Raw genomic sequence first — 56,151 nt, 5'->3', positions numbered from 1 at the left:
CGAAGTCGGACATCGGCAAGTCAAAGAACGCAATCAAGCCACGCAGCAGCTCCTGCAAAGGCACGTATTCGCCGAACGGCACCAGTTTCTGCTTGAGGTAGGTGCCATCGCCTTCGCCGACCACGGTAATGCCGTTGAAGAAGCGTTTTTCGTGGCGGACCATTTCGCGGATCGGCACGCCGGTAATCAGCGCGGATTTACGCTCGGCGGCGAACGTGCCCATCATGCTCAGATAGCCTTCGGCAGACTCTTTGAGGACCGGCACAGCGGTTTCCGGCCAGATCAGCAGGTCCACCCGCTTCGAGCGAAAGCTCAGGTCGCGGTACAGCGCCAGTTGTGCGTTGAGCTCGGCCGGGTCCCATTTCATGCTTTGTGCGACGTTGCCCTGAATCGCGGCAACCGTCAGCGGCGCGCCGGACGGACTGGTCCAGGCGTGACCCTTGAGGGCAATGCCGGCAACCCACGGCCCGACCAGCAACAGCAAACCAGCCGCGATAAAACCTTTTCGACCGCTGCTGAGCAGGCGCGGTGCGTTGTAGATCAGTGCCGCAGTCAGGGCCAATACGAAGGACACCAGCCACATGCCACCGACCGGCGCGAGCCCGGACAATGGGCCGTCGAGCTGGCTGTATCCGGAATAGAGCCACGGGAAACCGGTGAGGAACCAGCCGCGAAATGCCTCCTGGCCGACCCACAGCGCGGCAAACGCCAGCGCGTCGGCCAGCGGTGCTTCGTTGCGGCGTAACCAGCGTGCCCAGAGCCACGCGGGCAGCGCGAAGAAAAAAGCGATCGCTGCGGTGAACAGCAGCATCAGGAACCCGGCCAGCAGCACGGAGGCACCACCGAAATGGTGGATGCTGTAGTAGATCCAGCTGGTACCGGCGCCGAACAGGCCGAAACCGAAGCACCAGCCACGGCCCAGCGCCTGACGCGGTTTCAGCTCACGCAGGCCGGCGTAGAACAGGCCGACCGCCAGCAGGGCCAGCGGCCAGATGTTGAACGGGGCCAGGGCGAAGGTGGTGATTGCACCGGCCGCCACGGCCAGCAGGTTACCGGGCCAGCCGGGGCGGGTTGTCCAGCGCATTTCTATCCTTAATGATTACCGAGCGATTGGCGTCAGTCGCAGCAAATGAATCCGACGGCTGTCGGCGTTCAGGATGCGGAAACGATAGGCGCCGATTTCAGTGGTTTCGTTGCGTTTTGGCAAGTGCCCGAACGCGCTCATCACCAGGCCGCCGACCGTGTCGAACTCGTCGTCGGAGAATTCGCTGTCGAAAAACTCGTTGAAGTTCTCGATCGGCGTCAGGGCCTTGATCAGGAAGTCACCGCTGGGCAGCGGCTTGATGTAGCTGTCTTCTTCGACGTCGTGCTCGTCTTCGATGTCGCCGACGATCTGTTCCAGCACGTCTTCGATCGTCACCAGACCCGCCACGCCGCCGTACTCGTCGATGACGATGGCCATGTGGTTGTGGTTGGCGCGGAACTCACGCAGCAACACGTTCAGACGCTTGGACTCCGGCACGAATGTGGCCGGGCGCAGCAGATCCTTGATGTTGAAACTGTCGCCGTTCTCCTTGAGGATCAGCGGCAGCAGATCCTTGGCCAGCAGCACGCCCATCACGTCGTCATGGCTTTCGCCGATGACCGGATAGCGCGAGTGGGCCGAGTCCAGCACGGCGGGCAGGAATTCACGAGGGGTCTGGGTCGCCTTGATGCTGATCATCTGCGAGCGCGGGACCATGATGTCGCGTACTTGCAGGTCAGCCACCTGGATGGCGCCTTCGACGATGGCCAGCGCTTCGCTGTCCAGCAGTTTGTTCTGATGTGCATCACGCAGCAGCTCAAGCAGCTCCTGACGGTTCTTCGGCTCGTGGGCAAAAGCCTGGGTCAGTTTGCCCAGCCATGACTTCTGCCCGTTGCTCGATCGATCTTCGCTCATAGCGATTACTCTGAATCCTTTGTTGTAACGATAGGGGATGTTTCGGTTTCGTCGTCCGCGTACGGATCGGGATAGCCCAATTCGGCAAGCAACTCGCGTTCCAGTGCTTCCATTTCTTCGGCTTCGTCGTCATCTATATGGTCGTAACCAAGCAGATGCAAGCAGCCGTGAATGACCAGATGTGCCCAGTGCGCTTTAAGTTCCTTGCCTTGTTCGGCGGCTTCGCGCGCGACCACGGCCACGCAGATCACCAGATCGCCGAGCAGTGGGATGTCGAGAAACTCGTCGGGTACTTCGGCAGGAAACGACAGGACGTTGGTCGCGTAGTCCTTGTGGCGCCAGGTGTGGTTGAGCTCGCGGCCTTCTGCCTCGTCGACCAGGCGAATGGTCATTTCCGAGTCAGCAGTGCGCTGGCGCAGGGCCAGTTCGCACCATTGGCGGAACTCGGCTTCGCTCGGGGCTTTCGCTTCGGTAGCGATTTGCAGATCCAGCTCAAGCATCGCGCGAGGTTTCCTTGGGGGCATCGGCGCGGCTTTCGAAGCGCTCGTAGGCTTCGACGATCCGCTGCACCAATGGGTGGCGCACGACGTCTTTGGGCTGGAAGTGCGTGAAGCTGATGCCCGGCACGTCCTTGAGCACTTCGATCACATGATGCAGGCCGGACTTGGTGCCGCGCGGCAGGTCGACCTGGGTGATGTCACCGGTGATGACCGCGGTGGAGCCGAAGCCGATGCGGGTCAGGAACATCTTCATTTGCTCGACGGTGGTGTTCTGGCTTTCGTCGAGAATGATGAAGCTGTTGTTCAGCGTACGACCGCGCATGTAGGCCAGCGGCGCAACTTCGATCACCTGACGTTCGATCAGCTTGGCCACGTATTCGAAGCCGAGCATTTCGTAGAGGGCGTCGTACAGCGGGCGCAGGTACGGGTCGATCTTCTGGCTCAAGTCGCCGGGCAGGAAGCCGAGTTTTTCACCCGCTTCAACCGCCGGACGCACCAGCAGGATGCGGCGGATCTGCTCGCGCTCCAGTGCATCGACCGCGCAGGCCACGGCCAGGTAGGTCTTGCCGGTACCGGCCGGACCGATGCCGAAGTTGATGTCGTTACCGAGGATTTCCTTCACGTAGCGCAGCTGATTCAAGCCGCGTGGGCGAATCATGCCTTTCTTGGTGCGCAGGGCGACGGAAGCTTCGGCGGGGGCGTGATTGTCCAGCTCGACCACGGCCGATTCCTGGAGGAACAGGTGCACCAGGTCCGGCGACAGCTCGGTACCTTTGGTTTCCCGGTACAGGCGGCGCAGCAGGTTTTCCGCAGACGTGGTGTGCTTGGGTTCGCCGATCAGTTCGAACTGGTTTCCGCGGTTGCGGATCTCGATGGTCAGGCGCTGTTCGATCAAGCGCAAATGCTCGTCGAATTGCCCGCACAGATTGGCGAAGCGGCGAGCCTCAAAAGGCTCGAGGATAAAACGATGTGGTTCTATGGGTGCGTTCAAGGTCGTATTTAGCCGCCCTGGGGCAATTAAGATGAAATCAAGGATAACGCCAGAGGCTTGGGTGCGAAAGCTCTTAAATATGGATGCGAGTTTGGAACGCCTTTCTGTGGCGGGTGGAGTTATCTGTGGCGAGGGGATTCATCCCCGATGGGCCGCGGAGCGGCCCCAAAACCAGAGCTCTCGGTATGGCAGATTCACCGTAACTTCAGCTTTGGGTCGGCTGCGCCAACCATCGGGGATAAATCCCCTCGCCACAAAAGCCTATCCACAATGCAATGGTGTTACTGGACCAGCGAGCCGCGCAGCGAGTGCGGTTGTGCCGCGTCGATGTGCACGTCGGCGAACTGGCCGATCAGGGTCGGATTATCGCAGCGGAAGTTGACGATACGATTATTCTCGGTACGTCCTTGCAGCTCGCCCGGGTCTTTTTTCGAGTAGTCGGTGACCAGAATGCGCTGGATCGAACCGACCATTTGTCGGCTGATCTCGAACCCTTGCTGATTCAGACGGTGCTGCAAGGCGTTCAGGCGTTCTTTCTTCAACTCTTCCGGAGTGTCATCGGCCAGATCGGCTGCCGGGGTGCCCGGGCGCTGGCTGTAGACGAACGAGTAGGAAAAGTCGAAACCGACATCGGCAATCAGCTTCATGGTCTGTTCGAAGTCTTTCTCGGTTTCGCCCGGGAAACCGACGATGAAGTCCGAGCTGATGCAGATGCCCGGCACCGCTGCACGCAGTTTGCGCAGCTTGGACTTGTACTCCAGCGCCGTGTGGTTGCGCTTCATTGCCGCCAGAATCCGGTCGGAACCCGACTGCACCGGCAAGTGCAGGTGTTTCACCAGCTCCGGCACGTCGGCATGGGCCTGAATCAGACTGTCGGAGAACTCCAGCGGGTGCGAGGTGGTGTAGCGGATGCGGTCGATGCCATCAACGGCGGCCACTACGCGGATCAACTCCGCCAGATCGGCCAGGCGACCGTCATGGGTGGTGCCGCGATAGCCGTTGACGTTCTGCCCCAGCAGGGTCACTTCACGCACGCCGTTTTCGGCGAGGTGGATGATTTCGGCGAGCACGTCGTCGAACGGCCGGCTGACTTCTTCGCCACGGGTGTAGGGCACCACGCAGAACGTGCAGTACTTGCTGCAGCCTTCCATCACCGACACGTACGCGCTCGGGCCATCGATGCGCGGCTCGGGCAGGTGGTCGAATTTTTCGATTTCCGGGAACGAGACGTCGACTTGCGGCAGCTTGGTGATACGCGCAGCGTCGATCATTTCCGGCAGGCGGTGCAGGGTCTGCGGGCCGAACACCACGTCGACGTACGGGGCGCGATCGCGAATCGCCGCGCCTTCCTGGCTGGCCACGCAACCGCCGACGGCGATCACCATCTCCGGGTTGGCGAGTTTCAGTTCGCGCCAGCGGCCGAGCTGCGAGTACACCCGATCCTGGGCGCGTTCGCGGATCGAGCAGGTGTTGAGCAGAATCACGTCGGCATCTTCCGCGCGCGCCGTGACTTCCAGGGCCTGATGTTCGCCCAGCAGATCGACCATGCGCGAGCTGTCGTACTCGTTCATCTGGCAACCGTGGGTTTCGATGTAAAGCTTCTTGGCCATGGAGTAGGGTCGTCACGTGATTCAAAGAACCGCGCATTATAGGGAACAAGCCCTCAGGTTCCTACCGCTGTGCGTCCAGTGGCTATGCTATAGTTTGCGCCCTCATTTTTATCCCCGATGTTATCCCCCCGCCATGACCAAACGCGAAGCTCCAATCTATAAGGTGATTTTCCTCAACCAGGGCCAGGTGTTCGAAATGTACGCCAAGCAGATCTATCAAAGTGATCTGTGGGGTTTTCTGGAAGTGGAAGAGTTCGTCTTTGGCGAGCGCACGCAAGTGGTGGTCGATCCGAGCGAAGAGAAGCTCAAGGCGCAGTTCGAAGGCGTGGTGCGCAGCTTTGTGCCGATGCATTCGATCGTGCGCATCGACGAGGTGGAACGTCTGGGCACCCCGAAAATCAGCGAAGCCCGCGGCGCGGTCGGCAATGTGATGCCGTTTCCGATGCCGATGCCTGAGAAGTAAAACCGAACCTGGATTGATCGTTCCCACGCTCCGCGTGGGAATGCCGCCTTCGACGCTCTGCGTCGGTGACGCGGAGCGTCACGGGATGAATTTCCACGCAGAGCGTGGGAACTATCGCTTATCAGGGTAGGGGCGAAAACGGCGTACGCCCATCGGCGCTCTGCAGTTCCATCAGGTATTTACGGAAAATTTGCCCGAGCACCTGGGTGGCGGTTTCGAGATCTTCGCGGGACATTTTTTCGGAGACTTCGTCGGCGGTGTCCAATGCATCTTCAGCGCCGTTGACCGCGGCCATCTTCAGCACGATGTACGCCTGAATGTTGTTGGCCTGCACGCCTTCGCCGTGGAAGAACATGGTGCCGAGCTTGAACTGCGCCTGAGCGTGGCCTTGCAGCGAGGCCTTTTCGAAATAGCTCAGGGCTTGATTGAGGTCGCGTGGCGCATTCTTGCCGTCGTAGTAGAACTCACCCAACTCGTACTGCGCTTGCGCGTCCCCTTCGTCCGCCGCTTTCTGGCAGGCGGCCAGTGCCTGCGTGACGTCTTGCGGCTGAGTGTTGAGGGTGCAACGACCCATCGCCGGGATCAACAACGAGTTGCCGCCTGCTTGTGCATGCGCGAGCAGGGGCTGAAGGAGCAACAGGCAGCCCAAGGCAAGGGTGCGGCCGGTGCGGTTCATGGGAATCGACTTACCTCTGAAGGGCACGCGGACCCATCGAGGGATCCAATAAGCGCGCATTATGAAATAAGCAGGGCCAACCTTACAAAGTCTTTACTCGTTTTTCTGCTGCGCGGGGAATATATCGGCCACTTTCTGGCAGATTTTTAGCAGAGGCGTGGGAAAAACGACGCAAGTGTAGGTGAATGCTGACGCTGGCAATGGCCAACGTCAGCGTCACGGCCATTACTTCAGTGCAGCGAAGGCGCGCTCGGCAGCGTCCAGAGTGATTTTCAGCTCGGCTTCGCCGTGGGCGATCGAGGTGAAACCGGCTTCGAAGGCGCTCGGCGCCAGGTACACGCCGCCTTCCAGCATCAGGTGGAAGAAGCGACCGAACAGGGCTGCGTCGCTGGCCATCACGTCTTCAAAGGTGACGATGTCGTCGGCGCCGCTGAAGTACAGACCGAACATGCCGCCGGCCTGCGTGGTCACGAACGGAATGCCCGCGGCATCGGCACGTTGTTGCAGGCCGTCAAGCAGGCGCGTGGTGTAGTCGGTCAGCTCGGCATGGAAACCCGGGCGGCTGATCAGGCGCAGGGTGGTCAAACCGGCGGCCATCGCCAGCGGGTTACCCGACAGGGTGCCGGCCTGATACACCGGGCCCAGCGGCGCGATGCGCTCCATGATTTCACGCTTGCCGCCGAAGCAGCCGACCGGCATGCCGCCGCCGATGATCTTGCCGAAAGTGGTCAGGTCAGGATTGACGCCGTAGTAGGCCTGGGCACCGCCGAGGGCGACACGGAAACCGGTCATCACTTCGTCGAAAATCAGCACCACGCCATGCTTGTCGCAGAGCGAGCGCAGGCCTTCGAGGAAGCCCGGCGCCGGCGGTACGCAGTTCATGTTGCCTGCCACTGGCTCGACGATGATGCACGCAACGTCCTGGCCGACTTCAGCGAGCATCTGTTCAACCGCGTCGATGTCGTTGAACGGCAGGGTCAGGGTGTGCTTGGCGAACGCGGCCGGTACACCGGCGGAGCTCGGCACGCCTTGGGTCAGTGCGCCGGAGCCGGCCTTGACCAGCAGGCTGTCGGAGTGACCGTGGTAGCAGCCTTCGAACTTGATGATGCTGTCACGACCGGTGTAACCACGGGCCAGACGGATCGCGCTCATGGTCGCTTCGGTGCCGGAGCTGACCATGCGCACCATGTCCATCGACGGCACCAGCGAGCAGACCAGATCGGCCATCTCGGTTTCCATCGCGGTCGGCGCGCCGTACGACAAACCGTGTTGCAGTTGATTGCGTACCGCGTCGAGCACGTCCGGGTGGCTGTGGCCGAGGATCATCGGACCCCACGAACCCACGTAATCCACATAGCGCTTGTCGTCTTCGTCAGTGACGTAGGCGCCTTCGGCGTGCTTGAAGAACAGCGGCGTGCCGCCCACGCTCTTGAACGCGCGAACCGGCGAGTTCACACCACCGGGAATGTGTTTCTGGGCATCGGCAAACAGGGTTTCGGAACGAGACATGATCGGGCTCTCAAATCAGATTTTCTAAGCTACTTAAATAGAAAGCAGTTCGTTGAAGGCGCGCGCGCGGCGGGTCACTTCGGCGCTGCTGTCGGCGCCGAACAGGCCATGCACCACCGCGAGCAGGTCGACGCCATGGGCCACCAGCGGGGCGGCGTTGTCGAGGGTGATGCCGCCAATCGCGCAGATCGGCAGGTGCAGCGTGCGCTTGGCTTCGTCGAGCAGATCGAGGCTGCACGTCGGCGCGCCGGGCTTGGTGCTGGAATTGAAGAAACGGCCGAAGGCGACATAGCTCGCGCCTTCTTTGGCGGCTTGTTCGGCCAGCGCGATTTGCGCGTGGCAGGTCGAACCGATGATGGCTTTCGAACCGAGCAGCGCACGGGTCGGCGACAGCGGGCCGTCGGTCTGGCCCAGATGCACGCCGACGTTCAGGCGCGCGGCCAGTTCGGCGTCATCGTTGATGATCAAATGAGTCTTGTAGCGCTCACACAGGTCACGCAGCGCTTCGGCCTCGCGCAGGCGGCGCGCCTCATCGCTGCTTTTGTCGCGGTATTGCAGCAGGGTGACGCCACCTTCCAGCGCCGCCTCCACGTACGACAGAAACTTGCCCGCGAGCAGTGTGCTGTCGGTGATGGCATACAGACCACGTAGTTTCATCAGGCAGACCTCACGACGTTACGAGCAAAAATCCAGCGGCAGGCGACGCGGCACGAACTGGCCTTTACCCAGTTGTTCGGCATCGCGCAGGGTGCGCCAGGTGTAATCCAGCGCGGTGCGTACGGCGCTGGCGAGGTTTTCACCTTGGGCCAGGCGACCGGCGAGGGCGCTGGCCAGGGTGCAACCGGAACCGTGATAGCTGCCTGGCAAACGCTGGCAGTAGAAGGTTTCACGCAAACCATCACGGCTGTACAGGCGATTGTGGATTTCAGTTTCGTCGCCATGACCGCCGGTGATCAGCAGGTTTTTGACGAACGGCAGGAGTTTTTCAGCGCACTCGTCCGCGGTGCCTTCGGGCAGCTCGGCGAGGATCCGGGCTTCGGGCAGGTTGGGAGTGGCAATGATCGACAGCGGCAGCAGACGCTCGCGCATCGCATAACCGACCTCGTCCTTGCCCAGGCGTCCACCGCCGCCGGCACGCAGCACCGGGTCGCAGACCACTGGCAAGTGCGGGTGCGCCGCAAGCAGTTCGACAACGGTGTCGACCATTTCCAGCGAACCGAGCATGCCCAGTTTGACCGCAGCGACTTCGGAGTCGTTGAGCACGGCATTGGCTTGGGCCAGTACCCACTCACGGTCGAGGACGCGGAAGTCAGTGACGTTGACGGTGTCTTGCACGGTCAGGGCGGTGACGGCCGGAGCCGCATGGCAACCCTGCGCGAGCAGGGCTTCGATATCTGCCTGCAAGCCGGCGCCACCACTGGGGTCGTGGCCGGAGAGACAGAGGACAACGGGGCGGGAGCTGTAGATATTCATGGTGCGCGAGCTTACCACCAAACCTGATTTTGGGGTTCAGTCCTGACAGCGTTCGCCGATAGATTGTCTGACAAGCTGCCACCATGAGTTCACTCACAACTGTGGCGAGGGGATTTAGCGAAACGTCGCACCGCCCCGATGGGTCGCGAAGCGGCCCCAGACCCTGCAACCCGATTTCTGCTGGCGCACCGCGCCGGCTGACTTTGCGACTGGCTTCGCAAGCGATCGGGGATAAATCCCCTCACCACAAAGGTATTCACATATCGGGTGTAGTAGTGAGCTGACCAACTCAACAGCTCTAGCCCGCTGCTTTGCTCTGAAACGCCCGTTCTAGAGCCTTTGTCGTAAAGATTTTGATGGTGCTCAATGGCCATCAACGGCTATGCTAGTCTGGATCCAAACCAATAACAGGTAATACCGGTTTTACGTCTACTCAAAGGGAATGGGGGGCTTCCTGACACAACCGGACGAGCCACGCTGGGGCTTCAATGCGCTATTTGCTGATGTTGCTGTTCTGCTTGCCCCTCTTCGCAAGCGCCGTCGAGTTCGACGAAAATACCCAGAGCCTTCCCCTGGGTCGCTCCTTGCAGGTGTTCGAAGACCCGAGCGGTCAGGCGAACATCGCCGACGTCCGCGCTCAAGCGGCGGCGGGTAATTTCAAAGCCCACGATAAAGCCACGCTCAATGCCGGTTACTCGCGTTCGGCGTTCTGGCTGAAGATCGACCTGCGTTACCGTCCGAATAATCCAGCCGCACAGCGCACCTGGCTGCTGGAGCTGGCGTACCCGCCGCTCGATCACCTTGATCTGTACATGGCCGATGCCAACGGCGACTATCGCCTGATCCGGCAGACCGGCGACGCGTTGCCGTTCGCCAGTCGCGAGATCCGTCAGAACAACTACCTGTTCGACCTGAGTTTCGCCCCCGACCAGCAACAAACCCTTTATCTGCGCCTGGCCAGCGAAGGCTCGATTCAGGCGCCGGTGACGTTATGGTCGAGCACCGCGTACCTCGAAGACCAACCCGTGCGCCTGTATGTGCTGGGCATCATTTATGGCGTGCTGCTGGGGATGCTGGTCTACAACCTGTTCATCTACTTGAGCGTGCGCGACACCAGCTACCTCTATTACATCTTCTACATTGCCTCGTTCGGCCTTTATCAACTGTCGGTGAACGGCGCGGCGGTCGAGTATTTCTGGCCGGACAATCCGTGGTGGGCCAACGCCGCCACACCGTTTTTCATCGGCTGTGCCGGCCTGTTCGGCAGCCAGTTCGCCCGCAGTTTTCTGCAGACCAAAAACCACAGCCGCTGGCTCGACCGCTTGCTGATCGCCCTGATCGCGTTCGGCGCCCTGGTGATCGGCCTGTCGCTGATGACCAGTTATGCGTTGTCACTGCGTCTGGCGACAATACTGGCGCTGACCTTCACCGTGGTGATTTTCGCCGCCGGGATTCTGGCCTGGTGGCGCGGCCTGCGCGTGGCGCGTTATTTCATCATTGCCTGGTCGGCGTTTTTGCTCGGCGGCATCGTCAACACGCTAATGGTGCTCGGCTTGCTGCCGAACGTGTTCCTGACCATGTACGCCAGTCAGATCGGTTCGGCGATTGAAGTGGCATTGCTGTCGCTGGCGCTGGCCGACCGCATCAATGCCATGCGCGAGCAGCAGGCGCAAACTCTGTTCGACGCCGGGCAGAAGCTCGAAGTGCTCAACCAGCAACTGGCCCACAGCAACAAGCTCAAGGACGAATTCCTCGCGACCCTGACTCACGAATTGCGCACGCCGATGAACGGGGTGATCGGTTCGCTGGAGCTGATGCAGACGGTCGAGCTGGAACCTGAGCTGGAGCAGTACCAGCAAACCGCCGCCGGTTCTGCCCGGGAAATGATGCGCATGGTCAACGGCATCCTCACCCTCACCGAACTGCAGGCTGGCAAGCTCAAGGCGACGCCGGGCAGTTTCAGTCTGCGTGCGGTGGTCGAGGCCTTGCGCGTTCAGTTCGATGGCAATGCGGCGGGCAAGTCGCTGGACTTCAAGGTCGAGGTGCTCCCGACCCTGCCGGACCGTTTGCACGGCGACAGCGCCAAACTCGCGCAATGCCTGGAGTGCCTGCTGGACAACGCGATCAAGTTCACCCGTGTCGGCGGCCTGGCGCTGCGGGTGACTGGCAAACCGGCGGCGGAAAACCGCTTGGCCCTGTCGTTTGCAGTGATCGACACCGGCATCGGTTTCACCGATCTGGGCGAGGCGACGATGTATCAGCGTTTCTTCCAGCTCGACGGCTCGATGACTCGCGAATACGGTGGCTTGGGCGTGGGCCTGGCGATCTGTCGGCAACTGGTCGAGTTGCTCGGCGGCAAGCTCACCCACCGTTCAGAACCCGGACGCGGCAGCCGCTTTCAGCTGGATGTCGAATTCGAGCTGCCAGTGGTCGAGACGGCGCCGAGCCCGCTGCACGATCGCAGCCGTGCGCCGCAGGACTGCACGGTGCTGCTCGTGGACGACAACAGCGTCAATCAGCTGGTGATGCGCGGCATGCTGCTCAAGCTCGGTTTCCGCGTGCGCACGGCCGACAACGGCACGGCGGCAGTCGATTGCCTGCAACGGGAAACCTTCGACGCGGTACTGATTGATTGCCAGTTGCCCAGCCATGAGGGGGCTTCGTTGTGCTGCCAGATCCACGCCTTGCCGGGCTGTGCCCATGTGCCGGTGTTCATGCTGGCCCAGGGCACGGATCGCGAGCATTGCGCGCCTGGCACGCGTATCGATTACCTGAACAAACCGGTGAAATTCGAAGACCTGCAAACGGCGCTGGAGCGTCGGGTGCTCAGCGCATAATAGGGCGAAAGCGCCGGCAGTTCGGCGTATATGACACTTTGATCAGCCACGGGGCGGTGCTTAACTGAATTCCTTGGCTGACCAAAGGAGCCCCGTCATGAACCTGCATCAGTTCGCCGAAACCCACGAAGTCACCAACCAGCCACCGTCGCTGGACGGCGCCAATCTGTACCGCATCGACCTGCCGTTACAGGAGTGGTCGCGCCGTTTCGGCGCCGGTTGGGCCGAGTCGCGGATCGATGTCTACGGTGCGCTGGCCGGCGGGCCGTTGATGGAAGCGGGGTTCCTCGCCAACCAGAACAAACCGGTTTTTGTCAGCCATGACCGCTACGGTCATCGTATCGATCTGGTGGAGTTTCATCCGGCTTATCACGAGCTGATGCGCACCGCGATCGAGCATGGCCTGACTTCTTCGCCATGGACCCATCCGCAGGATGGCGCGCATGTCGCCCGCGCCTCGATGAGCTATTTGCACAGCCAGGCCGAGGCCGGTAGCGGTTGCCCATTGACCATGACCTTCGCCAGCGTCCCGGCGATGCGCTTGCAGCCGGATCTGGCCGAGCAGTGGCTGCCGAAAATCCTCGCCACCGAATATGACCCGCGCAACATCGGCATGGCGCACAAGGCCGGCGTGACCATCGGCATGGCGATGACCGAGAAGCAGGGCGGCACCGATGTGCGGGCCAACACCACCAAGGCTTATCCGGTCGGCGCCAGTGGCCCGGGCCAGGCCTATGAACTGGTCGGCCACAAGTGGTTCTGCTCGGCGCCGATGTGCGATGCGTTCCTGACGCTGGCGCAAACCGACAAGGGCCTGACCTGCTTCCTGCTGCCACGCCATCGGCCGGACGACACGCGCAATCAGTTCTACATCCAGCGCCTGAAAAACAAACTCGGCAACCAGTCCAACGCCTCCAGCGAAGTGGAGTTCCGTGGCGCCCTGGCGTGGATGGTCGGCGAAGAAGGGCGTGGCGTGCCGACCATCATCGAGATGGTGGCGATGACCCGTTTCGATTGCATGGTCGGCTCCAGCTCGCTGATGCGTCAGGCGCTGACCCAGGCCAGCCACCACTGCGCGCACCGCAAGGTCGGCGGCAAACTGCTCAGCGAGCAACCGTTGATGCAGAACGTACTGGCCGACCTCGCTCTGGAAAGCGAAGCCGCGCTGGCCCTGAGCCTGCGCATGGGCCAGGCGCTGGATCATCTGGGCGACCGCCACGAAGCGCAATTCGCCCGGCTGGTGACGGCGGTGGGCAAGTACTGGATCTGCAAGCGCGCGCCGGCAATGATCAACGAAGCCGCCGAATGCATGGGCGGTGCCGGGTATGTAGAAGAGAGCATTCTGCCGCGCCTGTATCGCGAAGCGCCGGTCAACTCGACGTGGGAAGGCTCGGGCAACGTGCAGTGCCTGGACGTGTTGCGCGCGCTGTCGAAGGAGCCGGGCGTGCTCGATGTGCTGTTCAGCGAGTTGGGTGACGGCCATGGCGACAAGCGCCTGGCCGCGCACATCCAGCAGTTGCAGGCGCAGTTCAAGGACACCAGCGATATTCAGTACCGCGCGCGGCAGCTGACCGAGGATATTGCGCTGGGGCTGCAGGCCAAGCTGTTACTGGAAGCCGGAAACTCAGCGGTGAGTGATGCCTTTATTGCCAGCCGGCTGAGCGGCAGCGCTCGCGTTTATGGCACTTTGCCGCGTGGGCTGGACGTCGAAGCCATCGTCACCCGCTCAACCCCGCAAGGTTTCTGACACACCAAAAATCCCCCTGTAGGAGTGAGCCTGCTCGCGATAGCGGTGTACCAGTCAATGCAAATGTCGACTGATACATCGCTATCGCGAGCTGGCTCACTCCTACAGGGATCGTGGGTGTGTCCATATATTGTGCGGTTGCCAACATGCCACTGTTCCCGTGGCGTCACGATGCAGGCAAGATGAAGCTCTGCAAGTCAGAACACAGGAAGCTGATCGTGACCGAAGCGTTTATTGTCGTTCAAACCGCCGAACAAGCCGTGGACCGTCTGGCCGAGCTGCACGAGCGGGCCACCACTGCGCTGAACTCGGCGCTCAAGCGTTACCTCAAGGATCGCGTCGAGCCTGACGCTGCGCAGCGCGCACTGTTTCGTTATCCCGAACTGCGTCTGACCTACCTGTGCCAGGGCGAAGTCCCGCAGACCACCCGCGCGTACGCCAAGGTGCAACTGCCAGGCACCTACAGCGTCACCGTCACCCACCCCAAGGCGTTCCGCAAATACCTGCTGGAACAACTGGTGCCGTTGATGCACGACTTCACCGTGACCGTGGAAGTCGGCGTCAGCCAACAGAACATCCCGTACCCGTATGTGGTCGAGCAGGGTGATGAGCTGGCCGGCTCCGGCGTCACCGCTGCCGTGCTGGCGCGGGTGTTTCCGAGTACCGACCTGTCCGCTGCCACCGATGGCATCGCCGACGGTCTCTATGACTGGGAAAACACCGATCCGCTGCCACTGGCACTGTTCGACGCCGCACGGGTCGACTTCTCCCTGCGTCGCCTGGTGCACTACACCGGCAGCGACTGGCGCCATGTGCAGCCATGGATCCTGTTGACCAACTACCACCGCTATGTCGACCAGTTCATCGTCCATGGCCTGGAACAACTGCGCAAAGACCCGCGTTTCGTGCGCATGGTTCTGCCGGGTAACGTGATCATCGAGAAAAGTATGGATCACGGCGAAGCCTCGGCGATTGCCGCCGGCGTGGTCTGGCACCGCTATCAGATGCCGGCCTATCACCTGATCGCCAGCGATGGCCATGGGGTGACCCTGGTCAACATCGGCGTCGGCCCGTCCAACGCCAAGAACATCACCGACCACCTGGCGGTGCTGCGTCCGCATTGCTGGCTGATGATCGGTCACTGCGGCGGGCTGCGTCAGTCGCAGACCATCGGCGACTACGTGCTGGCCCATGCCTACATGCGTCGCGACGGGATTCTCGACCGCGTGGTGCCGCCGAACATTCCGATCCCGGCGCTGGCCGAAGTGCAGATGGCGCTGCAGCAAGCAGCCGCCAACATCACCGGCGAGAAGGGCGAAGAGCTGAAAAAGCGTCTGCGCACCGGTACCGTGCTGACCTACGACGACCGCAACTGGGAGCTGCGCTGGGCCCAGGAACGTCCGCTGATCAACCTGTCCCGCGCCGTGGCCGTGGACATGGAAAGCGGCACCATCGCCGCCCAGGGTTATCGCCTGCGGGTGCCGTACGGCACGTTGCTGTGCGTTTCGGACAAACCGCTGCACAGTGAAATCAAGCTGCCGGGCTCGGCCAACGCGTTCTACGAGCGTGCGGTCAGCCAGCATTTGAAGATCGGCATCGAGGCGGTGGATCTGCTGCGCACCGAACTCAACTCGCTGCACTCGCGCAAACTGCGCAGCTTCGACGAGCCGCCGTTCCGATAACGGTTAGTCGTGGTCATTTGGTGGTCGGGGCACTAGCATTGTCAGCCCTGATCGCTAAATGTCTGTTCTCTTATGTCCCGTCCCCCGCGTCCACCTTCCCGTCGCCCTGGCGTGAAGCCTCAGTCTTCCTCACCGCGCCGTGTCGCCAAGGCGCCGCCGGCCGAGCCGAAGCTGATCCTGTTCAACAAACCGTTCGATGTGCTGACGCAATTCAGCGATGGCGAAGGGCGAGCGACGCTCAAGGATTACATCGACGTTCCGGGCATCTACCCGGCCGGACGGCTGGACCGCGACAGCGAAGGTTTGCTGCTGCTGACCAACGACGGCCAGTTGCAGGCGCGGATCGCCGATCCCAAGCACAAGCTGGCGAAAACCTATTGGGTGCAGGTCGAAGGCGTGCCGACGGCTGAGCAGTTGCAGCGTCTGCGTGACGGCGTCGAACTGAATGACGGCATGACCTTGCCCGCCGAAGCGCGGCAACTGGATGAGCCCGAGCTGTGGCCGCGCAATCCGCCGGTACGCTTTCGCGCGACCATTCCGACAACCTGGCTGGAGCTGGTGATTCGCGAAGGGCGTAACCGTCAGGTTCGGCGGATGACCGCAGCGGTCGGGCTGCCGACGTTGCGGCTGGTGCGGGTCAGGATTGGCGACTGGACGATCGAAGGGCTCGATCAGGGCCAATGGAAAGAAGTACCGGCGCGTCTATAGAGCGCCGGATTCGATCAGGCCGATCACCACACTCTTGATGATGAACGCGGCCACGCCCAGGCCCAGCACGAAGAACAGGATGAACGAGCCGAAGCGCCCGGCCTTGGACTTCTTCGCCAGATCCCAGACGATGAAACCCATGAAAATGATCAGGATGCTGACCAGGCCAGTCATCATCCACTCTTCGAATACTGCAGGATCCATTGGGCATCTCCGGCGCAGGCGCGGCTGAAAGGGCTTGGCGATTATACGCCGAGGGTAGCTGAGGCCGCATTGACCTGCGTCGGTGTGCCGCAGTGAGGGGCTGCCTGTACCGGCCTCTTCGCGAGCAAGTCCGCTCCCACAGGTGAGCTCGGTGGTACACAAATTGTGTGCTCGACGAAGACCAATTGTGGGAGCGGGCTTGCTCGCGAAAGCGGTTTCAGCTGCGCAGATGCGTCAGCGGCAATTCAGTGCTGTTGAGCACCTGATTCAGCACAAAACTCGAGCGCACGCTGGTCACCCCTTCAATCCGGGTCAGGTGCCCCAGCAGCAGCTTTTGATAGTGATCCATGTCCGGCACCACCACTTTCAACTGATAGTCGGCATCGACGCCGGTCACCAGGCTGCATTCCAGTACCTGCGGCAGGGTGCGGATCGCCGCTTCGAAGTTTTCGAAACGCTCCGGTGTGTGCCGGTCCATGCCGATCAGCACGTAGGCGGTCAGGCTCAGGCCGAGCATCTTGCGATCGAGCAGGGCGACCTGGCGTGAGATGTAGCCGTCGTCCTCCAGTTGCTTGACCCGGCGCGAGCAGGGCGAGGGCGACAGACCGATGCGCTCGGCCAGTTCCTGGTTGGAGATGCGGGCGTCGCGCTGCAATTCAGCCAAAATACTCAGGTCATAACGGTCGAGTTTGCTCATGAATCTGTCCTTGGTTGTAACTATTGCGGCGGATTATCTATCCAGGGTTAAAAATTGCGCAAGTGGTGTTTATTTGAGCAATCTTCGCAATCCTCTGTCGCGGCCTCCGGCCTATTCTTATCACCAGAATCACTGCTCGGTAACACAGTCCACTGCGGCCCGCCCAATCAGGCCCGCCGCGGCCGCCACCCCCACCGGGGATGTGCCGGCCCCCGAGCTGCACACTGTCCAGAAGACGGCGTGAGGTGAGCCGACGTCAAAAGCGTCGAGCCAGGACGAAGTTCTCTAGAAGGGAGGCCGACGGGTCTCCCTTTTTTCTTGCCTGCGATTTTTGTGCCTTGCAGCGCCGCCATCCTCAATAAATAAGTTTCGTGACTGATAACCTGTCGCAGAACCCGGTGTGTGTATTCCCGGTCTTAGTTACAAGCCCCTTATTACCCGCAGTGAGGAAAAGCATGAAGTCGCGCATCTGGCGTCTGGCCGGTGTTGGTTTGCTGTGTGTGAGCGTCAGTGCGCAAGCGCTTGCCGACGAGCCACAGAATCGTGGTCCCGAGAATAACGGGCACGGTGGTGAACATCAGGGCAATCAGGGGCATGGCGGCGAGCGTCAGCCGCACGGGCAGAACAATCCGCCGCCGCAAAATCAGCCGCGGCCGCAGAACAACGAAATCATTCGTGGCGACAACAGCCGCCAGTTCGAGCACAACAGCCAGCAGCACAATAATAACGGTCAATGGCAAAACAACGGTCAGTGGCAGAACCAGAACCGCGCGCCCAACCCGCCTGCTCCGGTTCATCAGGCGCCACCGCCACCGGCGAACAATCTGCCGATCCAGCCACGGCCCGACGCCGTGCGTCAGACCCAGGAACCGCGCCAGGGTTACTACCGCGACGAGCGTCCGCAGAATGGTTACCACAACCAGCAATGGCAAACCGGCAACCGGCCCAATGACAATCGCTGGCCGGGCCGCCCGGACGGGCATGGCAACGGCTGGGGCCCAGGCCCGCAGTACCGCCCGGGGCATGTGATCGACCGCTTCCCGGATCGCGAATACCGTGTGCCGTATCGCGGCCAGGATTACTTCTATTCCGGTGGCTACTGGTATCGCCCGCAAGGCCCGCGCTACATCGTCGTGCAACCGCCACGTGGGATTCGTACCCAGTATCTGCCGGACTATGCGCGTGAAGTGTGGATCGGCGGTGCGCTGCTGTTCCTCGCTGCCGGCTCCTATTACGCCTATCAGGAAGCCACCCAGGATTACGTGGTGGTCGAGCCGCCGGTGCAGCAACCGCCGCAACCGCAGCCGCAATCCCAGGGTTATGACGTCGAGGCTTATCCCGCCAACGGTCAGTCGCCGGAACAAGTCCAGCAGGACGGTTACCAGTGCTACCAATACGCGGTACAGCAAAGCGGTTTCGATCCGCGTACCGCGACGTATCAACCGGCGCCCGAAGTGGTGCAGGCCTACCGTCAGGCTCAGGGCAATTGCCTGAGCAGTCGCGGTTATCAGGTGTCTTACTGAAGCCGGGTTTGCGCCCGTTCGGTCTTGACCACTTCCTGCGGGTCGGCGTGCACCAGCACCTCGGCTCGCGGGTAGGCGGCGTGAATCGCATCCGCCGCCTGATCGCTGATGCCGTGGGCGACTGACAGGGTCAGCTCTCCCGGCAACTCCAGGTGCAACTGCACGAACCAGTGATTGCCCGAGATCCGCGTGCGCAGATCATGTGCGCCCAGCACGCCGGGTACGCCGCAGGCCAGTTCGAGCATGTGCTGACTGACGTCCGTTGGCAGCTCTTCATCCATCAGCACCGAAAAACTTTCCCGGGCGATCTGAACCGCACTCCACAAAATGTACGCCGCAATCCCCAGGCCGAACCATGCATCGAGCTGATGAAAGCCCATGCCGGCGAGGACCAGCGCGATCAGAATGCTGCCGTTGAGCAGCATGTCCGAGCGGTAGTGCAGCGAGTCGGCGCGCACCGCGTTGGAGCCGGTCTGCTTGATCACCCGATGTTGCAATGTCAGTAGCGCAGCGGTCAGCAGCAGCGAGAATACGATCACCCCAATGCTCAACCAAGGCGCGCCCAGCGGCTCTGGTTGCTGGATGCGTTCGTACGCCTGAAAGGCAATCAGCACCGCACTGCCACCGATGAACAGTGCCTGAGCCATACCCGCCAGCGACTCGGCCTTGCCGTGACCGTAACGGTGATCGTCATCGGCCGGGCGCAGCGCGTAATGCACCGCCAGCAGATTGAGCAGCGAGGTAACGCCATCCAGCGCCGAGTCGGTGAGGCCGGCGAGCATGCTCACCGAACCGCTGAGCCACCAGGCGATGGCTTTGGCGATGATCAGCGTGCAGGCCACCGCGACCGAGGCGCGGGTCGCCAGCCGCAGCAGGCGGGCGTGTTCGGGGCTGGTGGTCATGTGGTCGTAATGTCCTTATGCGGCAGGTTGCAGGCCAAACATCGCCAGTTGTTGAGTGCTGCCCTTGTGCTGGATCAGACGTGGATCGTCCAGTGGCAGGTTGCGGCCCAGTTCTGTTTCGAGAATAGCCTGCAACTTGAGGTTATCGACCTGACCGTCCGGGCCAATGGCTTGTTTCAGCTTGGCCGGATCGACCTGGGCGGTGTGGCCCGGTTCGAAATAGATCGCGCCGGTGGTGAAGTCGACCGCAAAGGCGATCAGGCCGGGAATCACGTAGAACAGCAGGCCCACAGCGTCGAGCACGGCAATCGCCGGGTCAATCTTGCCGTCGATCTGGCCGCGACGGTCCGGGTAGAAAATCGAACCGCAGGCAGTGAGTTGAGTGAGCAGGGTGGCGACCAGTACACCGCCGATCAGGCGAGAAGGTAAGCGCATGGAAAATCTCCTGAGTCATCTATTAACGAAGCTTCGTCTTGTGAAGTTAAGACCCTGACGAACGCCAAGCAGTTCGCCGTTATACTCGCGGCTGGCAGGGCATGCCCACAGTAAATTGCGGCCTCGTCTCACCCCTACCGAAATATGTTGAGGATTGAAGTTGTTTTCTCCAGATCGACACCGCGTGAAGGCTGATGAATCCTGTCGGGGTTCGGCCCTCCGGGCTAATGCTGTGAGCACGCCATGCTGCGTTGCGGGACTTGGCAAGGAAACGACCCTCACCTGCGTCCCGCGCCTTGCCTGGCACGCTCACAGCTTTAACGCGACTCGCAATTTACGGTGGGCACGCCCTGGGGAGCCAGCATGATTTCTTTGCCGATCGATGAAGTTTTACCTGCCCTGCGTGAAGCGTTGGCGACACGCCACGAAGCTGTGCTCGAAGCACCGCCCGGCGCCGGTAAAACCACCCGCGTGCCCCTGGCCTTGCTCGATGAAGCGTGGCTGGCCGGGCAGACCATCCTCATGCTCGAACCGCGGCGTCTCGCAGCGCGTGCGGCGGCTGAACGACTGGCCAGCGAACTGGGCGAGAAGGTCGGTGAAACCGTCGGTTATCGCATCCGCCTCGACAGCAAGGTCGGCCCCAACACCCGTATCGAGGTGGTCACCGAAGGCATTCTCACCCGGCGCCTGCAGGACGATCCGGCGCTGGAAGGCGTGGGCCTGCTGATCTTCGACGAATTCCACGAGCGTAGCCTCGATGCCGATCTGGCATTGGCGCTCAGTTTGAACGGTCGTGAACTGTTCCGAGCTGAACAGCCGCTGAAGATTTTGCTGATGTCGGCAACGCTGGAAGGCGAACGTCTGGCCGGCTTGCTGGATGACGCGCCGATCCTGCGCAGCGAAGGGCGCATGTTCCCGGTGACGATGCGCTGGGGGCGGCCGTTCCAGCCCGGCGAATACATCGACCAGCACGTGACCCAGACCGTACTTGAAGCCCTGCACGATGAGACCGGCAGCCTGCTGGTGTTCCTTCCGGGGCAGGCGGAAATCCGTCGCGTGCATCAGCAACTGAGCGATGCCATTGGCGAGCGCAGCGACGTGTTGCTCTGCCCGCTGCACGGCGAACTGGATCTGAATGCGCAGCGCGCCGCGATCGACCCGGCTCCCACCGGCCAGCGCAAAGTGGTGCTGGCGACCAACATCGCCGAGACCAGTTTGACCATCAATGGCGTGCGTGTGGTGATCGATGCCGGGCTGGCGCGGGTGCCGCGTTTCGACCCTGGCAGCGGCATGACCCGCCTCGACACCCAACGCATTTCCAAGGCCAGCGCCACCCAACGCGCCGGCCGGGCGGGGCGTCTGGAGCCGGGGGTGTGTTATCGCCTGTGGTCACAGGACCAGCACGAACAACTCGCCGCTTACGGCAGCGCGGAAATTCTTTCGGCGGACCTGGCGAGCCTGGCGCTGCAACTCGGGCGTTGGGGCGTGACTCCGGGCGAACTGGTCTGGCTCGATGTGCCACCGACGGCGGCCTATGCACAGGCACGGGATCTGTTGCAGCGACTCGGCGCGCTCGAAGGCGAAACGTTGACCGCGCACGGTCAGGCCATGGCTGAACTGCCGGCGCATCCGCGCATCGCCCATCTGTTGCTGCGCGGTCAGGCGCTGGGGCTGGCGAACATGGCGTGCGACGTTGCGGCACTGCTCGGCGAGCGCGATATCCTGCGCGGTGCCGGCGCTGATCTGCACAGCCGCTTGGTCCTGCTCTGCGGTGAAGAACGTGCGGCGCGCGGTGCACAGGGTGGCGTGCAACGGGCCCGGCAATTGGCGCGACAGTATCGCGGTTACTTGCGCGGCAAGGCGAGCGCGCCGGTCAGCGATCCCGATCATCCGCGCTGGCTCGGCGCGCTGCTGGTGCTGGCCTACCCGGACCGCGTCGCCCAACAGCGGCGTGCCGGTGGCGCGGAATATCGTCTGGCCAATGGACGCGCCGCGCTGTTCGCTGAAGCCGACAGCCTGATGAAGGAGCCATGGATTGTGATTGCCGACCTCGGCAGCCGTCAGGGTCAGCGCGAGGAACGGATTTATCTGGCGGCGGATTTCGATCCGGCGCTGTTCGATTCAGTGTTGGCTGAGCAGGTCAGTTGCGTCGATCAACTGGACTGGGACGAACGCGAAGGCGTGCTGCGCGCCGAGCGTCAGCGCAAGGTCGGCGAGCTGATCCTCAGCCGCGAACCGTTGACCGGTCTCGACGAAGCGGCACGCAGTCAGGCGCTGGTCAATCTGGTGCGGCGCAAAGGTCTGGAGTTGCTGCCGTGGACGCCGGAGCTGCGTCAGTGGCAGGCGCGGGTCGCCCTGCTGCGGCAGCTGGATCTGAACGCTCAGGTCGAAAGCCAATGGCCGGATGTCAGCGACGCGACGTTGCTGAAAAACCTCGAAGACTGGCTGATGCCATATCTGGGCAAGGTCTCGCGGCTCAGTCATTTCGCCAATCTGGACCTGTCGAGCATCGTCCGTAACCTGCTGCCGTGGCCGTTACCACAGCGGCTCGATGAGCTGGCGCCGCATCACATCAGTGTGCCGTCCGGGTCATCGATTCGTCTGGATTACAGCGAGCAGCCGCCGATTCTCGCGGTGCGTCTGCAGGAGTTGTTCGGCCTCGCCGAGACGCCACGGATTGCCGGCGGGCGGCAAGTGGTCAAGTTGCACCTATTGTCCCCGGCGCGGCGGCCGGTGCAGGTGACGCAGGATCTGGCCAACTTCTGGCGCAGTACCTATGCCGAGGTGAAGAAGGATTTGAAGGGGCGGTATCCGAAGCACTATTGGCCGGATGATCCGTTGGTGGCCGAGGCCACTGCGCGGGCCAAACCGCGCGGCACGTGAAGATCAAAACATCGCAACCTGCCATCCATTGACGGTGCGACATCGATCTACTGTGGGAGCAAGCCCGCTCCCGCAATGAGTCGGAGCGTGTTCGCTGCTAAATACGCGCCTTGCCCGTCAGTTGTTCCCGGCAGTAATCGGCGAACAACTGCGCCGGCTTGGTCAGTTGCCCACGCTTGAGCCACGCCGCCACCAGCCCTGAGCCGGTGACGTCTTCGGCTATCTCCACGCACACCACTTTCTTGCCGTCATAGGTGCATTCCGAATGCGGACGGGTGACCAGCACCGAGAAGCCGAACCCCTGGCCGACCATGCCGCGGACCATCTCGATTGACGGCGAGCTGAACTCGATGCGCGGGGTCAGGCCCAGCTCTTCGAAGAGGCTGACGAAGTAGGTCCGGCTCGGCTGTACGTCCAGCAGAATCATCGGCTCCAGGCACAGATCGCGTAGCGACACTTGCTTGTACTGGGCGAAACGGTGGTCGGCCGGCAGCAGCGCATACGGGCGTTGCGCCGGCATCAGTGGTTCGGTCTGGATGGTGGCGTCGAGTTCGTGTTCATAAAGGATGACCAGGTCGAACGTGCCCGAGGTCAGGCCCAGCACCAGTTCCTGTTGTTCGCCGTCACGGATGCGGATTTTCACCCCGGGATAGAGCGTGGAAAACCCGGCAATCAATTGCGGCAAATACAGCGGGGCGACGGTTTCGAAACAGCCGATGTCGATCTGTCCGGCGACGATGTCGTTGTCGGCGAGGGCGTTCTGTTCGAACTCCCGGGCCATGCGCAACAGCTCCTGCGCCTTGCGGAAAAACCGTGCGCCGCTGGGCGTCAGGGACACGCCCTGGGCGTGATGGCGGATCAGCAGCTGCACGGCGAAGCTGTCTTCCAGGCCCTTGATTGCCGTGGAGATCGCCGGTTGCGCGATGTACAGCTTGCGTGAAGCTTCGGCAACGCTGCCGCATTCGACGGTGGTGATGAAGTATTTGAGCTGACGCAAATTGTAGGCGGCCACGGCAAACCTCAGGACGAGCGGACTCGACTTCCAAGCAATTTGTGCGCCGCCGCGTCCGCTGCGCGACGATGTTTTTGTCCTTGAACCTTAGTCATCCGCGCAGGTTTTGGGGAAACCGATTGAGCAGTTTTTTCATTGCCTGCGAAGATGTTTTTACTGGTTTTAGCCCGCTGGGGCCTGAGCGACCATCGACTGCACAATAACGTCCAAGGAGCATCCGACGTGTTCGAGCTTGTAGAATGGCAGCGCCAGGCCGTTGCATTGAAGTTTCCCGATCAAGCCGTGATCAACGGTCAACACTGCGCCGCGCAATCGGGGCAGACCTTCGCCGCGATCAATCCCGCCACTGGCCAGTTACTGGCCAATGTCGCCGCCTGTGGCGAGGAGGATGTCGACGCGGCGGTGCGTAACGCGCGACAGGTGTTCGAGACCGGCACCTGGGCGCAACGTCCGCCCGCCGAGCGCAAGCAAGTGCTGCTGCGCCTGGCTGATCTGCTGATGGAGCATCGTGAAGAATTGGCTCTGCTCGATTCGCTGAACATGGGCAAACCGGTGATGGACGCTTACAGCATTGATGTGCCGGGTGCCGCCGGGGTGTTTCGCTGGTACGCCGAAAGCATCGACAAACTCTACGACCAGATCGCCCCCGGCGCCGCCAATGTGCTGGCGACCATCACCCGCGAAGCGCTGGGCGTGGTGGCGGCGGTGGTGCCGTGGAATTTCCCGTTGGACATGGCCGCGTGGAAGCTCGCGCCGGCGCTGGCGGCGGGTAATTCGGTGATCCTCAAACCGGCCGAGCAATCACCGTTTTCGGCGTTGCGTCTGGCCGAGCTGGCGCTGGAAGCGGGGTTGCCGGCGGGCGTACTCAACGTATTGCCGGGGCTTGGTGAACAGGCCGGCAAAGCCTTGGGCCTGCACCCGGACGTCGATTGCCTGGTGTTCACCGGCTCGACGCAGGTCGGCAAATATTTCATGCAGTACTCGGCGCAATCCAACCTCAAACAAGTGTGGCTGGAGTGCGGCGGCAAGAGTGCCAACCTGGTGTTTGCCGATTGCCGCGATCTGGATCTGGCGGCGGAAAAAGCCGCGTTCGGGATCTTCTTCAATCAGGGCGAAGTGTGTTCGGCCAACTCGCGGTTGCTGGTAAAGCGTTCGATTCACGACGCGTTTGTCGAACGCCTGAAATCTCAGGCCGAGCGCTGGCTGCCGGGTGATCCGCTCGATCCGCAAAGCCGTGCCGGGGCGATCGTCGATCACCGGCAGACGGCGAGCATCATGCGTGCCATTCGCAGCGCCGAGCAGTCGGGTGCGACCCTTGTGTGTGGCGGCCAGCAGCGGCGCTTCAATGGCTCGGACAACTTCATCGAACCGACGATTTTTACTGGCGTCCGCGCCGACATGCCGTTGTTTCGCGAAGAGGTATTCGGGCCAGTACTGGCGGTGGTGCCGTTCGACGATGAAGACCAAGCGGTGCGTCTGGCCAATGACAGTGTCTACGGGCTGGCGGCGTCGCTGTGGACTGATGATCTGCATCGCGCGCACCGTGTGGCGCGACGGCTGCGGGCGGGCACGGTGTCGGTGAATACCGTCGATGCGCTGGACGTGACCGTGCCGTTCGGCGGCGGCAAGCAATCGGGCTTTGGCCGCGATCTGTCGCTGCACTCGTTCGACAAATACACCCAGCTGAAAACCACCTGGTTTCAGTTGCGCTGATACCGCGTCACCCCTTTTCGCGAGCAGGCTCGCTCCCACATTGGATTTGTGATCAACACAGAACCACTGTGGGAGCGGGCTTGCTCGCGAATGCGGTGGGTCAGTCACAGAAAATCCCTGATCTGCCCCCCCTTTGAGCATCCCCGCCAACCCTGCCCTTCAGCAGTGCGCGCTACCCAGTTTTTTCATCATTTGCTGCCAACAATTTCCTGATTTTCCTCGGCCCGCACATGGGCCACCATCGATCTCGCCAGCCCGGTGTTTCACGCCAGAGTCCAGCAGAGACCGCAGCGTGGATTCACATCATTGGTGCCGGCCGTACTGCCCATGACAAAACTAAATCAACAGCGTCGGGAGTGCTCCATGATCAAGTCCTTGTGTATTCGTCTCACCCACCCTCTGGCGATCACCGCCCTTGCAGCCACGGTCGCGACCAGCGCCCAGGCCGGCACCCTGTCCATCGGCCATACCACCTGGGTTGGCTACGGCACCCTCTACCTGGCTCAGGACCTGGGCTACTTCAAGGAAAACGGCCTGACCGTTGAACTGCCGGTGGTCGAAGAAGCTTCGATGTACATGGCCGCGCAGGCGTCCGGCCAACTGTCAGGCTCGGCGTCGACTATCGACGAGGTGCTCAAATACCGTCCGCAGTTCTGCTTCAAGGCAGTTGCGGCGCTGGATGACAGCCATGGTGGCGACGGCGTGCTGGTCGGCAAGAACGTGAAGTCGTTGCAGGAACTCAAGGGCCAGGCCGTGGCGGTCAACGAAGGCTCGACGTCGCAGTTCTGGCTGTCGTACCTGCTGAAAAAGAACGGCATGAAAATGAGCGACATTACCGTGCAGAACATGACCGCCGACGATGCCGCCACCGCGTTCATCGCCGGTCGCGTGCCGGCCGCCGTGACCTGGGAACCGCACCTGTCGATGGTACGCGACAAGCAGCAGGGCAAGGTGCTGATCGACAGCAGCAGTACCCCGGGGGTGATCGTCGATGTGGTGGCGCTCAATTGCACCGTCATCGAAAAACAGCCGCAGGACGTCAAGGCGTTGGTCAGCGGTTTGTACAAGGCGGTCAAGTACACCCAAGAACACCCGGACGAGGCTTACGCGATCATGGCCAAAGGCGTTGGCGGCTATCTCTCCGATCCGAAGGAACTGGCCGCTGCCGCCAAGGGCGTGCGTTTCTACGATCAGGCGATGAGCGAAAAGCTTCTCGGCTCGCCGGGCAAGCCGGGTGACAGCGCGGCGTTGATCAAACTCGCCAACGAAACCGCCAGCGAACTGCAGGGCAAGCCCTACAACGTCAGCCATGACGATCTGGTCGACAACCGTTTCGTCAGCCCGCTCTAGGAGGTCTGCATGTTCAAGCGCAAATCATGGCTGAGCCGCTGCCTCACGCCCAAGACCGGATTACCGGTGCCAGTGGTGTGGAGCGCCAGCGGCCTGGCGTGGGTGTTGCTGGTCGGCCTGTGGGCCGGGTTGTCCTACGGCGGCATCGTGCCGGGGATGTTTCTGCCAACCCCCGGCGCGGTGCTCGAGGCGGCCGTACGCCTGAGCCGCGACGGCACCCTCGGCACCCATGTGTGGGCCAGCGTCGAAGTGGTGATGGTCGGCTTCATTGTCTCGTCGCTGGTGGCGGTGCCGCTGGGGTTGTTGATGGGCAGCTTCCGCATCGTCCAGGCGTTCCTCGAACCGCTGGTCAACTTCATTCGCTACCTGCCGGTGACCTCGTTCGTGCCGCTGTTCATCCTGTGGATTGGTATCGGTCTGGAGCAGCGTGTGTCGGTGATTATCTTCGGCGTGTTCTTCCAGCAACTGGTGATGATCGCTGACGTGTCCAAAGGGATTTCCAAGGATCTGATCAACGCCTCTTACACCCTCGGTTCCAACCGTCGCGACGCAGTGCTGCATGTGATCGCCCCGGCCTCGGTGCCCGGTGTGCTCGACACCCTGCGCGTGACCATGGGCTGGGCCTGGACGTATCTGGTGGTGGCCGAGCTGGTCGCGGCCTCCAGTGGCCTCGGTTACCTGAGCCTCAAAGCCATGCGCGGCTTTCAGGTCGACGTGATTTTCCTCGCCATCGCGATCATCGGCCTGCTCGGTCTGGTCACCGATCAACTGTTCCGTTTTCTTCGCTTGAGGGTTGCCGCATGGGCTCAGTAACCGCTGCCAATCATCGTTTCATCGAACCGCGAGCCGCCGCGCCGCAAGCCGCTGCGCGCCTGCAAGTGGACAAGGTCAGCCTGCGCTACAAGAAGCCCGATGGCGGCACGTTCACTGCGCTGGAGCAGGTGTCGTTCGAAGTGCCGGACCAGCAGTTCGCGGTGCTGGTGGGGCCGTCGGGTTGCGGCAAATCGAGCCTGTTGTACCTGACCGCTGGCCTGGCCGAGCCGACGTCCGGCGAGATCTACGTCGGCGGTCAGCAAGTGCAGGGCCCCGGTGCCGATCGGGGGATGGTGTTCCAGAGCTACACGCTGTTTCCGTGGCTGACGGTACGGCAGAACGTCGAATTCGGCCTCAAACGACGCGGCATGCCGGCGGCGCGGCGCAAGGAAATCGTCGACTATTACGTCAACGAAGTGGGCCTGGCCGGGTTTGCCGACAGCTACGCCAAGCAGCTCTCGGGCGGCATGATGCAGCGCGTGGCGATTGCCCGGGCGCTGGCCAATGATCCGCAGATCCTGTTGATGGACGAACCGTTTGGCGCACTGGACAGCCAGACCCGCTTGCAGATGCAGCAGTTGTTGCTGCGGGTCTGGGGTAACAGCAAGAAGACCGTGCTGTTCGTGACTCATGACATTGACGAAGCGATTCTGCTCGGGGACCGGGTCTACGTGATGGGCGCCAAACCGGGGCGGATCAAGCAGATCCTCGACGTGCCGATCGAACGCCCGCGCTCACTGGACATGGTCATGGAGCGCTCGTTCATCGACATGAAACGGGAGATCTTCGGGCTGCTGCACGATGACCTCGAAGAAGTCCACTAAGTCGAGCACGCTCTTTTGTAGGCCTTCGCCTGTTCGCGATGGCGTAGTGTCAGCCGTCATCAACTTTGAAGACACACCGCTTTCGCGAGCAAGCCCGCTCCCACAGGGGGGTATTGTGTTCGCTGGCTACGGGGTGGCGGGGAGCAGGAAGCGCGCAATCACCGGCAAGTGATCGGAAATGCGCAAGGTATCGTCCTGCCGCACCCTGGCCTCGACCCGTTTGATTTTCGGGCTGTAGAACAGATAGTCGACCGTGCGATCCGGGCCATTGAGGCCGGGGTCGTTGGGGTAGTGCGTCAGCCAGTGGGCGCGGTCGATGCCGCTGGCTTCGTTGTTGGTCGGGATCATCGGGTACTTGTCCCACAACAGGTGCAGTGCGCTGTCGATCGAGTAGGGCGTGCGCTGATCAGCAGGCAGGCGTTGATACTGGCCCAGCGGCAACAGGCTGAAGTCACCGCCGATCAGCCACGGCAGGCCCTGGCTTTCGTACTTGTCGAGCACCTTGGCCACCGCCGTCACTTGCGCCTGCAAGGTGTCGTCGGGTTGGCTGGCGCGATCCAGATGCGTGTTGAACACCGTCAGTTGCCCGCCGTCGCTCAGCGGCAGCTTGGTGGCGAGCAGGGCGTCCTTGGGTTGGAACTGGCGGCTGATGATGTTCGCCGGGGGCGCCGGCAATTGCAGGCGTTCGGCGTGTTCGATGCGGTAGCGGCTCAGGGTTGCCAGTTGTCGGCCAACGCTGCCGAAAATGTGTGGTTCGGGGACGAAATCCGCCTTCCAGTCGAAGGCGTGGGCGCTGCACGGGTAGAGGTCGGTGACCCGTTCCTGCAGCAGCTTGAGCTGATTCTGGTAATCACTGGCCTTGGCGCCGTCGTCCAGCTCTTGCAGCAGGACTACGTCGGGCTGCTCATCGCGGATCACCCGCGCCACTTCGTCGAGGCTGAAGGCCATGTCTTCCGGGGTTGGCGCTTCATCGTTGCCCTGGGCCTGGTCGTTCCAGAACACGTAGCGCTTGCCGGCGAGGTATTGCACGTTCCAGGTCATGACTTTCAACGCCTGCCCGGGCACCAGGTTCGGCGGGGTACCGGTGCAGGTGACCGGCAGGGTTTCCCGGGCATCGGGGCGCCAGGTCAGGCTGTGGATCAGCCCGCCGATCAGGACGATGGCGAGCAAAAACGGCAACAGGGTGTAGCGCAGCAGACGGGGCATGGCTCGGCTTATCGCGTTACAAAAGTGACCCCGAGCATACCCGACCGCAGACGCTTGGCCCAAGGCCCCTGAAGTCAGACCGCTCCGTTACGTTTGTCAGGCAATTCGCTGATCAGCATGAACAGACGGAACAGCACTACGCTGGTGAACAGTTGCAGGAAGCTGTGCGCACTGTCGATCAGTACCGCGATCAGCGGATTCTGCGGGTCGGGGTACACCGCCAGGGTCGCGCCCTTGAGCAGCCACAATGGTCCCATCACGCAGAGAATGCACAGCAGGATCCGCCAGAAATGCCCTCGGGTCAGGCGCAGGCTTTCCTTCATCGCCTGCAACGGCCCCATGCCGCGCAGCACCAGCAGATATTCGGCGAACGCCAGCATCACCATCAGCATCAGGCCTGGCAGGAAATACAGCGACAGCCCGAGCAGAATCAGCAAGGTGTTGAGCGCCGTGAGCAGGGCGAAGCGCGGCCACAGCCGGGCGGACATCGCCAGCAGGTCGAGGGTGCGCGGGGCTTCGCCACGGGTGCGGGCATCGAGGAACAGGATCAGCGCGGCGGTGTACAGCGGATACACCAGCAGACCGACCACCACGCTGGCGGCGGAGAAACTGTCCGGGTCGGTGACATGATCCACCACTTGCTGCAGCGCCGCTTCGAAGATCACCAGTGGCAGGCACAACTGCACGATGCTGGCCAGATGGCGTTTGAAAAAATACAGAGAGTCACGCAGTACATCGAAGGCATTCATCAGTCGGTATCGCAGGTCGAAAACAGTGGCTCACTTTAACCGATGATGCGCGGGCCGACACAAACGTAAACATTCGGTAAAGGTCGTTGAAACATCCTGTCACTGCCTCCATTACAGAGGTGCGCCTTGTCCACAGTGGACACGGGCAACGTTATCCCCGGCAATCTACGAGGTCGCCATGAACAGCGAAGAGCAAACCCTGATCGATGGACTGTTTTCCCGGCTGCAACAGGCCGAAACGGAGGCAGCCCCGCGTGACGCCCAGGCCGAGGCGCGGATCAAGGAACACCTGACCCGCCAGCCGGCGGCAGGTTATTTCATGACCCAGGCGATTCTGGTGCAAGAGGCGGCCATCAAGAGCCTCGACGAACAGAACAAGCAGCTGACCCAGCAAATCCAGCAATTGCAGGCTGAACTGCAAGCGGCCAAGGCCCAGGGCGCGGCACCGGCACCGAGTGGCGGCGGTGGTTTCCTGTCGAGCATCTTCGGCGGCGGTTCGCGTCCGGCGCCGACCCAGAGCGCTCCGGCCTCCACCGGCGGCTGGCGTGAGCCGGCACCGCAGCAGAACTACGCTGCGCCACCGCCACAACAGAACTATGCCGCGCCACCGCCAAATTACGCACAGCAAGCCGCCCCGGCAGCGGGCAGCAGCTTCCTTGGCGGCGCCCTGAAAACTGCCGCTGGCGTGGCCGGTGGTGTGATGTTGGCGCAAGGCATCAGCAGCCTGTTCCATCACAACCAGCAGCCTGAAGAAATCGTTGAGGTGATCAAGGAAGAGCCGGCGCAAGTGGCTGACCAGAGCAACAACGACTGGGGCAATGATCAGCGCATGGCTGGCAACGACAGCTTCGGTAACGACCAGGGCGGTCTTGCCGACACCGACTACAGCGACGACAACTCGTCGTTCTTCGATGACGACGACTCCTTCGTCTGACTGATCAGCCGCCCGTACCAACCTGTGGTGAGGGGATAAATCCCCTCACCACAACCCACCATCCGTCCGGAGTGGTGGGTCGATTATTCGCGCCACCTTCCTGAGGACTGGCATACTGAGCGCCTTTTTCGGGCCTGGCGCCTGATCCCGCTTCGTGCGCTATGCGCTCACAGGAATCCCGGTGAAAAAAATCGCAGTGTTCGCCGACGTGCAGAACCTCTACTACACCGTGCGTCAGGCCTATGGTTGTCACTTCAACTACGCCGCATTGTGGGCAGACATCAGCAAGGACGGGCAGATCGTCGAGGCTTATGCCTATGCGATCGACCGTGGTGACAGCAAGCAGCAGCAGTTCCAGCAGATCCTGCGCAACCTCGGCTTCACCGTGAAGCTCAAGCCCTACATCCAGCGCAGCGACGGCTCGGCCAAGGGTGACTGGGACGTGGGCATCACCCTCGACATCATGGACGCCGCCGACCACGTCGACGAAATCGTCCTGGCCTCCGGTGACGGCGACTTCGACATGCTGCTCGAACGCATCATCAGCAAACACGGCGTACAGGCAGTGGCCTATGGTGTGCCTGGCCTGACCGCCAATTCGCTGATCCGCGCCGCCAGCCGTTACGTGCCGATCGAAGGCGTGTTGTTGTTGAAGAATTGAGCTGTTACTGAAGAATTGATTTGTACGGAGTTGAACCCGGTTTGGAACGCATTGCAGTCATCGACTTTGAAACCACTGGCCTGTCGCCGAGCAGCAGCTGTCGTGCCACGGAAATCGCCGTGGTCATGCTGGAAAACGGACGCATCGTCGAGCGTTACCAGAGCCTGATGAACGCCGGCGTCCGCGCCCCGGCCTTCATCGAACAACTGACCGGCATCAGCAACGCCATGTTGCGCACCGCACCATCGGCCGAACGGGTGATGGAAGAGGTCAACGAATTCGTTGGCTGCACGCCGTTGGTCGCGCATAACGCCTCTTTCGACCAGAAGTTCTGGGACTTCGAACTGGGGCGGATCAAACGCACACGTTTGCAGAATTTTGCCTGTTCGCTGCTGCTGGCACGCCGCCTGATGCCGGCGGCGCCGAATCACAAGCTCGGTACTCTCACCACCTTCGCGCGTTTGCCGCACACCGGCCAGGCGCACAGGGCGATGGCGGATGCGGAGATGGCGGCCAATCTGATGGCGCATCTGGCGCAAGAGCTGCGGCACAAGCATGGGGTGCGTGAGCTGAACCACGACCTGTTGTGCAAACTGCAGAAAGTCCCGGCGGCCAAAGTCAGCGAACACCTGCAGCGCTATCGCTGATCCCCGGCCCAACACAAATCCCCTGTGGGAGCGGGCTTGCTCGCGAAAGCGGTGTGTCATTCGGCAAAAATGTTGTCTGACACACCGCATTCGCGAGCAAGCCCGCTCCCACATTTGGATCTTCTGAGTTCCTGATTACTTGCCGTTGTTTTCGATGTGGCCGAGCGGCACACGCTTCTCGATCGCACTCGATAGCACAATCGAAGTCTTGCTGAAGCCGAACTTCGCCACCCGATTGATCAACTCCTCCAGCTCCGTCATCGAACCAACCGCGCCCTTCATCATCACGCAGGGATCGCCCGTCACTCGAAAACACTCGATGAGTTGCGGGATTTTCGCCAGTTCGTCGTAGACCTTCTGACTGCCGTTCTGGTGCAGGCGCAACTCGATCATGCACTGGATCGGCAAGCCGATTTTCGACAGGTCGATGTTCGCCTGATACCCGGTGATCACCCCCGACGCCTCGAGCTTGGCCACGCGTTCGGCCACGGCCGGAGCGGACAGGTTCACTTTGCGCGCGAGGTCGGCGTAGGACGCTCGGCCGTTTTCCAGCAGAGCGCTGAGCAGCATGCGGTCGTATTTGTCCAAGGCCGGACTCCTTAAATTGCCAGACTTTCGAAATCGCTGTTTATCCCGCCGATCTCCGTTCTTTCAAAAGTGTACCGGCGCTATAAACAGGTTTTGTAGCTTATTTTTGCACGCCGGCCTTTCTAGAATAATTCATCCGCTACCTCTGACATTCGAGCTGCCCATGCCTGCCTTGCGCCGTTTTTCCTTGCCGTTGATCGCCGCGTTTTTCGCGCTGTATGTGATTTGGGGATCGACCTATCTGGTGATTCGCATTGGCGTCGAATACTGGCCGCCGCTGATGCTCGGCGGGGTACGCTTTGTGATTGCTGGCAGCCTGATGTACGCCTTCCTGCGCTGGCGCGGGGCGCCGGCACCGACCTGGGCGCAGTGGAAAGCGGCGGGGATCATCGGGATTTTGCTGCTTAGCTTCGGTAACGGCGCGGTGAGTGTGGCCGAGCACACGGGCGTGGCTTCCGGTGTGGCGGCACTGGCGGTGGCGACGGTGCCGTTGTTCACTTTGCTCTGCGGGTATTTCTGGGGCGCGCGCAATACGCGGCTGGAGTGGGCCGGGGTGGCATTGGGGATTATCGGTATCGCCATGCTCAACATGGGCTCCAACCTGCAATCGAGCCCCATGGGCGCGGCTTTGCTGATTTTCGCGGCGGCGATCTGGGCGTTCGGCTCGGTCTGGAGCAAACACCTGCCGCTGCCGCAAGGGGCGATGGCCAGTGCCGTGGAGATGCTGGTGGGGGGCGTGGTGCTGCTGATCGGCAGCGCGGTGAGTGGCGAACACCTGCAAGCCGTGCCGCCGGTGGAAGGCTGGATGGCGTTGGCGTACCTGATCTTCTTCGGCTCGATCATCGCCTTCAATTCCTACATGTACCTGCTCAAGCACGTGCGTCCGGCAGCGGCCACCAGTTATGCCTACGTCAACCCGGCGGTGGCGGTATTGCTGGGGATCGTGTTTGTCGGCGAGACCATCGGCATGGAAGAAGCGCTGGCGATGCTGGTGATCATCAGTGCGGTGGTGCTGATCGGTCTGCCGCAGTGGCGGCGGCCGGCGCAGCCGCTCGTCGTGGAGGCGCCGAAGTCAGCCATTGCGACTGAGCAACGTGTGAATTAGGGTAAACTGCGCGCCATTGCACCCTTGTTTTGCGCAACCGCGCTGATTTTTCCTACGGTATTCCCATGACTTTCGCCACCCTTGGCCTGATCGAACCCTTGCTGCGCTCCCTCGAGACGCTCGGCTACCAGACTCCAACGCCGGTCCAGGCGCAAGCCATTCCGGCCGTTCTGGCCGGTCGCGACCTGATGGCTGCGGCCCAGACCGGCACCGGCAAGACCGCCGGTTTCGCCTTGCCGCTGCTGCAGTTGCTGGCCATGGAAGGGCCGAAAGTGGCCGCTAATTCGGCGCGTGCGCTGATTTTGGTACCGACCCGCGAGCTGGCGGAGCAGGTTCATGAGTCGGTGCGCCAATACGCTGAAAACCTGCCATTGCGCACTTATGCGGTGTACGGCGGCGTCAGCATCAACCCGCAGATGATGAAGCTACGCGGCGGCGTTGATGTGCTTGTCGCCACGCCTGGTCGCTTGATCGACCTGTTCCGTCAGAACGCGTTGAAACTCGATCAGTTGCAAACCCTGGTGCTGGATGAAGCCGACCGTATGCTCGACCTGGGCTTCTCCGAAGAACTGGCGAACATTTACCGCATGCTGCCGAAGAAGCGCCAGACGCTGCTGTTCTCCGCGACCTTCTCCGATGACATTCGCCTGCTGGCCGGGCAGATGCTCAACGATCCGCTGAGCGTCGAAGTCAGCCCGCGCAACGTCGCTGCAAACACCGTCAAGCAGTGGGTGGTGACGGTGGACAAGAAGCGCAAGCCGGAACTGTTCGTGCACCTGATGCGCAAGAACAAGTGGAAGCAAGTGCTGGTGTTCGCCAAGACCCGCAACGGCGTGGACGCGCTGGTGGAAAAACTCCAGGGCCTGGGCGTGAACGCCGACGGCATCCATGGCGACAAGCCGCAGGCGACCCGTCAGCGTGCTCTGGATCGTTTCAAGCTCAGTGAAGTGCAGATTCTGGTAGCGACCGACGTGGCTGCCCGTGGTCTGGACATCGAAGACCTGCCGCTGGTGGTCAACTTCGACTTGCCGATCGTGGCCGAGGATTACATTCACCGCATCGGTCGTACCGGCCGTGCTGGCGCTACGGGCGAGGCGATCTCGCTGGTGTGCGCGGATGAAGTGAACATGTTGTCGGCGATTGAAATGCTGACTCGCCAGACGCTCAAGCGTCAGAACGAGCCGGATTTCGAGCCTGAGCACCGCGTGCCGGATACCGATGCCAGCGGTCAGGTGATCAAGAAGCCAAAGAAACCGAAAAAGCCGAAGGCATCAGGCGGCGGTGGCGGCAAGCGCAATCTCGGCAAGTGGGTCGACAGCGGCGAGACGCAGGCGCCGGAACCTTCGATCAAGCCTGTGCGTAAAGTGCCGGTGTTCAATACCGGGCCGCGCAAGCGCAAACCGTAGTATTCGCTGCACTTGTCAGACCGCTATCGCGAGCAGGCTCACTCCTACATTGGAACGCATTCCCCTGTAGGAGTGAGCCTGCTCGCGATTGGGTGCACCTCGGTCTTCAGCCCTTGCGCTGCAACCACTCCAACAGCCCAAACCCCGCAGCCCGCCCACTGGCAAAGCACCCCGTCAGCAGATAGCCGCCCGTCGGCGCCTCCCAGTCCAGCATCTCCCCTGCGCAAAACACCCCCGGCAACGCCTTGAGCATCAAGCGCTCATCCATCGCCTCGAACGTCACGCCACCGGCGCTGCTGATCGCTTCGTCCAGCGGACGGGTTTTCACCAGGGTCAACGGCAACGCCTTGAGCGCCCGGGCCAACAGCGCCGGGTCGGCAAAGGTTGCCGCGTCAGTCAATTCACGCAACAACGCCGCTTTCACCCCATCGATCCCGACCTGACTGTGCAGATGCTTGGCCATCGAGCGTGAACCTCGCGGTTTGCTCAGTGCCGCCTGCAATTTATCCACAGGCCGGCCCGGCAGCAGGTCGATGTGCACCGTGGCGGAGCCATGCGCGTTGATCGCCTCGCGAATCGGCGCCGACAGTGCGTAGATCAGGCTGCCTTCAACGCCTGTTGCGGTGATCACGCATTCGCCCAAGCGCGGGATATCGTCGTTCAAACCGATCGCGACATTTTTCAGCGGTGCGCCGGCGAATTTGCTCACAAGCAAATCGCTCCAGGCCTGCACCTCGAAGCCGCAATTGCTCGGCTGCAATGGCGCCAGTCCTACGCCTTTTTGCTCCAGCGGCAGCATCCATGCGCCATCTGAACCCAGGCGCGACCAACTGCCGCCGCCGAGGGCGAGCAGGGTGGCGTCGGGCTTCAGGGTGATTTCGCCGTCGGGGCTGGCGATACGCAGTGCGCCGTGTTCATCCCAGCCGAGCCAGCGATGGCGGGTGTGGATAACGACGCCACTATCGCGCAGGCGCTTGAGCCAGGCACGCAGCAACGGGGCGGCTTTCATGTCGGTGGGGAACACCCGGCCGGAACTGCCGATAAAGGTCTCGATGCCCAGTTCATGAATCCAGCGGCACAACGCATCGGCGTCAAAGGCGCGCAGCAACGGCGCGATCTGCGGTGCGCGTTCGGCGTAGCGTGAGAGAAACGCCGGGTAGGCTTCGGAATGGGTGATGTTCATGCCGCCGACCCCGGCCAGCAGAAACTTGCGCCCCACCGACGGCATGCCGTCGTACAGGTCGACGCGCACGCCGGCCTGACTCAGCACTTCGGCGGCCATCAGGCCGGCGGGGCCACCGCCGATGATGGTGACGTGAGCGGGGAGGGGGGCGGATGTCTGGGTCATGGCGTGCGCTGCGGTATGGCGGGATAAGGCGCGCATTCTAACAGCGCAGACCTTTGTAGGAGTGAGCCTGCTCGCGATGGCGGTTTATCAGACGACATAAACGCTGAATGTCAGTGCGCCATCGCGAGCAGGTTCACTCCTACAAGGAGATCGAGGTGAATTCGGTATGTGGTTAAAAAATGATCACCACGCTGTACGCCATGTTCGCTGTGGCCTGTAGTCCCTTTCGCTCAGGTTATCCACAGGCCGTTCCACAGCCATTGTGGGTAACGCAGCACACCTTAATGACAACCCAGTGACTGCCAGACCCGCTGCGCGCTGTGATGCAGGATGCCGTGGCGGCGGGCGAGGGCGTGGCGATCCTTGCTGTAGCCACCGCCAATGACGCCGACCACCGGGATGTCGCGGCCCAGGCAATGGCGCATCACGCTTTCATCGCGGGCGGCGACGCCTGTGTCTGTCAGCTGCAGATAACCGAGGGCGTCGTCCTTGTGCACATCGACCCCGGCGTCGTACAGCACCAGATCCGGTTGATACAGCGGCAACAGGTAGTTGAGCGTGTCATCCACCACTTTCAGGTAATCGGCGTCGCCCATACCTTTGGGCAGTGGAATGTCCCAGTCGCTTTCGGCCTTACGTGCAGGAAAATTCTTTTCGCAGTGCAGGGAAACGGTGATCGCCTCCGGCGTGTCATGCAGAATTCGCGCGGTGCCATCGCCCTGATGCACGTCGCAATCGAAGATCAGTACGCGGTTTACCCGACCGCTTTGCAGCAGGTAATGGCTGATGATCGCCAGGTCGTTGAAGATGCAGAACCCGGCCGGGTAATCGTAGTGGGCGTGGTGCGTGCCGCCTGCCAAGTGGCAGGCCAGTCCGTGTTCCAGGGCTTTTTCGGCCGCCAGAATCGAGCCGCCGACGGCCCGCACGGTGCGTCGGGCGAGTGCTTCGTTCCACGGCAGGCCAAGGCGCCGCTGGTCTTCGCGGGACAACTCGCCGCTCATGTAGCGTTCGATATAGCTACGGTCATGGGCGAGGGCGAGGATGTCGTTGGGGCAGATCTGCGGGCGCAGCAGGTCGGCGTCGCGGGTCAGGCCGCTGTCCACCAGGTGATCGCGCAGCAAGCGGAACTTGTCCATCGGAAAGCGGTGATCCGCCGGAAACTCGGGGCTGTAGTCTTCGTGGTAGATCAGCGGCAGAGGCATGGTGATTTCTTATCAGAACGTGGGATCAGGAACGTAGGAAAGCGTGAAGGATCCTACCAGCGATGTAGACTTGCGGCATGCAAACGGAGGGGCACGATGGAGCCGATAAACGAACTCGAAAGCGCACGCCTGTTGATGCGCCAGTGGCGCGACGAGGATTTGCCGGCATTTGCAGCGATGTGCGCCGATCCTCAGGTAATGCGCTATTTTCCGGCGCCGATGAGTCGTCTGGAAAGTGCGTCGATGATCGGCCGGGTGCGCGGGCATTTTGCCGAGCACGGTTTCGGCCTGTGGGCGCTGGAGCGCAAGGACAGCGGCGAGTTCATCGGGTTTACCGGCCTCGGTGTGGTTGGCTTCGAGGCGCCATTCACCCCGGCCGTGGAAATCGGCTGGCGTCTGGCCAAGGAACATTGGGGCCTGGGCTACGCCAGTGAGGCGGCCTGGACGGCATTGCGCGCAGGTTTCGATCGGCTGGCGCTGAAGGAGATCGTGTCCTTCACCGCGCAGAGCAATCTGCCGTCGGAGAAAGTCATGCAGGCGATTGGCATGCATCACGATCCGGCCGATGATTTCGATCATCCCAAGCTTGCAGCCGATCACCCGTTGCGTCGGCATCTGTTGTATCGCATTACCCGGGAGCAATGGCTACAGACCTTGCATGGCTAAGCCGACACGGACGTTTACAATGGCGCGACAGTGGCTCGCGCCAGAACCTGAATGGGCCGCCGCAGCCAAGACTGCGCGGCATAGCGTTGTGTGAGGAGAGTCTGAATGAGCCAAGTGTTGGATGATCTGGTCGACCTGCTGACCCTGGAGCCGATCGAGGAAAACCTGTTCCGTGGCCGCAGCCAGGACCTGGGTTTCCGTCAGTTGTTCGGTGGTCAGGTGCTCGGCCAGTCGCTGTCGGCGGCCAGTCAGACGGTTGAAGAGGCGCGCCATGTGCATTCGATGCATGGCTATTTCCTGCGCCCGGGCGATGCCAAGTTGCCGGTGGTGTATTCGGTGGATCGCGTGCGTGATGGCGGCAGCTTCAGCACCCGCCGGGTGACGGCAATCCAGAAGGGGCACCCGATCTTTACCTGCAGCGCGTCGTTTCAGTACGACGAGGAAGGCTTCGAGCACCAGAGCCAGATGCCGGTGGTGGTCGGCCCGGAAAACCTGCCGTCGGAGCTGGAACTGACCCAGCAACGCGCGCATCTGATCCCCGAGCACATGCGCGAAAAACTGCTGTGCCCGAAACCAATTGAAGTGCGCCCGGTCACCGAAAAGGACCCGTACAACCCGCAGCCGGCTGATCCGGTGAAGTACGTGTGGTTCCGTGCCGACGGTGCTCTGGCCGATATTCCGGCGTTGCACAAATACCTGCTGGCCTACGCCTCGGACTTCGGCCTGCTGACCACCTCGATGCTGCCCCACGGCAAGTCGGTCTGGCAGAAAGACATGCAGGTCGCCAGCCTCGATCACGCGCTGTGGTTCCACAACGATCTGCGCGCCGATGACTGGCTGCTCTACGCGATGGACAGCCCGTGGGCCGGCAATTCCCGTGGCTTCTCCCGTGGCAGCGTGTACAACCGCGCCGGGCAACTGGTGGCGTCGGTGACCCAGGAAGGCTTGATTCGTCACCGCAAGGATTGGGCATGAGCCTGAGCGATGTGAAGCACTGGGTGTTCGACATGGACGGCACCCTGACCGTCGCGGTGCACGATTTTGCAGCGATCCGCGTGGCGCTGGCGATTCCGCCCGAGGACGACATTCTCACCCATCTCGCGGCGCTGCCGACCGATGAAGCTGCAGCGAAGCATGCGTGGCTGCTGGAGCATGAGCGTGATCTGGCGCTGGGTTCAAAACCGGCGACGGGAGCGGTGGAGCTGGTGCGCGACCTGCACGGGCGCGGTTATCGCCTTGGCATCCTGACGCGCAATGCACGGGAGCTGGCGCATGTGACGCTCGAAGCGATTGGCCTGGCCGACTGCTTCGCGGTGGAAGATGTACTGGGCCGCGATGAAGCTCCGCCCAAGCCGCATCCTGGCGGGTTGCTGAAACTGGCCGAGGCCTGGAAGGTGCCGGCCAGCGAGATGGTGATGGTCGGTGATTACCGCTTCGATCTGGATTGCGGGCGAGCGGCCGGGGCGCGGACGGTGTTGGTGAATTTGCCGGATAACCCGTGGCCGGAGCTGACGGATTGGCATGCACAGGATTGTGTGGCGTTGCGGCAGATGCTTTCGGCCTGAGATCTTCGGTGCCTGCCAGATTGCCTTCGCGAGCAAGCCCGCTCCCACAGTTTGATCGCATTCATCCAGGGGGAATGCACTCCCCCTGTGGGAGCAGGCTTGCTCGCGAAGAGGCCAGAACTGCCACCGCAAGGATTTACTGATCGAACAGGGCCTTCTGCCCCTCCGGCGACGTCAGCATCCCATCACCGTTATGCCCCACCCCCGGCACCTCGACCAGCCGCTGATTGACCCCTTCCGGATGGCGGCGCAGCAGGTAGCCGAAAAACAGTTTGCCGCGTTCCAGGCGATACGCGCCCTGGGCTTCGGCGGCGCAACTCTTGTCCAGCGCCGGATGCTGCGGGTCGATGTCCTGCTGGCCGAGCAGATAAATCACCTCGCGCTTGATGTAACTGCTTTCAAGCTGCAACGGCGTTTGTCCACCGGCGTACACCGGCATGTCGCTCAGACCGTACTTCCAGCGATTGAAGCCCGGGCACTGTGCGTGATCGAAGGCCACCGGCCGCTGTTCATTGAAATAAGCGTACGACGACGGGTTAGCCACCACATACCGCAGACGAATGCCGTTGGCTTTCAGCGCCGGCTGATCCTTGGCGAGCAGGGCGTAGCGCTGCACCACTTGACCGCCACCGGAATGGCCGAAAATCACGATCTGCTGCACATCCGGAAACTGCTTGCGATCGCTGATCCGGGCGACGATTTCGTCCAGTGCAGCGTAGGAACTCAGCGGGTTCGGCCCTGTGGATAACCCGCCACCCATCCACTCGTTGCCTTTCCAGCGCAACAACGTGTTCGGCAGGGAATACAGGGCGACGTCACTTTCGTTGAGAAACTGCGGAGCGATCACCAGCGTGTGCGCGGTTTGCCCGGCCAGTTCGGCGGCGCTCTCGGCGCTTTTGCGATAGGTCTCGGCATTGCGCAGACGACCGTGAATGACGATCAGCACCCGTTCGATCTTCTCCGGAGCCGGGCCGATGCCGACGGCCATTTCCCCGGCCTTCAGTTGCAGGCGCCCGGGACTGATCGCATCGACGCCGGCGGCCTGGGCACTGCCGCCGATGATCAGTAAAGCCAAAAGCCATTTGCGCATTTACAGGTTTTTCGCGGCAAAGGTATCGCACTGGCCGACCTGGCCCTGGGCGAATCCGGTTTTGAACCAGCGCACTCGTTGCGCCGACGTACCATGGGTAAACGAGTCCGGCACTACGCGGCCTTGACCCTGTTGTTGCAGGCGATCATCACCGATGGCGTTGGCCGCGTTCAAGGCTTCTTCGACGTCACCGGGTTCCAGCCAGTTCAGGCGCTTCTGCGCATGGTAGGCCCAGACGCCGGCCAGGCAGTCGGCCTGCAATTCCTGACGCACCAGCAAACCGCCATCGCCCTGCATCTGCCGACCCTGCTGGCGCGCGGCCTGAATTTTCGCCGAGACGCCGAGCAGCGTCTGCACATGGTGGCCGACTTCGTGCGCGATCACGTAGGCCTGGGCGAAGTCGCCGGCGGCCTTGAAGCGCTGGGCCATTTCCTGGAAGAACGCCATGTCCAGATAGACTTTCTGATCCGCCGGGCAATAGAACGGGCCGGTGGCCGAGGTGGCCAGACCGCAGGCGGAATTCACCCGGTTGCTGAACAGCACCAGGGTCGGGTCCTTATATTGGCGCCCGGCCTGCTGGAAGATCGCACCCCAGGTGTCTTCGGTGTCGCCCAGGATCGAGCGGACGAATTCGGCCTGTTGGTCATTGGCCGGTGGCGCCTGGCGGGTTTGCGTCGTGGCCGGTGCCGATTGCTCGGTCATCTGCCCGGTGAGCTGGCCGAGGATCTGCAAAGGGTCCTGTCCGGTGATCCAGCCGATGCCGACGATCAGCAGAATCGCCCCGAGGCTCAGGCCCTTGCCGCCACCGAAACGCATGCCACCGCCACCGCCACCGCTGTCGCCTTCATCACCCCGGGCGTCGACGACGTTGTCACTGCGTCGGCCTTTTTTCCATAGCATGTGGGAATCCTCTATTTGTGCAGGGTGAACGTTGCGTGGTGATGAGTGTTGCTGGTGCGCGGAAGCGGCGCCAGTCCGGTCGTCAGACAGCCGGGCGGTGCGACGGTTCTGCACCGGCGCGTCCGCGCGCGTCCAAGGTTACAGCTTCGCGGCGTTGAAAGTATCGCAGGCATCGATACGACCGCTGTCGAATCCGGAGGTGAACCAGTCACTGCGTTGCGTCGATGTACCATGACTGAAGGTCTCCGGACGGACTGTCTGATTGCGCGCACGTTGCAAAAAGTCGTCGCCGAAGGTGGTCGCGGCATTCAAGGCGGCTTCGATGTCGCCAGGCTCCAGCCAGGCCAGACGTTGTTGCGCGTGGTGGGCCCAGACTCCAGCCAGGCAATCGGCCTGCAACTCGGCACGTACCTCGAGGCCGGCATCGCCAGTGAAGGGGCGGCGGGCCGCCAGGGCCTCTTCGAACGGTCTGGAAAGGCCCAGCTCAAGCTGCACGTGATGACCGACTTCATGGGCGATGATGAAGGCCTGGGCGAAGTCGCCGACTACCGAAAACTGCCGAGCCATCTGGGCGAAGAACTGCGGGTCGAGATAAATCCGTGTGTTCTCCGGGCAGAAGAACGGGCCGCTGGACGCAGCAGCATATCCACAGCCCGACACTACGCCGTCGCTGAATACCGTCAGCGTAGGGGCCGGGTAGTGGCGTCCGGTTTGGGCAAACAACTGTTTCCAGGTGTCTTCAGTGTCCCCGAGGATCGATTCGATGAAATGCAGTTGAGTCTCCTCGGGCGATAAGGTCTGTAACAGTGTCTGTTCATGGGGGGCGGAGGGGGCTTCAGGCCCGTTGCTGAATGTCGAATAAAGCGCTGCACCAGCCAGTATGCTGGCGGCCAGGCCGGTGCCGATGATTTTCCCTGTGGGGCGGCGGGCATCCTTGCCCTGTCGAGTATCGTCGACGTTATCGCTGCGTCGTGCTTTGTTCCATAACATAGTGGTGCTCTCTGATCGGTTGATGGGCATTATTGCCGTGCCTATGAATAGCGGCAGCGGTCGGCACTTGCAGGACGATTCTGTAAGCGAGCGTAAGGCGTTATTTGCCTGAAAGATGAAAGTGGCTTTTTTCGGTATTAACTTGTCGAAAAGTCCGACGTCCCAATGGGCATCGGATTGGCCGCATGTGTTGGACGCAAGGGGCATGGACCAAGCCTTCGTGCAGTGGCTGAGGTATTTGCTGACGATGTCGTGCGCTATTCGCCCACTATTTCGATTGTTGTCTGTGAGAGTCTGACGCCGGGCTCTAGATTGTTGCGCAGTGTTTACAGGAGAGCCCATGACCGTCAGCACACCGTTATCCGGCGTCAACCAACCCTTCAAAGGGATCTTGCTGATTGTCCTGGCCACCTTTCTGTTTTCCAGTCATGACGCGCTGTCGAAATACCTGTCCGGTTTCTATCCGATCGTGATGGTGGTCTGGGCGCGTTATCTGGTGCATACCTTGTTGATGGCGGGAATCTTTCTGCCGCAGTCGGGGTTGCGGGTGCTGCGCACCAAGCGACCGTCATGGCAGTTGGCGCGGGCATTGTGCCTGTTGGGCACCAGTCTGTTTTTCACCACCGCGCTGCTGTACATCCCGCTGGCCGAAGCCACGGCGGTCAACTTTCTCGCGCCAGTGCTGGTCACGGCGCTGTCGGTGCCGTTGCTCAAGGAACGGGTGACGCGCGGCCAGTGGATCGCGGTGATCTGTGGGTTCATCGGCGTGCTGATCATCGTCCACCCGGGCGGTGAGTTGTTCACCCCGGCGGTGCTGCTGCCGTTCTGCTCGGCGCTGTTCTTCTGCTTCTATCAACTGCTCACCCGCAAGCTCAGCGAATTCGACAGTCCGACCACCAGTAACTTTTTCGCCGGCCTGTGCAACACGCTGGTGATGAGCGCGCTGGTGCCGTTCTTCTGGCAAGTACCGAGCCTGGGGCACGGGGTGTTGATGCTGGCGCTGGGCACCTGCGGGATGACTGCGCACCTGTTTCTGACCCAGGCGTTCCGCCACGCCGCGCCGGCCTTGCTGGCGCCGTTTGGCTACTGCCAGATCGTGTTTGCGGGGTTGCTGGGCTGGGTGGTGTTCAATCACACGCCGAGTCTTTTGACGGTGATCGGGATCGCGGTGATTTGTTGCAGTGGCCTGGCGGCAGCCTGGCAGCAAAGCCGCCGCTGATGAAACGCAGATCCCTGTGGGAGCGGGCTTGCTCGCGAAGGCGGTGTTTCAGTCGGCATTTTCAATGACTGACAGGACGCTTTCGCGAGCAAGCCCGCTCCCACAGGGGGGATGTGGTGCAGGCAGTTACTCGGTAACGGTAGGAATCTTGCGCGGCGCCATGAAATACATCCATGTCAGCGCCAGGAAGTACATCGCCGGAATCAGCGTGAACAGCACCGTGTAGTTGTTATTGGTGACGGTCAGGATGTGGCCGACGATCTGGGTCATGAACATCCCGCCGATCGCGGCGCACATGCCGCCGAAGCCGAACACCGTGCTCATCATGTGCTTGGGCGTGTAGTCCATCACCAGGCTCCAGATGTTCGCGGTCCAGGCCTGATGCGCGCCGATCGCCAGGGAAATCGCCGCCACCGCGACCCACAGGTTGCTCGAACCGGCCGCCATGATCACGCCGATGATGCAGCAGGCGAACAGGAACATCGACAGCAGCCGCGCCTTGATCGAGTTCATGCCGCGACCGATCAGGAACGAAGACAGAATGCCGCCGCCGACACTGCCGAAGTCGGCCGTCACGTAGATGATGATCAGCGGGATGCCCATCTGGGTCACGTTGATGCCCAGGTTGTATTGCTGATTGAGAAACGGCGGTAGCCAGTACAGGTAGAACCAGAACACCGGCGCCGTCAGCGAGTAGGCAAGGGCGAAGGCCCAGGTGCCACGCATGCGCAGGATGCGCGAGAACGGTACGCGGGCGTGTTCCGGTTCGACTTCCTGCTGGATGTAGTCCAGTTCCGATTGTTTAACGCCTGGATGGTCTTCCGGGTTGAAGTACTTCAGGCCCCAGAACAGCAGCCAGATCCCGCCCAGCGCCGACATGCACAGGAACGCCGCCTGCCAGCCCCACACGTGGAGGATCAGCGGCAGCAGCATCGGCGTGAACATTGCGCCGACGTTAGTGCCGGCGTTGAAGATGCCGGTGGCGACCGCACGTTCACCGGCCGGGAACCACAGGCGCGTGGTTTTCACGCAGGCCGGGTAGTTGGCTGCTTCGGTCAGACCGAGGATGAAGCGGCAGACCATGAAGCCGACGGCCGACGTCGCCAGGCCGTGGGCACCGGTGGCCAGGCTCCAGAGCAGCACCGCGCAGAAGAACACGCGTTTGACGCCGACACGGTCGATCAGGCGTCCCTGCAGGACGAAGCCGATGGCGTAGCCGACCTGAAACCAGAAGTTGATGTTGGCGTAGTCCATCGCCGTCCAGCTCATTTCCTTGGCGAGGATCGGCTGCATGACGCCGAGGGCGGCGCGGTCGATGTAGTTCAGGGTCGTGGCGAAAAACACCAGCGCCAGCATGCCCCAACGGGTCTTGCCGACGGCCATGGCGCCGCGGATCTTATCGCCGATGCCACCCGTGGCAGTGCTCATGGCCGGGGCCATGCGGGAAGTCTGTGAAGGAATCATTGTTCCACCCGTTTTTGAATTTGTTATGTGGTGTTGTTTGCAAGGCACTGCGACCGAGGGTTCACATCCGGACTCAATGTGACGTCGATGGTGGGCAGTGGACGAAAAATCGTCAATTCGTCGAAACGCCTTAGTGTTCGATAATCGCACGCAAAACTAACCGGGTAGTACACTTTAAATTGCTGTGCGCAGTCATGCAGCCAATAATTTACGGACGATAAAAACATCCCTGACTCAGAGCAGTGCAGACCGGGAGTTCAAGCATGCAGCGTTCCATTGCCACCGTTTCCCTGAGCGGCACCCTGCCGGAAAAGCTCGAAGCCATCGCCGCCGCCGGGTTCGACGGCGTCGAGATCTTCGAAAACGATCTGCTGTATTACGACGGCAGCCCTCGGGAAATCCGGCAGATGTGCGCTGACCTGGGCATTGCGATCACCCTGTTCCAGCCGTTTCGCGACTTCGAAGGCTGCCGGCGCGAGCGTCTGGCGCGCAACCTGGAGCGGGCCGAGCGCAAGTTCGACCTGATGCAGGAACTGGGTACCGACCTGGTGCTGGTGTGCAGCAACGCCTCGGCGGACAGCGTCGGCGATCGGCAGATTCTCGTCGATGACCTGCGGCTGCTGGCTGAACATGCGGACGCTCGCGGGCTGCGCATCGGCTATGAAGCGCTGGCCTGGGGTCGGCACGTCAATACCTATCAACAGGTCTGGGACATCGTGCGCGAGGTCGATCACTCGGCGCTCGGCGTGCTGCTCGACAGCTTCCACACCTTGTCGCTGAAAGGCGATCCAGGCGCGATTGCGGACATTCCCGGCGACAAGATCTTCTTCGTGCAAATGGCCGATGCGCCGATTCTCGCCATGGATGTACTGGAGTGGAGCCGGCATTTCCGCTGCTTCCCGGGGCAGGGCGAATTCGATCTGCCGGGGTTTCTCGCGCCGATCATCCAGAGCGGTTACACCGGGCCGTTATCGCTGGAAATTTTCAATGATGGCTTCCGCGCTGCGCCGCCACGGGCCAACGCCGCCGACGGTCTGCGTTCGCTGCTGTATCTGGAGGAGAAAACCCGTCAGCGTCTGGAACAACAAGTCCCCCCGGTGGCTAACCGCGAAATCCTTTTCGAAACACCGAAGGCCAGCGAGTACAACGGTATCGAGTTTCTCGAGTTCGCCGTTGACGAAAGCCTCGGCGCCAAACTGACGAACTGGCTGGAACGCCTGGGCTTCGTCAAGGCCGGACAGCACCGTTCCAAGAGCGTGAGTCTGCTGCGTCAAGGCGACATTAATCTGATCCTCAACGCTGAGCCGTATTCGTTCGGCCACAGTTTTTTCGAGGCCCATGGCCCGTCACTGTGCGCCACTGCCGTGCGGGTCAAGGACAGCGCCAGTGCCCTGGCCCGCGCGGTCGCCTACAAGGGCCAGCCCTATCGCGGACTGGTCGGCCCCAATGAACTTGAGCTGGCCGCCGTACGCGCGCCGGACGGCAGCCTGATTTATCTGGTGGATGAGGCGGCGGACGTCTATGGCACCGACTTCAATCTGTTGCCAGATGCCGTCGCCCGTGGCGGCCTCAAGCGCATCGACCACATGGCCATGGCGTTGCCGGCCGACAGCCTCGACAGTTGGGTGCTGTTCTACAAGAGCCTGCTGGATTTCGAGGCCGACGATGAAGTGGTGCTGCCTGACCCTTACGGTCTGGTGAAGAGCCGCGCGTTGCGCAGCCGCGACAGCTCGATCCGCCTGCCGCTGAACATCTCCGAGAACCGCAACACCGCGATCTCCCATGCGCTGTCGAGTTATCGCGGTTCCGGTGTGCATCACATCGCCTTCGATTGTGACGATATCTTCGCCGAAGTCAGTCGCGCCAAAGAGGCTGGAGTGCCGCTGCTGGATATCCCGCTCAACTATTACGACGACCTCGCTGCGCGCTTCGATTTTGATGACGAGTTCCTCAGCGAACTGGCGTATTACAACGTGCTCTACGACCGTGATGCGCAGGGCGGCGAGCTGTTCCATGTGTACACCGAGCCGTTCGAAGGGCGCTTCTTCTTCGAGATCATCCAGCGTAAAAACGGTTACGCCGGTTACGGTGCGGCGAACGTCGCGGTGCGTCTGGCAGCAATGGCCAAATCACGCAGCGGAGCGGTGCGCCAGGCGAAGTTGTAGGAAATTCGTAAGCGCGGGATTAAACACGGGCCACGTGGCTTCCTTCACTGTGCGGCGCGGCCCATAATCGCCAACCTGTGCAGTGATGGCCGTGAGCCCGCAATGACAATGACATCAGAACTCCCCGCCGCTCCCGTCGTATCAGGCATGGAGCCGCGCAAGAGTCGCAAAAACAACCCGGAAAAGACCCGCGAGAACATCCTGCAGGAGGCGATTGTCGAGTTCGTCCAGCAGGGGTTGTCCGGCGCCCGCGTCGACGCGATCGCCGAGCGTATCCACACCTCCAAACGCATGATCTATTACTACTTCGGCAGTAAGGAGCAGTTGTACGTCGAGGTGCTGGAGAAACTCTACGGCGACATCCGCAGCACCGAAAACCGCTTGCACCTGGCCGAGTTGCCGCCGGTGGTGGCGATCCGGCGGCTGGTGGAATTCACCTTCGATCACCACGATCGCAACGTCGATTTCGTGCGCATCGTCTGCATCGAAAATATCCACAACGCCGAGTTCGTGAAGCGCTCCGACGCGATCAAGGCGATGAACAACACCATCCTCGATTCGCTGGGCGAGATTTTGCGCCATGGCGCCGAGGAGGGGGTGTTCCGCCGCGGTTTGAATGCCTTGGACGTGCATTTGCTGATCAGCTCGTTTTGCTTCTATCGCGTCTCGAACCGCCACACGTTCGGTGAGATCTTTCAGATCGACCTGCCGGACGAAGCCATCAAGCAGCGCCATCGCGAGATGATCTGCGAGTCGGTGTTGCGCTACTTGCAGCTGTAACACTATTCCTGTGGGAGCGAGCCTGCTCGCGAAAGCATACTGTCAGTCAATGCATCTGTTAGCTGACACACCGCTTTCGCGAGCAGGCTCGCTCCCACAAGGGCGGTAATTCAGTCATTCATGCTTTGAAAATGCGCGAGCATTCGCTGCGCATCCGGCACCACGCCGCTGAACAGCTCAAACGCCTTCACCGCTTGAAACACTGCCATGTTGCCACCGTCCAGCGTGCGGCAACCCAAGGCGCGGGCGTTGCGCAGCAGTTCGGTTTCCAGCGGGAAATACACGATCTCCGCGACCCACAATTCCTTGCGCAGCAGTTCGACTGGCACCGGCATGCCCGGTAGTTTGGCCATGCCCATCGGCGTGGTGTTCACCAGACCATCGGCCTGATTCAGTGTGCCCGGCAGGTCTTGCCCGGCGACGGCGCGACCGAAGCCGAAATGCTGATTGAGGTTGTTCGCCAGACTTTCGGCGCGCTCGCGGTCGACGTCGAAAATGCTCAGTTGCTGGACGCCTTCGCTCAGCAGCGCGTGGGCCACGGCTGCCCCCGCACCGCCAGCGCCCATCTGGACGACATGCGCTCGGGCAGCATCCTTCAAGCCGCGACGAAAACCTTCGGCAAAGCCCAGACAATCGGTGTTGTGGCCGATGCGTTTGCCGTCCTTGAGCACCACGGTATTGACCGCGCCGATGCCCCGGGCTTCCGGCGACAGTTCATCGAGCAGCGCAAGGATCGCTTGCTTGCACGGAAACGTGATGTTCAGGCCCGTGTAGTTCATCCGCTCCGCCGCCAGCAGCAGGTCGGGCAGGGCGTTGCTGTCCAGGTGCAACTGATCGAGGTCGATCAGGCGATACAAGTAGCGCAAGCCCTGGGCGTCACCTTCGTGTTCATGCAGCGATGGCGTGCGCGAGGCCTGAATGCCTGCGCCGATCAGGCCGGCCAGTATTACCGGTTTGCGGGTCATGCTGCGCGCCCCTTCAGCCGTTGCCTGAAGTGTTCCAGGGCCAGGCGATAGCCATGACTGCCGAAGCCGCACATCACCGCCGTGGCGATCGCCGAGACGAACGAGTGATGCCGGAACGGCTCGCGTGCATGGACGTTGGACAGGTGCACTTCGATCACCGGCAACTCACTGGCGACCAGCGCGTCGCGGATCGCCACCGAGGTGTGAGTCCAGGCCGCCGGGTTGATCACGATCCCGGCACAGCGTCCGCGTGCAGCGTGAATCCAGTCGAGCAATTCGCCTTCGTGATTGGTCTGGCGAAACTCCACGGCCAGGCCGAATTCTTCGGCGGCGCGGCCGCACAGTGCAGAGATATCAGCCAGGGTTTCGTGACCGTAAGTCGCCGGTTCACGGGTGCCGAGCAGGTTCAGGTTCGGGCCGTTGAGCACCAGAACGATAGGGGGCATGGGGGCAAACTCCACTTATTGTTGTTGGCTTGGGCCGAGGGTTTCAGCCTGTGGAGGTAAAATGTACTAGATGGTTACCATGGTCAATTGCAGTGCTTGAACCCGGGGGGTTTTTGTTCGGTGATCGCACACAAGCCATTTTTGTGGACAGGGTTGTTCTAATTGTAACGACAGCTTTGCTTACGTTTTCCTTCGAAGGTTTACCGACTCCTGACCCGTGCCAACGCTAGCCTGAGAGTGGTGAGAAGTAGCGCTTGCTGTGCAGCTCCGGTCGTCGGATTTGAAAAGATCATCGAATCCTGAAACTTATTAACCTAACGGATGGGTTAGCATGAAGGTATGCAGCTACAAGGGATTGTCGATACGCATCATGCTGCGAGGTGAACATTGCCCACCGCACGCTCATGTGGATGCGGGTGCCTGGAATGCCCGATTGCAGTTCAGCTTCTGGCACAACGACATTGATCTGTGGGATGTCGTGCCGATTTCTCGTCGACCGCCGATGGCCGTGCTGCAAGGCTTGTGTCGATCACTGGGGCAAACTGCTCATTTGCGTCGCGCACGAGGGATCTGGTGGTCAGGCGTGCGGACCGTTTGTCTCGACAATCAGGTGTGGGACTGCAAATCAAACGAAGTTCCCGTGATGAAACCTGTTACCGAGACGACCTACAGGATCGGTGCCGCGCGCTATGAGCCAGAAGAAGACAAAGTGCTTCTGACATTGGTCGGCAAACTGGAAGGAGTTGAAATCCATTTATGAAAATCATCAAGGCCAAGCCGTCTGTACCTCGTCCAATGACGGAAGACATGCTCGATGCAGCCATAAAGCGTGGCGAAACACGACAAGCCAGCAGTTTGCAGGCTGTTTCGGTGAGCTTTGAAAAACCATCGCTGGTCATCCGTTTTGATGACGGTAGCGGTGTGTTACTGCCGGTGGATCAGTATCCGGAGTTCGACGGGTTTGAGGCAGGCGACTATGAGGGAGTGACAGTCGGTTTCGCAGGCACTGCGCTTTGCCATGAGGGCAAAGACCTCGATGTTTCCATTGCCGGGATGATTTCGGCGAGCCCGTCACTCATGAGGATGGCGGCTTCGGTGGTTGCTTCGCGTAACGGTCGTCAAAGCAGTGCTGCGAAGTCTGAAGCTGCACGCGCGAATGGCAAAAAGGGCGGGCGCCCCCGTAAAACCGATATCGCACCGTGAGCACCCACAAAAAAGCCGTCAATCACGACGGCTTTTTTGCATCCGGGAACCGGCAATCAACGCCGGGTCAGCAACACTCCGGACTCCATGTGATGCGTCCACGGGAACTGGTCGAACAGCGCGCAGCGGGTGATGCGGTGCGTGTCGTGCAGTTGGGCGATGTTGGCCGCCAGGGTTTCCGGGTTGCAGGAGATGTACAGGATGTTGTCGAAACGCCGGGTCAGCTCGCAGGTGTCCGGGTCCATGCCGGCGCGCGGCGGGTCGACGAACACGCTGCCGAACTCGTAGCTTTTCAGGTCGATGCCTTGCAGGCGACGGAACGGGCGCACGTCGTTCAGTGCTTCGGTCAGCTCTTCGGCGGACAGGCGCACCAGCGTGACGTTATCCACAGCGTTTTCGCTGAGGTTGCTCAATGCGGCGTTGACCGAGGTCTTGCTGATCTCGGTGGCCAGCACTTTGCGCACGCGCGTGGCGAGCGGCAGGGTGAAGTTGCCGTTGCCGCAGTACAGCTCCAGCAGGTCGTCGCTGCGATCGCCGAGTGCTTCGTATGCCCAGTTCAACATCTTCTGGTTCACGGTGCCGTTAGGCTGAGTGAACGCGCCTTCCGGTTGGCGATAGCTGAAGGTGCGGCCGCCGACGTCGAGTTTCTCGACCACGTAATCGAGGCCGAGCACTTCGCGTTTGCCCTTCGAGCGACCAATGATGCTGACGTTGAGATCAGCGGCCAACTGAGTAGCCGCCGCATGCCAGTGCTCGTCCAGCGGACGGTGGTAGCACAGGGTGATCATCGCGTCGCCGGCCAGGGTGGTCAGGAACTCCACCTGAAACAGCTTGTGGCTCAGAGCTGAGCTTGCCTGCCAGGCAGCCTTGAGCTGCGGCATCAACTGGTTGATGCGCAGGCTGGCAATCGGAAACTCTTCGATCAGGATCGGCGTGCGTTTGTCGTCCTGGGAGAACATTGCGTAGTGCCGCTCACCGGCCTCGCGCCACAGGCGGAACTCGGCGCGCAGGCGGAAGTTCTGCAGCGGCGAGTCGAACACCGTCGGCTCCGGCGCATCGAACGGGGCGAGCAGGTCACGCAATCGCGTGACCTTGTCTTCGAGCTGAGTGGCGTAGGCCTGGGAATCGAAAGTCATGCGTTGAACCAACCCAACTTGATCACAAACAGAATCGACAGGATCACCAGCGCCGGGTTCAGCTCACGGGCGCGGCCCGACAGCAGCTTGATCACGGTCCAGGAAATGAAGCCGAACGCGATGCCGTTGGCGATCGAGTAAGTGAATGGCATTGCCAGCGCAGTGACGACCACTGGCGCGGCAACAGTAATGTCTTCCCAGTCTATTTCCGCCAGGCCCGACGTCATCAGCACGGCGACGAACAGCAGCGCTGGAGCGGTGGCGAAGGCCGGCACGCTGGCCGCCAGTGGCGAGAAGAACAGCGCCAGCAGGAACAGGATCGCAACGACGACGGCCGTCAGACCGGTACGCCCGCCAGCACTCACGCCAGCAGCGGATTCGATGTAGCTGGTGGTGGTCGAGGTACCCAGCAGCGAACCGGCCATGGCTGCGGTGCTGTCGGCGATCAGAGCACGGCCCATTTTCGGCATGTGGCCGTCCTTGCCCATCAGGCCGGCGCGCTTGGCGACGCCGATCAGGGTACCGGAGTTGTCGAACAGGTCGACGAACAGGAAGGCGAAGATCACGCTGACCAGACCGATGTCCAAGGCGCCCTTGATGTCCAGTTGCATGAAGGTCGGGGCCAGCGAAGGAGGCATCGAGGTCACGCCGCCGAACGGGGTGAAACCCATGGCGATGGACACGATGGTTACTGCCAGAATGCCGATCAGTACCGCACCGCGCACTTTCAGGGCTTCGAGGGCGACGATCAGGGCGAAGCCGAGGGTGGCGAGGATCGGCGCCGGGGCTTTCAGGTCACCGAGGCCGACCATGGTCGCCGGGTTGCTGACCACGATGCCGGCGTTGTGCAGGGCGATCAGGGCCAGGAACAGGCCAATACCGGCGGCAATCGCCGAACGCAATGGCAGCGGGATGCTGTTGATGATCCATTCGCGGATGCGGAAGATCGACAGCAGGAAGAAGCACACCGCCGAGATGAACACCGCGCCCAGCGCCACTTGCCAGGTGTGGCCCATGTGCAGAACCACGGTGTAGGTAAAGAAAGCGTTCAGGCCCATGCCCGGTGCGAGGGCGATCGGGTAGTTGGCGATCAGGCCCATGATGGTCGAGCCGATGGCGGCTGCCAGACAGGTGGCGACAAACACCGCGCCCTTGTCCATGCCGGTCTCGCCGAGGATGCTCGGGTTGACGAACAGAATGTAGGCCATGGCCAGGAAGGTCGTGACGCCCGCCAGAATCTCGGTACGCACGTTGGTGTTGTGTGCCTTGAGTTGAAACAGCCTTTCCAGCATGTCTGCTCCCCGTGGCGCGCGCGGCGCCGTGAATGTATCGACCTCAACAGCAAAGCACAGACCGTCGCAAGCGCCTGGGAATTTGTGGTGGGCCGGAAAAAGCCGCGCATCATACCAGCAGCGTGAGGAATATGGCGGTTGTTGGTGCCGAACGTCGTCGAAGTTTTGCCACAGGGCCAACTGCGCCATACTGCGCGCTGATTTTTTCGGGATGGGAAACGCATGAGCGCGCGCGGGATGAAGGCTTGGGGGTTGATTGCAGCGCTGATGGTCGGGGCGCCCGTGGCACTTGCCGCCTCGGCGCAGCCATTGACGCAAGTGAAAGTCATCAAGGTCCAGTCGCCGGCGTGTGGCCTGGAAGACATCGGTGATGGACAGACCCAGACCCAATGCAATCACGCCGGACCGAGCATCAAGGTGTATGTGCTGGAAGTCGGCTATGGCCAGAATCAGCCACACGCCACGCTGGACGGTTTTGAAGTGAATGGCACCCGGGCCCCGGTGTGCGCCTTCGATAACGGCAACCTGACCGAGTGCACGCCCGGTCGCAATACCGTCGGCTCGCTGTATACCTTCGATCTGGCGGGCAAGCAGGAAGGCACTTTCACCTTCAGCAATACCTCGATCAACGCGCCACGCAACACGATGTCGACCCAGCTTTACATCAAGTAACGGCTGTCACCGAACAGGGCAGGGCAAAGCTGACTACGCTTGGAAGATCACCCAGCGGATGGCGGCCATGACCTCTAGAGCCCTGATTACCCTCGCCGAGGGCATCGATGATCTGCAATGCGTGACCCTGATCGACGTGCTGCGCCGCGCCGGCGTCGAAGTGGTGGCAGCCAGCATCGAAGGTCGGCGCATGCTGACCTGCGCGCGCGGCACGCGCCTGACGGCGGATGGCATGCTGGTCGACGTGCTGGCGCAGACTTTTGACCTGATCGTCCTGCCCGGCGGCGCCATCGGCGCCCAGCACCTGGCGGCGCATCAGCCGCTGCAACAGCTGCTCAAGGATCAGGCCAGCGCCGGACGCCTGTTCGCCGCCATCGCCGAATCCCCGGCCATCGCTCTGCAAGCCTCAGGCTTATTACGCCAACGGCGCATGACCTGCCTGCCGAGTGCCAGCCATCAACTGTCGGGTTGTACGTTTGTTGATCAACCGGTGGTGGTCGACGGCAATTGCATTACCGCCCAGGGCTCTGGCGGCGCACTGGCGTTTGCCCTGACGCTGGTGGAGCAGCTTGGCGGCAAGGCGTTGCGGGCCAAGGTGGCGGGGGAGATGCTGGTTTGAAGGGATCAGGCGTGGGCGGCAATAGGCGGGTTGTGCATGGGCATGAGCCCGCCTCCTGTCGGTGATCGTCCAGATAATTTGATTTCGCTGATGTGACTCAGACCTTCGCCTCTTCCACCGGCACATGCATCCGGTCGCGTCTGGCCAAGGTCGGGAACAGTTTGATCCACGTCCCGGTCACCACTAGCGTGCCGATCCCGCCCATCACCACCGCTGGCACGGTGCCGAACCAGTGGGCAGTGAGACCGGATTCGAATTCGCCCAACTGGTTCGAGGCGCCGATGAACAGGCCGTTCACCGCGCTGACCCGGCCGCGCATTTCGTCCGGGGTTTCCAGTTGCACGAAGGAGGCGCGGATCACCATGCTGATCATGTCCGCTGCGCCCAGCACTACCAGCACCGCCAGCGAGAACCAGAACGAGGTCGACAGGCCGAAGGCAATGGTCGCGACGCCGAATACGCCGACGGCGGTAAACATTACCCGACCGACATTGCGCTCTACCGCAAATCGCGCCAGAAACAGCGACATCCCCAGCGCCCCGACCGCCGGCGCCGAGCGCAACAGGCCCAGGCCCCACGGGCCGGTGAGCAGGATGTCCTTGGCGAACACCGGCAGCAACGCCGTGGCGCCACCGAGCAGTA

54 protein-coding genes (2 of these 54 only partly in view) are annotated in these 56,151 nt (G+C 61.6%); 26 read left to right on the top strand and 28 right to left on the bottom strand.

The window, feature by feature from the left end; all coding sequences use genetic code 11:
- The 5 genes from lnt to miaB all read right to left on the bottom strand — a co-directional run.
- Positions 1–1,084, bottom strand: the 5' portion of a protein-coding gene (lnt, locus tag QMK55_RS09570) for an apolipoprotein N-acyltransferase (RefSeq protein ID WP_102354531.1). Its footprint begins 440 nt before the window's first position; 1,084 of the gene's 1,524 nt are visible here — the first part of the coding sequence; the start codon lies at positions 1,082–1,084; its stop codon lies beyond the left edge, outside the window.
- 15 nt (positions 1,085–1,099) lie between these two features.
- The gene (locus tag QMK55_RS09565) at positions 1,100–1,939 is read right to left on the bottom strand and encodes an HlyC/CorC family transporter (protein ID WP_102354530.1); all 840 of its coding nucleotides are present in this window, start codon (positions 1,937–1,939) and stop codon (positions 1,100–1,102) included.
- A gap of 5 nt (positions 1,940–1,944) precedes the next feature.
- Complete coding sequence (gene ybeY, locus QMK55_RS09560; protein ID WP_102354529.1) at positions 1,945–2,439, bottom strand: rRNA maturation RNase YbeY; 495 nt, start codon at positions 2,437–2,439, stop codon at positions 1,945–1,947.
- Positions 2,432–3,430, bottom strand: coding sequence for a PhoH family protein (locus QMK55_RS09555; RefSeq protein ID WP_102354528.1), 999 nt, complete (start codon positions 3,428–3,430; stop codon positions 2,432–2,434). Before QMK55_RS09555 ends, ybeY begins: the two co-directional genes overlap by 8 nt.
- Before the next feature lie 281 nt (positions 3,431–3,711).
- Positions 3,712–5,040, bottom strand: a complete 1,329-nt coding sequence (gene miaB, locus QMK55_RS09550) for a tRNA (N6-isopentenyl adenosine(37)-C2)-methylthiotransferase MiaB (RefSeq protein ID WP_102354527.1) — start codon at positions 5,038–5,040, stop codon at positions 3,712–3,714.
- 133 nt (positions 5,041–5,173) lie between these two features.
- Here miaB and QMK55_RS09545 point away from each other — a divergent pair, with 133 nt between their 5' ends.
- A complete protein-coding gene (locus tag QMK55_RS09545) occupies positions 5,174–5,503 on the top strand; it encodes a DUF1820 family protein (protein ID WP_003185742.1) in 330 nt (109 codons plus the stop codon).
- A 121-nt stretch (positions 5,504–5,624) separates the two neighbouring features.
- Here QMK55_RS09545 and QMK55_RS09540 read toward each other — a convergent pair whose 3' ends face one another.
- From QMK55_RS09540 to QMK55_RS09525, 4 genes are all read right to left on the bottom strand, one after another.
- Positions 5,625–6,179 (bottom strand): tetratricopeptide repeat protein, encoded by a 555-nt coding sequence (locus QMK55_RS09540; protein ID WP_003228518.1) that lies wholly within the window; start codon positions 6,177–6,179, stop codon positions 5,625–5,627.
- A 225-nt stretch (positions 6,180–6,404) separates the two neighbouring features.
- Positions 6,405–7,688 (bottom strand): glutamate-1-semialdehyde 2,1-aminomutase, encoded by a 1,284-nt coding sequence (gene hemL / locus QMK55_RS09535; protein WP_320329096.1) that lies wholly within the window; start codon positions 7,686–7,688, stop codon positions 6,405–6,407.
- A 33-nt stretch (positions 7,689–7,721) separates the two neighbouring features.
- On the bottom strand, positions 7,722–8,345 hold the full coding sequence (gene thiE / locus QMK55_RS09530) for a thiamine phosphate synthase (protein WP_102354525.1): 624 nt from the start codon (positions 8,343–8,345) through the stop codon (positions 7,722–7,724).
- Positions 8,346–8,363: 18 nt separating this feature from the next.
- Positions 8,364–9,161 carry a hydroxymethylpyrimidine/phosphomethylpyrimidine kinase gene (locus QMK55_RS09525; RefSeq protein ID WP_102354615.1) on the bottom strand — a complete coding sequence of 266 codons (798 nt, stop codon included), beginning with the start codon at positions 9,159–9,161 and terminating at the stop codon, positions 8,364–8,366.
- Positions 9,162–9,649: 488 nt separating this feature from the next.
- Between QMK55_RS09525 and QMK55_RS09520 the strand changes: the two genes are divergently transcribed.
- The 4 genes from QMK55_RS09520 to QMK55_RS09505 all read left to right on the top strand — a co-directional run bounded on the left by QMK55_RS09520 (position 9,650) and on the right by QMK55_RS09505 (position 16,135).
- The gene (locus QMK55_RS09520) at positions 9,650–11,998 is read left to right on the top strand and encodes a 7TM diverse intracellular signaling domain-containing protein (RefSeq protein ID WP_320329095.1); all 2,349 of its coding nucleotides are present in this window, start codon (positions 9,650–9,652) and stop codon (positions 11,996–11,998) included.
- 97 nt (positions 11,999–12,095) lie between these two features.
- Positions 12,096–13,745 (top strand): acyl-CoA dehydrogenase family protein, encoded by a 1,650-nt coding sequence (locus tag QMK55_RS09515; protein WP_320329094.1) that lies wholly within the window; start codon positions 12,096–12,098, stop codon positions 13,743–13,745.
- A 182-nt stretch (positions 13,746–13,927) separates the two neighbouring features.
- Positions 13,928–15,427 carry an AMP nucleosidase gene (amn, locus tag QMK55_RS09510; RefSeq protein WP_178082085.1) on the top strand — a complete coding sequence of 500 codons (1,500 nt, stop codon included), beginning with the start codon at positions 13,928–13,930 and terminating at the stop codon, positions 15,425–15,427.
- A gap of 72 nt (positions 15,428–15,499) precedes the next feature.
- Entirely contained in the window at positions 15,500–16,135 is a 636-nt protein-coding gene (locus tag QMK55_RS09505; protein WP_320329093.1) for a pseudouridine synthase, read from the top strand.
- Here the strand turns inward: QMK55_RS09505 and QMK55_RS09500 are convergent.
- A complete protein-coding gene (locus QMK55_RS09500; RefSeq protein ID WP_003228500.1) occupies positions 16,130–16,339 on the bottom strand; it encodes a DUF2788 domain-containing protein in 210 nt (69 codons plus the stop codon). The two genes, QMK55_RS09505 and QMK55_RS09500, sit on opposite strands and share 6 nt — an antisense overlap.
- Before the next feature lie 217 nt (positions 16,340–16,556).
- The gene (locus QMK55_RS09495) at positions 16,557–17,036 is read right to left on the bottom strand and encodes an Lrp/AsnC family transcriptional regulator (protein WP_007909658.1); all 480 of its coding nucleotides are present in this window, start codon (positions 17,034–17,036) and stop codon (positions 16,557–16,559) included.
- A gap of 455 nt (positions 17,037–17,491) precedes the next feature.
- Between QMK55_RS09495 and QMK55_RS09490 the strand changes: the two genes are divergently transcribed.
- Positions 17,492–18,559, top strand: a complete 1,068-nt coding sequence (locus tag QMK55_RS09490; RefSeq protein WP_102354521.1) for a DUF6515 family protein — start codon at positions 17,492–17,494, stop codon at positions 18,557–18,559.
- On the opposite strand, the gene QMK55_RS09485 is transcribed toward QMK55_RS09490, so the two are convergent.
- Both QMK55_RS09485 and QMK55_RS09480 read right to left on the bottom strand, forming a co-directional pair.
- Complete coding sequence (locus QMK55_RS09485; protein ID WP_102354520.1) at positions 18,553–19,461, bottom strand: cation diffusion facilitator family transporter; 909 nt, start codon at positions 19,459–19,461, stop codon at positions 18,553–18,555. The genes QMK55_RS09490 and QMK55_RS09485 overlap by 7 nt on opposite strands.
- Before the next feature lie 15 nt (positions 19,462–19,476).
- The gene (locus QMK55_RS09480; protein WP_025108718.1) at positions 19,477–19,896 is read right to left on the bottom strand and encodes a hypothetical protein; all 420 of its coding nucleotides are present in this window, start codon (positions 19,894–19,896) and stop codon (positions 19,477–19,479) included.
- Between the two features lie 363 nt (positions 19,897–20,259).
- On the opposite strand from QMK55_RS09480, the gene hrpB reads away from it, so the two are divergent.
- Entirely contained in the window at positions 20,260–22,779 is a 2,520-nt protein-coding gene (gene hrpB, locus QMK55_RS09475) for an ATP-dependent helicase HrpB (RefSeq protein WP_320329092.1), read from the top strand.
- A 97-nt stretch (positions 22,780–22,876) separates the two neighbouring features.
- Here the strand turns inward: hrpB and QMK55_RS09470 are convergent, their stop codons facing one another.
- The gene (locus QMK55_RS09470) at positions 22,877–23,791 is read right to left on the bottom strand and encodes a LysR family transcriptional regulator (protein WP_102354518.1); all 915 of its coding nucleotides are present in this window, start codon (positions 23,789–23,791) and stop codon (positions 22,877–22,879) included.
- Positions 23,792–24,013: 222 nt separating this feature from the next.
- On the opposite strand from QMK55_RS09470, the gene QMK55_RS09465 reads away from it, so the two are divergent.
- The 4 genes from QMK55_RS09465 (at position 24,014) to QMK55_RS09450 (ending at position 28,491) form a co-directional block, all read left to right on the top strand.
- Complete coding sequence (locus QMK55_RS09465) at positions 24,014–25,504, top strand: aldehyde dehydrogenase (protein ID WP_320329091.1); 1,491 nt, start codon at positions 24,014–24,016, stop codon at positions 25,502–25,504.
- Between the two features lie 363 nt (positions 25,505–25,867).
- Complete coding sequence (locus tag QMK55_RS09460; RefSeq protein WP_320329090.1) at positions 25,868–26,854, top strand: ABC transporter substrate-binding protein; 987 nt, start codon at positions 25,868–25,870, stop codon at positions 26,852–26,854.
- 9 nt (positions 26,855–26,863) lie between these two features.
- Positions 26,864–27,667, top strand: coding sequence for an ABC transporter permease (locus tag QMK55_RS09455; protein ID WP_047602568.1), 804 nt, complete (start codon positions 26,864–26,866; stop codon positions 27,665–27,667).
- Positions 27,655–28,491 carry an ABC transporter ATP-binding protein gene (locus QMK55_RS09450; protein WP_102354515.1) on the top strand — a complete coding sequence of 279 codons (837 nt, stop codon included), beginning with the start codon at positions 27,655–27,657 and terminating at the stop codon, positions 28,489–28,491. The genes QMK55_RS09455 and QMK55_RS09450 overlap by 13 nt, the downstream gene beginning before the upstream one ends.
- 126 nt (positions 28,492–28,617) lie before the next feature.
- Here the strand turns inward: QMK55_RS09450 and QMK55_RS09445 are convergent, their stop codons facing one another.
- Positions 28,618–29,697, bottom strand: a complete 1,080-nt coding sequence (locus tag QMK55_RS09445; protein WP_102354514.1) for an endonuclease/exonuclease/phosphatase family protein — start codon at positions 29,695–29,697, stop codon at positions 28,618–28,620.
- A gap of 74 nt (positions 29,698–29,771) precedes the next feature.
- Positions 29,772–30,446, bottom strand: coding sequence for a YciC family protein (locus tag QMK55_RS09440; protein WP_102354513.1), 675 nt, complete (start codon positions 30,444–30,446; stop codon positions 29,772–29,774).
- A gap of 178 nt (positions 30,447–30,624) precedes the next feature.
- On the opposite strand from QMK55_RS09440, the gene QMK55_RS09435 reads away from it, so the two are divergent.
- The 3 genes from QMK55_RS09435 (at position 30,625) to QMK55_RS09425 (ending at position 32,688) form a co-directional block, all read left to right on the top strand.
- The gene (locus QMK55_RS09435) at positions 30,625–31,380 is read left to right on the top strand and encodes a DUF2076 domain-containing protein (protein ID WP_102354512.1); all 756 of its coding nucleotides are present in this window, start codon (positions 30,625–30,627) and stop codon (positions 31,378–31,380) included.
- A 181-nt stretch (positions 31,381–31,561) separates the two neighbouring features.
- Positions 31,562–32,041 (top strand): NYN domain-containing protein, encoded by a 480-nt coding sequence (locus tag QMK55_RS09430; protein ID WP_102354511.1) that lies wholly within the window; start codon positions 31,562–31,564, stop codon positions 32,039–32,041.
- A 41-nt stretch (positions 32,042–32,082) separates the two neighbouring features.
- A complete protein-coding gene (locus QMK55_RS09425; protein ID WP_320329089.1) occupies positions 32,083–32,688 on the top strand; it encodes a 3'-5' exonuclease in 606 nt (201 codons plus the stop codon).
- A gap of 135 nt (positions 32,689–32,823) precedes the next feature.
- Here QMK55_RS09425 and QMK55_RS09420 read toward each other — a convergent pair whose 3' ends face one another.
- On the bottom strand, positions 32,824–33,276 hold the full coding sequence (locus QMK55_RS09420) for an Lrp/AsnC family transcriptional regulator (RefSeq protein WP_102354509.1): 453 nt from the start codon (positions 33,274–33,276) through the stop codon (positions 32,824–32,826).
- A gap of 163 nt (positions 33,277–33,439) precedes the next feature.
- Between QMK55_RS09420 and yedA the strand changes: the two genes are divergently transcribed.
- Together yedA and QMK55_RS09410 are read left to right on the top strand one after the other, a co-directional pair.
- Complete coding sequence (gene yedA, locus QMK55_RS09415; protein WP_320329088.1) at positions 33,440–34,381, top strand: drug/metabolite exporter YedA; 942 nt, start codon at positions 33,440–33,442, stop codon at positions 34,379–34,381.
- 65 nt (positions 34,382–34,446) lie between these two features.
- The gene (locus QMK55_RS09410) at positions 34,447–35,787 is read left to right on the top strand and encodes a DEAD/DEAH box helicase (protein ID WP_102354507.1); all 1,341 of its coding nucleotides are present in this window, start codon (positions 34,447–34,449) and stop codon (positions 35,785–35,787) included.
- A 106-nt stretch (positions 35,788–35,893) separates the two neighbouring features.
- Here QMK55_RS09410 and QMK55_RS09405 read toward each other — a convergent pair whose 3' ends face one another.
- Both QMK55_RS09405 and QMK55_RS09400 read right to left on the bottom strand, forming a co-directional pair.
- Positions 35,894–37,135, bottom strand: a complete 1,242-nt coding sequence (locus QMK55_RS09405) for a TIGR03862 family flavoprotein (protein WP_102354506.1) — start codon at positions 37,133–37,135, stop codon at positions 35,894–35,896.
- A 281-nt stretch (positions 37,136–37,416) separates the two neighbouring features.
- Positions 37,417–38,337 carry a histone deacetylase gene (locus QMK55_RS09400; protein WP_102354505.1) on the bottom strand — a complete coding sequence of 307 codons (921 nt, stop codon included), beginning with the start codon at positions 38,335–38,337 and terminating at the stop codon, positions 37,417–37,419.
- Between the two features lie 96 nt (positions 38,338–38,433).
- Between QMK55_RS09400 and QMK55_RS09395 the strand changes: the two genes are divergently transcribed.
- From QMK55_RS09395 to QMK55_RS09385, 3 genes are all read left to right on the top strand, one after another.
- Positions 38,434–39,003 carry a GNAT family N-acetyltransferase gene (locus QMK55_RS09395; protein ID WP_102354504.1) on the top strand — a complete coding sequence of 190 codons (570 nt, stop codon included), beginning with the start codon at positions 38,434–38,436 and terminating at the stop codon, positions 39,001–39,003.
- A gap of 105 nt (positions 39,004–39,108) precedes the next feature.
- Positions 39,109–39,978: an acyl-CoA thioesterase II gene (gene tesB / locus QMK55_RS09390; RefSeq protein ID WP_025108735.1), complete on the top strand. Its 870-nt coding sequence runs from the start codon at positions 39,109–39,111 to the stop codon at positions 39,976–39,978.
- A complete protein-coding gene (locus QMK55_RS09385) occupies positions 39,975–40,568 on the top strand; it encodes an HAD family hydrolase (RefSeq protein WP_102354503.1) in 594 nt (197 codons plus the stop codon). Before tesB ends, QMK55_RS09385 begins: the two co-directional genes overlap by 4 nt.
- Before the next feature lie 136 nt (positions 40,569–40,704).
- Here the strand turns inward: QMK55_RS09385 and QMK55_RS09380 are convergent, their stop codons facing one another.
- From QMK55_RS09380 to QMK55_RS09370, 3 genes are all read right to left on the bottom strand, one after another.
- Complete coding sequence (locus tag QMK55_RS09380; RefSeq protein ID WP_102354502.1) at positions 40,705–41,658, bottom strand: alpha/beta hydrolase family protein; 954 nt, start codon at positions 41,656–41,658, stop codon at positions 40,705–40,707.
- On the bottom strand, positions 41,659–42,558 hold the full coding sequence (locus QMK55_RS09375; protein WP_320329087.1) for a neutral zinc metallopeptidase: 900 nt from the start codon (positions 42,556–42,558) through the stop codon (positions 41,659–41,661).
- 138 nt (positions 42,559–42,696) lie between these two features.
- On the bottom strand, positions 42,697–43,548 hold the full coding sequence (locus QMK55_RS09370; protein WP_320329086.1) for a neutral zinc metallopeptidase: 852 nt from the start codon (positions 43,546–43,548) through the stop codon (positions 42,697–42,699).
- A gap of 340 nt (positions 43,549–43,888) precedes the next feature.
- Here QMK55_RS09370 and QMK55_RS09365 point away from each other — a divergent pair, with 340 nt between their 5' ends.
- Complete coding sequence (locus tag QMK55_RS09365) at positions 43,889–44,767, top strand: DMT family transporter (protein WP_320329085.1); 879 nt, start codon at positions 43,889–43,891, stop codon at positions 44,765–44,767.
- A 126-nt stretch (positions 44,768–44,893) separates the two neighbouring features.
- On the opposite strand, the gene QMK55_RS09360 is transcribed toward QMK55_RS09365, so the two are convergent.
- Positions 44,894–46,231: an MFS transporter gene (locus QMK55_RS09360; protein WP_102354498.1), complete on the bottom strand. Its 1,338-nt coding sequence runs from the start codon at positions 46,229–46,231 to the stop codon at positions 44,894–44,896.
- A 263-nt stretch (positions 46,232–46,494) separates the two neighbouring features.
- Between QMK55_RS09360 and quiC the strand changes: the two genes are divergently transcribed.
- Together quiC and QMK55_RS09350 are read left to right on the top strand one after the other, a co-directional pair.
- Positions 46,495–48,396 carry a 3-dehydroshikimate dehydratase QuiC gene (quiC, locus tag QMK55_RS09355; RefSeq protein ID WP_320329084.1) on the top strand — a complete coding sequence of 634 codons (1,902 nt, stop codon included), beginning with the start codon at positions 46,495–46,497 and terminating at the stop codon, positions 48,394–48,396.
- A 102-nt stretch (positions 48,397–48,498) separates the two neighbouring features.
- Positions 48,499–49,176, top strand: a complete 678-nt coding sequence (locus tag QMK55_RS09350; RefSeq protein ID WP_320329083.1) for a TetR family transcriptional regulator — start codon at positions 48,499–48,501, stop codon at positions 49,174–49,176.
- Between the two features lie 110 nt (positions 49,177–49,286).
- On the opposite strand, the gene QMK55_RS09345 is transcribed toward QMK55_RS09350, so the two are convergent.
- Both QMK55_RS09345 and aroQ read right to left on the bottom strand, forming a co-directional pair.
- Positions 49,287–50,141: a shikimate dehydrogenase gene (locus tag QMK55_RS09345; RefSeq protein WP_102354495.1), complete on the bottom strand. Its 855-nt coding sequence runs from the start codon at positions 50,139–50,141 to the stop codon at positions 49,287–49,289.
- A complete protein-coding gene (gene aroQ, locus QMK55_RS09340; protein WP_102354494.1) occupies positions 50,138–50,587 on the bottom strand; it encodes a type II 3-dehydroquinate dehydratase in 450 nt (149 codons plus the stop codon). Before aroQ ends, QMK55_RS09345 begins: the two co-directional genes overlap by 4 nt.
- A gap of 331 nt (positions 50,588–50,918) precedes the next feature.
- On the opposite strand from aroQ, the gene QMK55_RS09335 reads away from it, so the two are divergent.
- Entirely contained in the window at positions 50,919–51,347 is a 429-nt protein-coding gene (locus tag QMK55_RS09335; RefSeq protein WP_102354493.1) for a DUF4160 domain-containing protein, read from the top strand.
- Positions 51,344–51,790: a DUF2442 domain-containing protein gene (locus tag QMK55_RS09330; protein ID WP_102354492.1), complete on the top strand. Its 447-nt coding sequence runs from the start codon at positions 51,344–51,346 to the stop codon at positions 51,788–51,790. The genes QMK55_RS09335 and QMK55_RS09330 overlap by 4 nt, the downstream gene beginning before the upstream one ends.
- 56 nt (positions 51,791–51,846) lie before the next feature.
- Here the strand turns inward: QMK55_RS09330 and trmA are convergent, their stop codons facing one another.
- Positions 51,847–52,926 carry a tRNA (uridine(54)-C5)-methyltransferase TrmA gene (trmA, locus tag QMK55_RS09325; protein WP_102354491.1) on the bottom strand — a complete coding sequence of 360 codons (1,080 nt, stop codon included), beginning with the start codon at positions 52,924–52,926 and terminating at the stop codon, positions 51,847–51,849.
- Positions 52,923–54,218, bottom strand: a complete 1,296-nt coding sequence (locus QMK55_RS09320; RefSeq protein WP_102354490.1) for an NCS2 family permease — start codon at positions 54,216–54,218, stop codon at positions 52,923–52,925. Before QMK55_RS09320 ends, trmA begins: the two co-directional genes overlap by 4 nt.
- Positions 54,219–54,440: 222 nt before the next feature.
- On the opposite strand from QMK55_RS09320, the gene QMK55_RS09315 reads away from it, so the two are divergent.
- Together QMK55_RS09315 and QMK55_RS09310 are read left to right on the top strand one after the other, a co-directional pair.
- Complete coding sequence (locus QMK55_RS09315) at positions 54,441–54,890, top strand: DUF4879 domain-containing protein (protein ID WP_102354489.1); 450 nt, start codon at positions 54,441–54,443, stop codon at positions 54,888–54,890.
- Positions 54,891–54,957: 67 nt separating this feature from the next.
- On the top strand, positions 54,958–55,509 hold the full coding sequence (locus QMK55_RS09310; RefSeq protein WP_102354613.1) for a DJ-1 family glyoxalase III: 552 nt from the start codon (positions 54,958–54,960) through the stop codon (positions 55,507–55,509).
- 97 nt (positions 55,510–55,606) lie between these two features.
- Here the strand turns inward: QMK55_RS09310 and QMK55_RS09305 are convergent, their stop codons facing one another.
- Positions 55,607–56,151 carry the 3' end of an MFS transporter gene (locus QMK55_RS09305; protein WP_102354488.1) on the bottom strand. Its footprint extends 694 nt past the window's final position, so 545 of the gene's 1,239 nt are visible here — the last part of the coding sequence; the start codon falls outside the window, past its right edge — the gene reads right to left on this strand; it ends in the stop codon at positions 55,607–55,609.

It is taken from the genome of Pseudomonas sp. P8_229, assembly GCF_034008635.1.
In the GTDB taxonomy this organism is placed as follows: Bacteria; Pseudomonadota; Gammaproteobacteria; order Pseudomonadales; family Pseudomonadaceae; genus Aquipseudomonas.
Note: the sequence above shows the minus strand (reverse complement) of the source record. Positions and strands in the feature narration are given on the sequence as shown.

Bases quoted from the DNA above. Each gene is read 5' to 3' on its own strand.
- QMK55_RS09565 (WP_102354530.1), bottom strand. From the start codon at position 1,939: ATGAGCGAAGATCGATCGAGCAACGGGCAGAAGTCATGGCTGGGCAAA.
- ybeY (WP_102354529.1), bottom strand. From the start codon at position 2,439: ATGCTTGAGCTGGATCTGCAAATCGCTACCGAAGCGAAAGCCCCGAGC.
- miaB (WP_102354527.1), bottom strand. From the start codon at position 5,040: ATGGCCAAGAAGCTTTACATCGAAACCCACGGTTGCCAGATGAACGAG.
- QMK55_RS09545 (WP_003185742.1), top strand. From the start codon at position 5,174: ATGACCAAACGCGAAGCTCCAATCTATAAGGTGATTTTCCTCAACCAG.
- QMK55_RS09540 (WP_003228518.1), bottom strand. From the start codon at position 6,179: ATGAACCGCACCGGCCGCACCCTTGCCTTGGGCTGCCTGTTGCTCCTT.
- hemL (WP_320329096.1), bottom strand. From the start codon at position 7,688: ATGTCTCGTTCCGAAACCCTGTTTGCCGATGCCCAGAAACACATTCCC.
- thiE (WP_102354525.1), bottom strand. From the start codon at position 8,345: ATGAAACTACGTGGTCTGTATGCCATCACCGACAGCACACTGCTCGCG.
- QMK55_RS09525 (WP_102354615.1), bottom strand. From the start codon at position 9,161: ATGAATATCTACAGCTCCCGCCCCGTTGTCCTCTGTCTCTCCGGCCAC.
- QMK55_RS09520 (WP_320329095.1), top strand. From the start codon at position 9,650: ATGCGCTATTTGCTGATGTTGCTGTTCTGCTTGCCCCTCTTCGCAAGC.
- QMK55_RS09515 (WP_320329094.1), top strand. From the start codon at position 12,096: ATGAACCTGCATCAGTTCGCCGAAACCCACGAAGTCACCAACCAGCCA.
- amn (WP_178082085.1), top strand. From the start codon at position 13,928: ATGAAGCTCTGCAAGTCAGAACACAGGAAGCTGATCGTGACCGAAGCG.
- QMK55_RS09505 (WP_320329093.1), top strand. From the start codon at position 15,500: ATGTCCCGTCCCCCGCGTCCACCTTCCCGTCGCCCTGGCGTGAAGCCT.
- QMK55_RS09500 (WP_003228500.1), bottom strand. From the start codon at position 16,339: ATGGATCCTGCAGTATTCGAAGAGTGGATGATGACTGGCCTGGTCAGC.
- QMK55_RS09495 (WP_007909658.1), bottom strand. From the start codon at position 17,036: ATGAGCAAACTCGACCGTTATGACCTGAGTATTTTGGCTGAATTGCAG.
- QMK55_RS09490 (WP_102354521.1), top strand. From the start codon at position 17,492: ATGAAGTCGCGCATCTGGCGTCTGGCCGGTGTTGGTTTGCTGTGTGTG.
- QMK55_RS09485 (WP_102354520.1), bottom strand. From the start codon at position 19,461: ATGACCACCAGCCCCGAACACGCCCGCCTGCTGCGGCTGGCGACCCGC.
- QMK55_RS09480 (WP_025108718.1), bottom strand. From the start codon at position 19,896: ATGCGCTTACCTTCTCGCCTGATCGGCGGTGTACTGGTCGCCACCCTG.
- hrpB (WP_320329092.1), top strand. From the start codon at position 20,260: ATGATTTCTTTGCCGATCGATGAAGTTTTACCTGCCCTGCGTGAAGCG.
- QMK55_RS09460 (WP_320329090.1), top strand. From the start codon at position 25,868: ATGATCAAGTCCTTGTGTATTCGTCTCACCCACCCTCTGGCGATCACC.
- QMK55_RS09455 (WP_047602568.1), top strand. From the start codon at position 26,864: ATGTTCAAGCGCAAATCATGGCTGAGCCGCTGCCTCACGCCCAAGACC.
- QMK55_RS09450 (WP_102354515.1), top strand. From the start codon at position 27,655: ATGGGCTCAGTAACCGCTGCCAATCATCGTTTCATCGAACCGCGAGCC.
- QMK55_RS09445 (WP_102354514.1), bottom strand. From the start codon at position 29,697: ATGCCCCGTCTGCTGCGCTACACCCTGTTGCCGTTTTTGCTCGCCATC.
- QMK55_RS09440 (WP_102354513.1), bottom strand. From the start codon at position 30,446: ATGAATGCCTTCGATGTACTGCGTGACTCTCTGTATTTTTTCAAACGC.
- QMK55_RS09435 (WP_102354512.1), top strand. From the start codon at position 30,625: ATGAACAGCGAAGAGCAAACCCTGATCGATGGACTGTTTTCCCGGCTG.
- yedA (WP_320329088.1), top strand. From the start codon at position 33,440: ATGCCTGCCTTGCGCCGTTTTTCCTTGCCGTTGATCGCCGCGTTTTTC.
- QMK55_RS09410 (WP_102354507.1), top strand. From the start codon at position 34,447: ATGACTTTCGCCACCCTTGGCCTGATCGAACCCTTGCTGCGCTCCCTC.
- QMK55_RS09405 (WP_102354506.1), bottom strand. From the start codon at position 37,135: ATGACCCAGACATCCGCCCCCCTCCCCGCTCACGTCACCATCATCGGC.
- QMK55_RS09400 (WP_102354505.1), bottom strand. From the start codon at position 38,337: ATGCCTCTGCCGCTGATCTACCACGAAGACTACAGCCCCGAGTTTCCG.
- QMK55_RS09395 (WP_102354504.1), top strand. From the start codon at position 38,434: ATGGAGCCGATAAACGAACTCGAAAGCGCACGCCTGTTGATGCGCCAG.
- tesB (WP_025108735.1), top strand. From the start codon at position 39,109: ATGAGCCAAGTGTTGGATGATCTGGTCGACCTGCTGACCCTGGAGCCG.
- QMK55_RS09385 (WP_102354503.1), top strand. From the start codon at position 39,975: ATGAGCCTGAGCGATGTGAAGCACTGGGTGTTCGACATGGACGGCACC.
- QMK55_RS09380 (WP_102354502.1), bottom strand. From the start codon at position 41,658: ATGCGCAAATGGCTTTTGGCTTTACTGATCATCGGCGGCAGTGCCCAG.
- QMK55_RS09375 (WP_320329087.1), bottom strand. From the start codon at position 42,558: ATGCTATGGAAAAAAGGCCGACGCAGTGACAACGTCGTCGACGCCCGG.
- QMK55_RS09370 (WP_320329086.1), bottom strand. From the start codon at position 43,548: ATGTTATGGAACAAAGCACGACGCAGCGATAACGTCGACGATACTCGA.
- QMK55_RS09365 (WP_320329085.1), top strand. From the start codon at position 43,889: ATGACCGTCAGCACACCGTTATCCGGCGTCAACCAACCCTTCAAAGGG.
- QMK55_RS09360 (WP_102354498.1), bottom strand. From the start codon at position 46,231: ATGATTCCTTCACAGACTTCCCGCATGGCCCCGGCCATGAGCACTGCC.
- quiC (WP_320329084.1), top strand. From the start codon at position 46,495: ATGCAGCGTTCCATTGCCACCGTTTCCCTGAGCGGCACCCTGCCGGAA.
- QMK55_RS09350 (WP_320329083.1), top strand. From the start codon at position 48,499: ATGACAATGACATCAGAACTCCCCGCCGCTCCCGTCGTATCAGGCATG.
- QMK55_RS09345 (WP_102354495.1), bottom strand. From the start codon at position 50,141: ATGACCCGCAAACCGGTAATACTGGCCGGCCTGATCGGCGCAGGCATT.
- aroQ (WP_102354494.1), bottom strand. From the start codon at position 50,587: ATGCCCCCTATCGTTCTGGTGCTCAACGGCCCGAACCTGAACCTGCTC.
- QMK55_RS09335 (WP_102354493.1), top strand. From the start codon at position 50,919: ATGAAGGTATGCAGCTACAAGGGATTGTCGATACGCATCATGCTGCGA.
- QMK55_RS09330 (WP_102354492.1), top strand. From the start codon at position 51,344: ATGAAAATCATCAAGGCCAAGCCGTCTGTACCTCGTCCAATGACGGAA.
- trmA (WP_102354491.1), bottom strand. From the start codon at position 52,926: ATGACTTTCGATTCCCAGGCCTACGCCACTCAGCTCGAAGACAAGGTC.
- QMK55_RS09320 (WP_102354490.1), bottom strand. From the start codon at position 54,218: ATGCTGGAAAGGCTGTTTCAACTCAAGGCACACAACACCAACGTGCGT.
- QMK55_RS09315 (WP_102354489.1), top strand. From the start codon at position 54,441: ATGAGCGCGCGCGGGATGAAGGCTTGGGGGTTGATTGCAGCGCTGATG.
- QMK55_RS09310 (WP_102354613.1), top strand. From the start codon at position 54,958: ATGACCTCTAGAGCCCTGATTACCCTCGCCGAGGGCATCGATGATCTG.